Annotated in this window: 37 protein-coding genes and 1 pseudogene (2 of these 38 running past the window's edge); 15 read left to right on the top strand and 23 right to left on the bottom strand. The window is 61.2% G+C overall.

The window, feature by feature from the left end; translation table 11 throughout:
- Together AB0O58_RS15025 and AB0O58_RS15020 are read left to right on the top strand one after the other, a co-directional pair.
- On the top strand, positions 1-172 hold the 3' portion of the coding sequence (locus AB0O58_RS15025; protein ID WP_366238368.1) for an LLM class flavin-dependent oxidoreductase. The gene continues 932 nt to the left of window position 1, outside the view; 172 of the gene's 1,104 nt are visible here — the last part of the coding sequence; its start codon lies off the left edge, out of view; its stop codon occupies positions 170-172.
- Positions 173-276: 104 nt separating this feature from the next.
- Entirely contained in the window at positions 277-1,533 is a 1,257-nt protein-coding gene (locus AB0O58_RS15020) for a DUF4143 domain-containing protein (protein ID WP_366238367.1), read from the top strand.
- Positions 1,534-1,570: 37 nt separating this feature from the next.
- On the opposite strand, the gene AB0O58_RS15015 is transcribed toward AB0O58_RS15020, so the two are convergent.
- The 4 genes from AB0O58_RS15015 to AB0O58_RS15000 are packed head-to-tail and all read right to left on the bottom strand — an operon-like array spanning position 1,571 to position 5,568.
- A complete protein-coding gene (locus AB0O58_RS15015) occupies positions 1,571-2,704 on the bottom strand; it encodes a serine hydrolase domain-containing protein (protein WP_366238366.1) in 1,134 nt (377 codons plus the stop codon).
- Positions 2,694-3,320: a TetR/AcrR family transcriptional regulator gene (locus AB0O58_RS15010; protein WP_366238365.1), complete on the bottom strand. Its 627-nt coding sequence runs from the start codon at positions 3,318-3,320 to the stop codon at positions 2,694-2,696. The genes AB0O58_RS15015 and AB0O58_RS15010 overlap by 11 nt, the downstream gene beginning before the upstream one ends.
- Complete coding sequence (locus tag AB0O58_RS15005) at positions 3,317-4,879, bottom strand: class I adenylate-forming enzyme family protein (RefSeq protein WP_366238364.1); 1,563 nt, start codon at positions 4,877-4,879, stop codon at positions 3,317-3,319. The genes AB0O58_RS15010 and AB0O58_RS15005 overlap by 4 nt, the downstream gene beginning before the upstream one ends.
- 26 nt (positions 4,880-4,905) lie before the next feature.
- Complete coding sequence (locus AB0O58_RS15000) at positions 4,906-5,568, bottom strand: nitroreductase family protein (protein ID WP_032383742.1); 663 nt, start codon at positions 5,566-5,568, stop codon at positions 4,906-4,908.
- A 183-nt stretch (positions 5,569-5,751) separates the two neighbouring features.
- Here AB0O58_RS15000 and AB0O58_RS14995 point away from each other — a divergent pair, with 183 nt between their 5' ends.
- Positions 5,752-7,677: an NAD(P)/FAD-dependent oxidoreductase gene (locus AB0O58_RS14995; protein ID WP_366238363.1), complete on the top strand. Its 1,926-nt coding sequence runs from the start codon at positions 5,752-5,754 to the stop codon at positions 7,675-7,677.
- Positions 7,678-7,686: 9 nt separating this feature from the next.
- On the opposite strand, the gene AB0O58_RS14990 is transcribed toward AB0O58_RS14995, so the two are convergent.
- A complete protein-coding gene (locus AB0O58_RS14990) occupies positions 7,687-8,358 on the bottom strand; it encodes a hypothetical protein (RefSeq protein WP_366238362.1) in 672 nt (223 codons plus the stop codon).
- Positions 8,359-8,621: 263 nt separating this feature from the next.
- On the opposite strand from AB0O58_RS14990, the gene AB0O58_RS14985 reads away from it, so the two are divergent.
- On the top strand, positions 8,622-9,146 hold the full coding sequence (locus AB0O58_RS14985; RefSeq protein ID WP_366238361.1) for a hypothetical protein: 525 nt from the start codon (positions 8,622-8,624) through the stop codon (positions 9,144-9,146).
- 23 nt (positions 9,147-9,169) lie between these two features.
- Positions 9,170-9,685, top strand: a complete 516-nt coding sequence (locus tag AB0O58_RS14980; protein ID WP_366238360.1) for a hypothetical protein — start codon at positions 9,170-9,172, stop codon at positions 9,683-9,685.
- A gap of 65 nt (positions 9,686-9,750) precedes the next feature.
- Here AB0O58_RS14980 and AB0O58_RS14975 read toward each other — a convergent pair whose 3' ends face one another.
- Positions 9,751-10,524, bottom strand: coding sequence for a hypothetical protein (locus tag AB0O58_RS14975; protein WP_366238359.1), 774 nt, complete (start codon positions 10,522-10,524; stop codon positions 9,751-9,753).
- Positions 10,525-10,645: 121 nt separating this feature from the next.
- On the opposite strand from AB0O58_RS14975, the gene AB0O58_RS14970 reads away from it, so the two are divergent.
- Positions 10,646-11,026 carry an AAA family ATPase gene (locus AB0O58_RS14970; protein WP_366238358.1) on the top strand — a complete coding sequence of 127 codons (381 nt, stop codon included), beginning with the start codon at positions 10,646-10,648 and terminating at the stop codon, positions 11,024-11,026.
- Positions 11,027-11,241: 215 nt separating this feature from the next.
- Complete coding sequence (locus AB0O58_RS14965) at positions 11,242-12,309, top strand: hypothetical protein (RefSeq protein WP_366238357.1); 1,068 nt, start codon at positions 11,242-11,244, stop codon at positions 12,307-12,309.
- Between the two features lie 13 nt (positions 12,310-12,322).
- On the opposite strand, the gene AB0O58_RS14960 is transcribed toward AB0O58_RS14965, so the two are convergent.
- From AB0O58_RS14960 to AB0O58_RS14920, 9 genes and pseudogenes are all read right to left on the bottom strand, one after another.
- Complete coding sequence (locus tag AB0O58_RS14960) at positions 12,323-14,587, bottom strand: 3'-5' exonuclease (protein WP_366238356.1); 2,265 nt, start codon at positions 14,585-14,587, stop codon at positions 12,323-12,325.
- Positions 14,587-16,998 (bottom strand): DUF262 domain-containing protein, encoded by a 2,412-nt coding sequence (locus AB0O58_RS14955; RefSeq protein ID WP_366238355.1) that lies wholly within the window; start codon positions 16,996-16,998, stop codon positions 14,587-14,589. Before AB0O58_RS14955 ends, AB0O58_RS14960 begins: the two co-directional genes overlap by 1 nt.
- Positions 16,999-17,060: 62 nt before the next feature.
- Complete coding sequence (locus AB0O58_RS14950; protein WP_366238354.1) at positions 17,061-23,429, bottom strand: DEAD/DEAH box helicase; 6,369 nt, start codon at positions 23,427-23,429, stop codon at positions 17,061-17,063.
- Positions 23,430-23,501: 72 nt separating this feature from the next.
- Positions 23,502-24,128, bottom strand: a complete 627-nt coding sequence (locus AB0O58_RS14945; RefSeq protein WP_366238353.1) for a retron system putative HNH endonuclease — start codon at positions 24,126-24,128, stop codon at positions 23,502-23,504.
- Positions 24,125-24,937 (bottom strand): AAA family ATPase, encoded by an 813-nt coding sequence (locus tag AB0O58_RS14940; RefSeq protein WP_366238377.1) that lies wholly within the window; start codon positions 24,935-24,937, stop codon positions 24,125-24,127. Before AB0O58_RS14940 ends, AB0O58_RS14945 begins: the two co-directional genes overlap by 4 nt.
- 153 nt (positions 24,938-25,090) lie before the next feature.
- Positions 25,091-25,351: pseudogene (locus AB0O58_RS14935) on the bottom strand (AAA family ATPase); the annotation flags it as partial.
- A complete protein-coding gene (locus AB0O58_RS14930; protein WP_366238352.1) occupies positions 25,348-29,988 on the bottom strand; it encodes a class I SAM-dependent DNA methyltransferase in 4,641 nt (1,546 codons plus the stop codon). The pseudogene AB0O58_RS14935 and the gene AB0O58_RS14930, both read right to left, overlap by 4 nt.
- Positions 29,989-29,991: 3 nt before the next feature.
- Positions 29,992-32,838: a helicase-related protein gene (locus AB0O58_RS14925; protein ID WP_366238376.1), complete on the bottom strand. Its 2,847-nt coding sequence runs from the start codon at positions 32,836-32,838 to the stop codon at positions 29,992-29,994.
- Positions 32,839-33,223: 385 nt separating this feature from the next.
- On the bottom strand, positions 33,224-33,850 hold the full coding sequence (locus AB0O58_RS14920; RefSeq protein ID WP_366238351.1) for a hypothetical protein: 627 nt from the start codon (positions 33,848-33,850) through the stop codon (positions 33,224-33,226).
- On the opposite strand from AB0O58_RS14920, the gene AB0O58_RS14915 reads away from it, so the two are divergent.
- From AB0O58_RS14915 to AB0O58_RS14905, 3 genes are all read left to right on the top strand, one after another.
- Positions 33,830-36,475, top strand: a complete 2,646-nt coding sequence (locus tag AB0O58_RS14915) for a hypothetical protein (protein ID WP_366238350.1) — start codon at positions 33,830-33,832, stop codon at positions 36,473-36,475. The genes AB0O58_RS14920 and AB0O58_RS14915 overlap by 21 nt on opposite strands.
- Entirely contained in the window at positions 36,472-41,403 is a 4,932-nt protein-coding gene (locus AB0O58_RS14910; RefSeq protein WP_366238349.1) for a DEAD/DEAH box helicase, read from the top strand. The genes AB0O58_RS14915 and AB0O58_RS14910 overlap by 4 nt, the downstream gene beginning before the upstream one ends.
- A 489-nt stretch (positions 41,404-41,892) precedes the next feature.
- Positions 41,893-42,315 (top strand): hypothetical protein, encoded by a 423-nt coding sequence (locus tag AB0O58_RS14905; protein WP_366238348.1) that lies wholly within the window; start codon positions 41,893-41,895, stop codon positions 42,313-42,315.
- Positions 42,316-42,479: 164 nt separating this feature from the next.
- On the opposite strand, the gene AB0O58_RS14900 is transcribed toward AB0O58_RS14905, so the two are convergent.
- The 8 genes from AB0O58_RS14900 to AB0O58_RS14865 form a co-directional block, all read right to left on the bottom strand.
- The gene (locus AB0O58_RS14900) at positions 42,480-43,325 is read right to left on the bottom strand and encodes a hypothetical protein (RefSeq protein WP_366238347.1); all 846 of its coding nucleotides are present in this window, start codon (positions 43,323-43,325) and stop codon (positions 42,480-42,482) included.
- 532 nt (positions 43,326-43,857) lie between these two features.
- Positions 43,858-44,214: an ABC transporter permease subunit gene (locus tag AB0O58_RS14895; protein ID WP_366238346.1), complete on the bottom strand. Its 357-nt coding sequence runs from the start codon at positions 44,212-44,214 to the stop codon at positions 43,858-43,860.
- A gap of 465 nt (positions 44,215-44,679) precedes the next feature.
- Positions 44,680-45,504 (bottom strand): ABC transporter permease subunit, encoded by an 825-nt coding sequence (locus AB0O58_RS14890; protein ID WP_366238345.1) that lies wholly within the window; start codon positions 45,502-45,504, stop codon positions 44,680-44,682.
- A complete protein-coding gene (locus AB0O58_RS14885; RefSeq protein ID WP_094714586.1) occupies positions 45,501-46,310 on the bottom strand; it encodes an ABC transporter ATP-binding protein in 810 nt (269 codons plus the stop codon). The genes AB0O58_RS14890 and AB0O58_RS14885 overlap by 4 nt, the downstream gene beginning before the upstream one ends.
- 31 nt (positions 46,311-46,341) lie before the next feature.
- Entirely contained in the window at positions 46,342-47,358 is a 1,017-nt protein-coding gene (locus tag AB0O58_RS14880) for an ABC transporter substrate-binding protein (protein ID WP_366238344.1), read from the bottom strand.
- Between the two features lie 175 nt (positions 47,359-47,533).
- Positions 47,534-48,793 (bottom strand): amidase, encoded by a 1,260-nt coding sequence (locus AB0O58_RS14875; protein ID WP_366238343.1) that lies wholly within the window; start codon positions 48,791-48,793, stop codon positions 47,534-47,536.
- Positions 48,739-50,556: a hydantoinase B/oxoprolinase family protein gene (locus AB0O58_RS14870; protein ID WP_037148397.1), complete on the bottom strand. Its 1,818-nt coding sequence runs from the start codon at positions 50,554-50,556 to the stop codon at positions 48,739-48,741. The genes AB0O58_RS14875 and AB0O58_RS14870 overlap by 55 nt, the downstream gene beginning before the upstream one ends.
- On the bottom strand, positions 50,553-52,634 hold the full coding sequence (locus tag AB0O58_RS14865) for a hydantoinase/oxoprolinase family protein (protein ID WP_366238342.1): 2,082 nt from the start codon (positions 52,632-52,634) through the stop codon (positions 50,553-50,555). The genes AB0O58_RS14870 and AB0O58_RS14865 overlap by 4 nt, the downstream gene beginning before the upstream one ends.
- Before the next feature lie 305 nt (positions 52,635-52,939).
- Between AB0O58_RS14865 and AB0O58_RS14860 the strand changes: the two genes are divergently transcribed.
- From AB0O58_RS14860 to AB0O58_RS14840, 5 genes are all read left to right on the top strand, one after another.
- On the top strand, positions 52,940-53,674 hold the full coding sequence (locus tag AB0O58_RS14860) for a FadR/GntR family transcriptional regulator (RefSeq protein ID WP_032364336.1): 735 nt from the start codon (positions 52,940-52,942) through the stop codon (positions 53,672-53,674).
- Positions 53,675-53,805: 131 nt separating this feature from the next.
- The gene (locus AB0O58_RS14855; RefSeq protein ID WP_366238341.1) at positions 53,806-54,369 is read left to right on the top strand and encodes a MaoC family dehydratase; all 564 of its coding nucleotides are present in this window, start codon (positions 53,806-53,808) and stop codon (positions 54,367-54,369) included.
- Positions 54,366-55,583, top strand: a complete 1,218-nt coding sequence (locus tag AB0O58_RS14850; protein ID WP_032384863.1) for a CoA transferase — start codon at positions 54,366-54,368, stop codon at positions 55,581-55,583. Before AB0O58_RS14855 ends, AB0O58_RS14850 begins: the two co-directional genes overlap by 4 nt.
- The gene (locus AB0O58_RS14845; protein WP_366238340.1) at positions 55,580-56,950 is read left to right on the top strand and encodes an MmgE/PrpD family protein; all 1,371 of its coding nucleotides are present in this window, start codon (positions 55,580-55,582) and stop codon (positions 56,948-56,950) included. The genes AB0O58_RS14850 and AB0O58_RS14845 overlap by 4 nt, the downstream gene beginning before the upstream one ends.
- A 39-nt stretch (positions 56,951-56,989) precedes the next feature.
- Positions 56,990-57,671, top strand: partial view of an acyl-CoA dehydrogenase family protein gene (locus AB0O58_RS14840; protein WP_366238339.1) — the 5' portion only. Its footprint extends 482 nt past the window's final position; the window shows 682 of its 1,164 coding nt (coding positions 1-682); the start codon lies at positions 56,990-56,992; its stop codon lies beyond the right edge, outside the window.

The raw sequence follows: 57,671 nt of genomic DNA, 5'->3' as shown, positions 1-57,671 counted from the left end.
GGCTCTGGTCGGGTCGCACGAGGAAGTTGCCAACCTGATCGGCGAGTACCACGACGCCGGTTTCGACGAGTTCATCCTCTCGGGCTACCCACACCTCGAGGAGGCGTACCACTTCGCCGAAGGTGTTCGACCCATCCTCGACGCGCGAGGAATCACGGTCCCCGCACGCTAGGGCACGTGGGATCGAACCACCGGGTGTGCCGGTTATGGGAAATCTGTCCAGTAGATGGCGTGAAAAATGGATGATAGACGAGGGTAAATCTGTATGATGGCCGCGTGTCCAGTGCCATGTACGTCCCGCGAATCGTGGACGAGGAGCTCGACGACCTCCTCCCTCACCTCGCCGCCATCAACCTCGACGGTGCGAAAGGCGTAGGCAAGACCGCTACCGCCACCCGCCGTGCGAAGTCGGTTCTCGAACTCGACAACGCGGTGGATCGGCAGCTGATTTCTGCGGACCCAGATCTGCTCGCGAGATCGGCGCGCCCCATGCTTATCGATGAATGGCAACGATTCCCGCCGTCATGGGATCTGGTTCGCAGAGCCGTGGACAACGATGCGTCGGGTGGGCAATTTCTGCTGACGGGAAGCGCGCCGCCTTCCGACGCTGTCGTCCACTCCGGTGCAGGCCGAATTGTCCGTGTACGAATGTGGCCTCTGAGCTTCGCCGAACGTCGGCCGTCGGATTCGGCTGTATCCCTGAAGGACTTGCTGTCTCCCCGGCAGGTGACTATTTCGGGTTCGACCGAGACCGTGCTCGGCGATTACATCGAAGAAGTGCTGGTTTCCGGCTTCCCTGGCATCCGTCGTCTCGCCGGTCGCGCGAATCGCGCAGCTTTGGACGGCTACCTGCACGCGATCATCGAACACGACTTTCCGGAGCAAGGCCGCGTGGTTCGACGTCCGGAATCCCTTCGTGCCTGGATGACTGCATACGCCGCAGCCACATCGACCACAGCATCCTGGGAGTCGATCAGGGATGCGGCAACGCCGGGTGCGACCCACAAGCCAACCCGTCAAACATCGATCAACTATCGCGATGTGCTCAGTCGCCTGCGCATGCTGCATGACGTAGAAGCATGGTTGCCGCAGGATAATTCGTTGGGGAAGCTGGCCAAGGCACCTAAGCACCATCTAGTGGACCCAGCCCTGTGCGCTCGATTGCTCGGCGTGACAGCTGAGTCCCTGTTGACGCCTGGCGGCTCGGCGGGCGTCAGATTGGGGCACCTTTTCGAGTCGTTCGTAACGCAAAGCCTCGAGGTGTACGCGCAAGCGAACGAGGCGAGGCTGTTTCATTTCCGTGGCAGGACTGCCGAAGTGGATCTGATCGTCGAGCAAGGCGATGGATCGTTCATCGGCATCGAGGTGAAAGTCTCGCCCGATATCACGGACCACGATGTCCGACATCTGAAGTGGCTTCGGAGCGCAGTGGGCAGTCGAATGAGGGACGCGATCGTAGTGACGACAGGTCCTCACGCTTACCGCCGACAGGACGGTATCGCGGTGATTCCGTTGGCTTTGCTCGCGCCATAGCCGGTCCTCGGCCGCTCGGAGTCGGTGATACGCACTGTCAGCAGATTCCGGCGTACACCGCCCGGACGTACTGCTCCGCGCGGTCGGAACCGATGATTCCGGGCCCCATTCGGTTCATGACGTAGGAGATGGTCAGCTTCGACTCCGGGTGCAGAACGGTGAGCGATCCGCCCCAACCTCCCCAGTAGCAGATCTTGCCGTCGGGGATGTAGGGAATCGATTCGTGCTGTGGGAGGGCAAAGCCCAGACCGAAGCGCAACGTAATTCCCAGCGCCAAATCGATTCCGTTGGACTGCTCCTCGAAGATCGAGTCGATCGTCTCCGGGCTCAGCAGCCGTACGCCGTCCACGGTTCCGCCGCGGGAGATGACCGACAGGATTCTTGCAACCGACCGTGCGTTGCCATGCCCGTTCAACGCGCCCATGTCCGCGCCGCGCCATGCCGCGGTGTTCGCGGACGACGCCTGCACCAACGGTCCGAGAAAGGTCCTGCGACGCACCATCGTCGGGTCGGGCACGGCATCGTCGGTCGGCGGGGGCGGCGGAACCACATCGGCGATTCGATCCCAGTCGCTTTCGGCGGCACCGATCTGGAAGTCGGCTCCGAGGGGACCGGCAATCTCGTCGGCGACGAACTGCCGCAACGACTTTCCGGTGACCCGGCGGACGACTTCGCCGATCAGGTGGCCCTGACTGGCCGCGTGATACCCCGATGTGGCGCGTGAGTCCCACCACGGAGCTTGCTCAGCCAGTCGTGAGGTCGAGAGTTCCCAGTCGTAGAGGTCCTCTTCGTTGAACGGTCGGTCCCAGCCCGAGACGCCGGAGGTGTGCGACAACAGGTGCCGAACGGCAATCTCCTGCTTGCCGGCGGCCGCGAACTCGGGCCAGTAGGTCGCGACCGGCGCATCGGGATCGAGCACTCCACGGTCGATGAGCATCAACGCCGCCAGGCACGTCACCATCTTGGTCGTCGACCACACGTTGGTGATCGTGTCCGACTCCCACGGCGAGCGGCGCTCGGTATCGCGGTAGCCGCCCCAGAGGTCGACAGCGGTGTGGCCGTCGATGTCGACCACCAGCGACGCGCCGAGTTCCGCTCCGCTCTCGACGTTGGCGGCGAGTGCGTCACGCACCGCCGCGAATTGGGGCTCGCAGTGACCGTCAATCGTCATGTGATGCCCCGAGAATGCGGTGAACGGCCAATTCGACGTAGTTGTCGGCGACCTCCTCGATGCTCAGCTCGCCGCCGTCGTGAAACCAGTTGCTGATGCCGTTGAGCATGTCGGTCAGAGCGAACGACGCCAGCCGCGCATCCGGGACGGTGAATTCACCGCTGCGCATTCCGGCGGTGATGACGTCGCGGACACGTCGTTGGTACTGGCGGCGGTAATCCTCGATGACGGTGCGGTGTTCGGGGATGAGCGAGGCCAACTCGTGCAGGCCGACGATGTACTCCACCCGTCGCCGGTTCAGATGCACCAGGTGCGCGCGCACCAGTGACGAGAGGCGATCGGTAGGGGTTCCGGCCGCGTCGAGCAGCGGCAGGTTCTCCTCGGCCGGCTCCTGCGTGACAGTCAGACAAATCGCGAACAGGATGTCTTCCTTGGACGGGAAGTGGTGGTAGAGGCTGGCACCCTTGATGCCGACGGCGTCGGCGATATCGCGCATCCCCACGTTCGAATAGCCCTCACGCGCAAAGATATTTGCTGCGTTGGCCACGATGTCTTCTCGGCGTTGCCGGGTACGTATCTGCCGAGGGAGTGGAGTCACAGCTTCGGGCTGAGTCATACGGTCTCCTCCACCGCCGCCAGCAGTCGCAGTTCACGCTTGAGAATCTTCCCCTGCGGGTCGACGGGTAGCTCGGCCACGATGTGTACCGACTTCGGGGCCTTGTACGACGCCAACTCGGTGCGGCAGTACTCGATGATCGCGGCCGGGTCGGCGGTCACCCCGTCGCGCGCGATGACGAAGGCGGTCACGGCCTCGGACCAGTACGGGTCGGGGACTCCGACGACGGCGGCACGCAACACATCCGGGTGCGTGTGGATGGTGCGTTCCACTTCCTGCGACGACACGTTCATCCCTCCCGACTTGATCATGTCCTTCATCCGATCGTAGAAGAACAGGTTGCCGTCGGCGTCGATGCGCACCATGTCGCCGGTGTGTACCCAGCCGTCCCGGAACACCTCGGCGGTGCGTTCGGGGTCCTTGAAGTAGCCGAGCATCACCGACGGAGTGCGACAGAGCAATTCACCGATCTCGCTCTCGTTGCCCGCGGGGTCGACCACCTTGATCTCGAGGTGGGTCACGGGCTTGCCGATCCACGACGCGTCGCCGTCGGGGATGTCGTCGAGGGTGGAGAACCAGCCGACCGAGCCGAGCTGCGAGAGTTCCGACTGTCCCCAGTACGTGCCCCAGATGGCCTCGGGTGCCGCGGCGGCCCAGGCGCTGATCGTGTGCGGTGACACCTGGCCACCGTAGGTGAGGCAGCGTCGAACTTGGCTCACTGCCTCCGGGCCGAACTGCTCGTCACGAGCCAGGGCCAGATAGAACGTCGGCGTCTGGGCGATGACGGAGATCTTCTCGGCGGCGATGATGCGGAGCGATTGAGCCGGATCGACCGTCGCGGGCAGGACGAGGGTGGCACCCATCAGCGTGAGGGTCGTCATCGAGCCGAGTCCGGCGATGGTGTGGAAGGGCATGACGAACAGCCAGGTGTCCTCCGGTCCGGTGCGCAGACCCCAACTCCACGCGGGCGCGGTGGAGATGAGGAAGTTGCGGTGCGGGATCATCACGCCCTTGGGAGCCGCTTCGGTTCCCGAGGTGTAGATGACCATCGCGACGTCGTTCTCGTCCATCTCGACGTCCGGCTCGGTGGACGGGGTGTTCGCCGTCAGTGCGGCGTATTCGGTACCGAAGGTCACCAGGGTGGTGGTGTCCGGCTTGACCGAGGAGATGATCTCGGCGTAGGCCGGATCGGCCACCACCACAGTCGGTTCCGCGTGTTCGAGTTGGTGCTTCACCTCGGCCGCGCGGTACATCACGTTGATGCCGGTGAAGGCCGCTCCGGCTTTGAGGGCTCCGTAGTACGCCACCACCACATCGACGCTGTTGCGAGCCATCGATGCGACGCGGTCACCCGTGGTCACCCCGAGATCGACCAGCAGGTTGGCGAACTGGTTTGCGCGCGAGTTCAGTTCGCCGTAGGTGGTGACCTCGCGGGTGCCGTCGGCCGCGTAGCTGATGAACGCGACCTTGTTCGGCTGAGTCCGGGCATGGCGACGCAGCTGATCGCCGATGGTGGCGCGGCCGATGGGGGAGCGGTGGTGGATGGCAGCACCGGGCACGGCGGACTCCTTCAGAAGCTGTGGTTTTACAGTGCAGGCGAGAGGGCAGCGGAGTCGAACATCGGCTGCGAGAACGTCTCTGCCGCAACGATCTGCTCGACGGGATCACGAGTGAGCTTGCGCGGGAACGACTTCTCGGGATAACCGACGGCGATGTGCGCGGCGGTGATGTAGTCGTCCGGGATCCCGAGCAGTTCGCGAATAGCGGGCTCCTCGTGGCACAGCAACGTCGTCACCGCGGTCGCGACGCCCTGGTCGCGCAGACTCAGGCAGAGGTTCTGCACGGTCGGGTAGATGGATGCGCCGCCGACGACGGAGAGTCGGCCGAGTTCGTGGTCGGTGGGGTGCAGTCCGTCCAGCGCGGCACAGACCACCACGATGGCGGGCACCTCGGCGAGGTGGCGGGCGAAGTAGTCGGCGTCCTGCACGGTCTTGGGCAATGCGCCGACGGCGACGGTTCCGCCGGTGATGCCGGCGAAGTAGGCGTCCCACATCGGGAGGTAGAGATCGGCAAGGGCCTGCTTGCGGGCTGCGTCGCGCACGACGATCCACCGCACGGGCTGACGGTTGCCGCCCTGCGGGCCGAAGCGGGCGACGTCGAACGCGGCCTTGAAGACCTCGTCGGGAACAGGATCGCTGAGGTACCGCCTGCAGGTGCCGGTGGTGCGCATCGCCTCGGTGAGTTCCATGGGTGTTTCCCTTCGCCTGTCCGCTGTTAGGTAGTGCCATGAAGCATCGTGTGGCGTGGGCCACATTGTCAAGGCTCGATTTGCTGTGAATTTCAAGATCGCGAATCTCTTGCGCGAAATTGCCTAACCATGGTTAGTTGAGCTGTCGGAGTCGGATGGAGCAGCGCGCAACAGGAGGTACCGGTGTCCACAGACGCAGCAACGGCAGCGGAGACCGTGGGTGGGGTTAATCGGGACCGGGTAGATCGGGCTCTCACCGCAGCCAACCTGCCCACGCTGGTGGCGGTGCTCTATCAGTTGACCGGCGATCCCAGGTGGCTCGCCGATCCGTATCGCCCCACGCGTAGTCGAGGCATGGACAACAACGACACGGGCGGATTCGACGACGCCGTGGCCGACCGCATTCGCGCCGCGGCGCTCGATGCAATATGTGCCTTTCACGAGGGCACGCCCATGGCGGTGCCGTCACCCGACTCGGAGCACCTCGTCGAGATGATCAGCGTGGCCGTCGGTGAGCAGGTTCCTCCCGAGTTCGGCGTCATGGTGGCCGAGGACATGGGCTTCACTGCGTCGGCCACTCCGGTGGCGGCTCCGAATGATCTGTCGGTCATCGTGATCGGTGCCGGCGTCTCCGGGATGCTCGCCGCCATCAAGCTGCACGAAGCAGGCATCAGTCATACAGTGCTCGAGAAGAACTCCGATGTGGGTGGCGGCTGGTTCGAGAACACCTACCCCGGTGCCGGTGTCGACACCCCGAGCCATCTCTACTCGTACTCCTTCGCGCCGCGGGCCTGGAGCACGCACTTCGGCAAGCGTGACGAGGTGTGGGAGTACCTCAGCGATGTCGCCTCCGAACACGATCTGCGGCAACGCATTCGCTTCGACACCGAAGTGGCAACCGCCGAGTATGACGCCCAGCGACAGGGCTGGACCGTCACGACGGTCGACGGCGAGATCCTGACCGCCGACGTGGTGATCACCGCTACCGGTCAGCTCAATCGGCCGAAGGTGCCCCATATCCTTGGGCTCGAGTCGTTCGACGGCCCGATCTTCCACACGGCGAACTGGCCGACCGATCTGGATCTCACCGGCAAGCGCGTCGCCATCGTCGGAACCGGGGCCAGTGCCATGCAGGTGCTGCCGGCCATCGCGTCGACGGTGGGGCATGCGACGGTCTTTCAGCGTTCGCCGCAATGGGTGTCCTCGAGCGACGTGTACTTCAGCGAGATGGGCGACGACGCCAACTACCTGATGGATGTCGTTCCGCTGTATCGGCTCTGGTACCGGACCAGGCTGGCCTGGAACTTCAACGATCGTGTGCACAGCTCGCTGCAGGTCGATCCCGAATGGGAGCATCCGCAGCGCTCTATCAACCCGATGAACGACGCGCATCGACGCGTGTTCACCCGCTACATCGAAGCCGAGCTCGAAGGCCGACCCGACCTCATCGAGAAGTCACTTCCCGATTACCCGCCCTTCGGCAAGCGGATGTTGCTCGACAACGGCTGGTACGCCGCGCTCAAGCGCGACAACGTCACCCTCATTGCCGACGCCGTCGCGTCCATCACCTCGAATTCGGTTGTTGCGCGGGATGGTTCGGAGACCGAGGTCGATGTGGTGATCCTCGCGACGGGGTTCGAGACCCACAAGCTGCTGACGCCGATCGACGTGCGCGGACGATCGGGTGAGTCCATCCGCGATATCTGGGGTCCCGAAGATGCGCACGCGTACCTCGGCATCACCGTCCCGGACTTTCCGAACTTCTTCATCACCTGCGGTCCAGGAACGGTATTGGGCCACGGGGGCAGCTACATCACCATCGCCGAATGCCAGGTGCGCTACATCGTCGATGTGTTGATCGACATGGTGGACAAGCGAATCGGAGCCATCGAGTGCAAGGCGGACGTGGAGACGGAGTATGTCCGCAAGCACGACGAGGCGCACGCGAAGATGATCTGGTCGCACGGTGGCATGGACAACTGGTACCGCAACGACGCCGGACGTGTGGTCTCGACACTGCCATGGCGCATCGTCGACTACTGGGAAATGACGCGGCGGGCCGATCTCGACGACTTCGTCACCGAGTCCCGTCGGGACCAGCTCGCCTGAAAGCCGTTCTCAGAACGCGATGTTGACGTCGCGGGAGATAACGAAGCCGTGGTCGCCGCTGTAGCAGGCAATGCCGCCCTCGGTGGAGCGGCAGAAGGTGCCGGTCACTCCGATGACCTGGCCGTATTCGAGTATTCGAGGCTCTCCGCTGCTCGGATCTCCGACGAAGATGCCTTGATTGGTGCAGATCTGTTCGACGGTGTCGTCCAGGTTGATCTTCACCCCGTAGGTGTTGTTCGCGGCGTTGGCGCACTCGCGTCCGGTGTTTCCCGGCACCGAGTAGCGAACCTGACAGCCCACGATGGTTCCGGGTGCGTTGGATGAGTTGAAGCCGCAGAACACGTTGCCGCTGGGGGACTGGAAGAAGTATTGGCCGCCGGGTTGTTCGTAATCTCGGGCATCGACGTTGACGTCGTCGCGGTTGGGGGCAGGTAGCACAGCGGGGATGCCTTGCTCGACGGGTATAGCCGGCACCGGGGCAGCGTCGGGGATCTCTCCGGTGGGTCCGGGGCCACTGCCGCCGTCGGAGTCGGTGTAGCCGTTGGCCGACGGAGCTGCGGCTGCAGTGGTGGTGGGCGGTGACGCGGCTCCTGTGAGTTCCTCGGATCCGCAGGCGATGGCTGCGAAACCGGTAGCGGCGATCAGTGCGCACGTGGCCACGACTCTGCGGACTCGACTCATTTTGTTCGTCCTCACCGGCGTCTGCACAGTGCATCACCTCTGATCAGAGAATCAAACGGGCCAAGTGGTCTGTTAACGTCTTTCGTGTCACGACCCCGTCACGAATCGGTATACGAGTGGTCCTTTTGTCGTGATTGCTGCGAGGGTGGGTCGGGAAAAGAACCCAGAAGCGCTCGATGCTTCAGGTTCGACCTCGAGTGGTCGGTCCGGTGTCGCAAACGAACCCGGTATTCCATTGTGCGACGTATCGGAAGGCGTGCTGTATGCGAAAGACGTTGAGGCGAGCGGTTGTATCGATCGCACTGACCGTTCCCTTGATTCTTGGCATCGGCGCAGGAACGGCTGCGGCAGCGCCGCAGACCACGCTGCTCCAGATTCCGGTCGTCACCGGTTTCCAGATCGCACCGGGAGCAGTGCCCGGTGGGCTGTTCCAGACAATTCCGATGAAGGCCACGGTCGGTACCGAGCCGGGTGTTCTGCTGTTGTCCGCGGCGAATATCGCACCGTATGCAGACCAGTATCCGTACCGAAGTCTCGGTGTGACTTGGCGGAACTGGGACATCGGGTTTCGTGGAACCGTGGGACTGAGGCACTGGCAGGAGAGCCCCAACCCGGGCCCGCCGAACGACCTGCCACCACTACAAGGCGAGCAGTACCCGCGCGAAGTAGCCCTGCCCACGGGGAGTGGGTGGGTCGAGATCACCGTGACTCACTACCGCGATTACTACGACGGCGAGCCCTACGTCGACACGCTGATCCCGGGCAAAGGCTTGATCTACGTGCCCTGATCGCACCTACGAAAGGAAACTCGATGAGGACATCGATCCGATGCGGAGTCGCCGCCCTGGCGCTGTCCGTCCCCCTGGCCTTCGGCGTAGGTGCCGGAACTGCAACCGCTGCGCCGCAGGAGTCGGTACTGCAGGTGCCTGTCGTCACCGGGCCGGAATTCGTCCCTGCAGGCGTTCCCGGCGGGCTGATCCAGACCATTCCGATTCGCGCGGTGGTCGGGGAGAAGCCGGGTGAGGTGCGTTTCTCGGCCGCCGACATCCGGCCGTACTACTACCAGTTCGCTTACCGGCACCTGACGGTCAACTGGCGCAACCTGTCCACCGGTGAGGCAGGCTCCGCCGGCTTGCGGCACTGGAACGACGAGATCGATCGGACTCAGCCGGCCAATCAGGGTGGTCCGCAGGCTTACCGCCTGCCGACCGAGGTGACGGTTCGCACGGGTGCGGGTCCGGTGTTCGTAACGGTGACCCACGACCGCGAGAATCCCGATGCGTCGAACGCTCTGATCCCCGGCTTGGGTGTGCTGTTGGTGCCATGATGTGTGGCATTGGTCGCCGTACTGCGAAAAGTGCCATGCTCGTACACTGTGAATGGCAAGCTGATTCAGAACAACGTGGGTGCGGTGTAGCGGCCGTTCCGTGCTTCGTTCAAGCGGGCACTCCAGCGCTGCACGAGCCACATTTCGACGAGCTCAGGGCTGGTGCCGATGTCGGTCGCCCAGTGGCTGATGAGTTCGACGTAACGGTCGTAACGGCGACGAGTGAAGCCGGTGACGGACGGGTCTTCGAGCCACCCTTCGTGGATGAGTGTCGAGACTCCGTATTGGTCGATTAACTGCGCCGGGCCGCCGTAGACCGACGCCTTCACGGCCCACAGGAACGTGGCCATCAGCGACATTCCGACGCCGGGCGCATCGGGCCAGCCGGACCAGGTCGAGTTCGGATGGTCGGGCACTACGCGATTGCGTACGCAGCTGTCGAGGACAGCAAGGGTCTTGGCGACGGGGTTCTCGTCGGGACGGTTCAGGTGTGGGTTCATGACGTCCGGGAACCGTCGCTTCGCTCTGCGGTGCCGGTGACTGCCCTGCCACGCCGCGCAAAGAAACAGCAGGCCGAGCGAAGCGTGTTCGCCGTCAGCCAGATCGGTTCCGATCCGAAGATCGTTGCGCTGCACGGTCGCGCCGCCGTACTCGACGATTTCTCCGTCGAGGTTGCGGCCGCGCAGCCGAAGATCGTGGCCTGCTCGGTCGAGGTGGCCGTTCCACCAATCCAGGTCCACCTCCACACCGTCGTCGAGGACGTGCAGGTCGTAGCTGCGGTGCTGACACCACTGCACACAGGCCGTGGGCGGAGTGAACCCCTCGTCGAGTCGTGACATACCGCCATTGAAGCATCGGGTACCGACACATTCGGCGGCGTTTCTGATGTCGATGCGGACTGTCGGTCTCATATGGAACTGTGGGGTCTGGTTAGCCATCAGAACGAACAGGGGAGTGCCGGTGCCGGTTGCCGACAATGCAGTCGACAGGCCACTCGTCGACGTGGTGATCGACGCCATCGACGCGGACGATGAGCTGTCCGACGAGGCCAAGTACTACGTACTGGCAGCGCTCGAAGGGCCGACAGCACTACAGGAGCTGCTCGACGGCATCTCGACCCCGCACGTTCCGGAACCGTCGGGTAGCCAGCTCGTCGAAGAGCCGGTCGGTGCATTTCTGACCTCGATCACTGTCGCGGGATTCCGCGGCATTGGGCCGAAGGCAGCGCTGGAGCTACACCCCGCGCCTGGGATCACGATCGTCAGTGGCCGCAACGGATCAGGCAAGTCGAGCTTTGCCGAGGCCCTCGATTCGAGATCAATGGCAGGGCGTTCATGCTGAGCAGTTGGGCACGAGAGTGAGGTAGCAGTCATACGGTCGCACAAAGCAGCCGAGGCCGTTGCGATGGTTTGGAAGAGGCCGAGTTCCGCATGCCACCATCGTGCGGATGATCTGGCACCGACAGGATTGGCCAGCGCTTGTCGTGAAGAACTTCAACCGGGACGTGGACACGCCGCAGATCAGCTGAGGCGTCAAGTTCCGCGCAGACTGCGAACGTGTCAGAGGCAGCTTGTATGGTCGCAATTCCATCCGAAGACAGGGAAGAAATTGTGCCAACCAAACTGGGAAATCCGCTTGCAGTGACCATTCATCCGCGTGCGATCGCGTCGTGGTCAGACATCAGGAGCGACCTGAAGTTGCAGGCAGAGATCGAAGCGGCGCACCTCTACATGGTCGTCGTTCGACCGACTGTTCGAGCTTGTGCGGACGCCGAAGGGGTCGAATTGTATTCCGATGAATGCGAGGGGATTCCTGGCTACACTGGCAAACTGTCAACCTCTCAATTTGAGCTTTTCGATTATGGAAGGAAGTTCCGAGACATTTCCGATGGGGCCTGGTGCTATTCTCATGACGCGGCCGCTGAAGCTCTTTACGATGACCTACGGGTCGGAGCAATGGACCTCGAATGCTACCTACGCTTGATCAGCTGGAAGATTTGCTATGTCGGCATGTCATACGGCGGGGGATACGGGTCCTTGGCAGGTAGATTGCTGAGACACGAAACAATTCTACAGATCATGGATGACTATAGTGGCCTCCCATTTGATATCAGAATCATCCCACTAACGTGCGTCCAGTCTGCCCTGCATTTCAGGACGACGCATGTAGAGTCGCCATCGCCCAATCCGGGCAGCGTGCAGAAGTTTGTCTCAGACGACGGCGTTCTTGAATCTACTGGCCTTGTGGGTGTAATTGAGAATATCTTGATCACGTACTTCAAGCCAAGATACAACAAGAATCTCAAGATTTGGCCTGCGTCGAAACACTCGAGAGCGATTGCGGCACTCAATGTTGATTCGCTAGTGGTCGATTTTGACGGCAGTGCAGACACTTTTGCACTTAGTACCGAGCATCGGTCGGAGCCTGAACGGGGGTTCGTGCTAACAGCTGAACTTGCGGGTGCACAACGGATTTGGAACTCGACCTACCCGGCCGGACTTGGATACGAACGCTCCGTCGCCTACGATCCACAAGACCCGATGTCCATTCTCAACGCCGTGGTTACCGACTACCGCACGTCCCGCCCTCACGCTACTTTCCGTGTGAACGCAGCTGTTGGATGACTTGCTCGCGCGGCTACTTAGTTATCGGTGAATCCAACAACTCCGACCTTTTGCCACTCCAGGTGACCACGAGTTCATCCCGAGCCCGACTGGCTGCGACGTAGAGGAGCGAACGTTCTCTCAAAAGGGCCTCCTCGCGCTCCTCCGTCGGAACCGAACGAAGAGTCGCCGCCGACGGCACGTGAGTGTTATCGATTCCGGCGAGGACGACCCGCGAGAACTCCATTCCCTTTGCTCTGTGCATTGTGAGAACCTGCACGTGATCAGGGGACGCAGGGTTGTTGTCGAGTGCGCGGGCCTCGACTCCACGCTCGCCTAGAGCACGTACAAATTGGCTTCGATCGTTCACCCCGCGGGTGAGGACTGCGATCGTGGACGGGTCGACGGCGGGCGAATCGGATCCCTGCGGTGGCGTGATCCAGTTCCTCACGAGGTCTGCCACTTTATCGAGTTCGTCAGCGGCATCTGCGCATTCGACGAGTTGAGGGTTGGGGCCGAGCCGTGCGGACCGGTATTCGTCCGTTGACTCCGCACCCTGTTCCAGGTCCTTGTAGTCAGCACCTGACAGGATGCTGACTGCAAAGTGGAGGTTCTGTGCGGTGGTCCGATAATTGAGTGTCAGGCGCTTCGATCGACCTACGATCTTGATCCCGAACCGGGACAATACAATCGGCTGACCGTAGATTCGCTGGTGCGAGTCTTCGGCGATGAAGAGGTCGTTCGCGCTTTCGGCTACGAGGTTCCGCAACAGTGCCCAGTGTGTCGCGTGTAGGTCCTGTGCCTCGTCGACGAGTACGTGATCAGCGAAAAAGTCCTTGCCGGCTTCGACGCGCAACCTCAGCTGTTCGGCGGCTAAAGCCAGGATCTCCGGAAAGCTCAGGCTGCCATCCATTCGGCTTTGTCGACGGTACGCTTCGACCACTTTCCACACCGCGATTCGTTGCGGACGGCTGAGTCGAACCCCGCGGCCAGGGCGGGCAACCTTCGCATACTGTTCGAGAGTGGTTACCTTGTTCGCGAGAATTACTGCAACATATTCGTTTTCGAGGAACCCGGGCGTTGCAAGTTTGGTGTCGAGGCCGCTGCTGACAGACTGGACCACATCCCGCCAGACTTTGTCGGTGTTGGTTCGATTGTTGGTCAGTTCTACGCCGCGGTACCCGAGAACGTTCTCGGCAGCATCTGCGACGTCGCCGCCCTGGTTTAGCGCGGCGTTTCCGAGGGCGTCGACTCCACCGACATAAATTCCCGGTTCGCCGAGACGGTTCGCGATCACGACCTTGGGGTCAAGACTTTGGAGGGCCGTTTTGAGATCGGCGGCGAGCGTTCGGTTGTAGGTGGTCAGGACAATCCTGGCACCTGAATCTGCTTTGGCGAGCCGCTGAGCACGGTGGATCGCTACGACCGTCTTACCGGTGCCAGCTCCACCTGAGAGCCTGAACGCGCCATTGTGATTCTGCTCGACGTACTTTCGCTGTTCTGGGTGCAGGAATGTGCGCCAGGCGGCGAAGTCGCCGCCCTCGATGACCCGGCGGAGTTCCTCGTCGTCTTCGACGAAGGTGAACTGCATCTTCGACGCGGGGAGTTCGAGAGCTTTGAGAATCTTCTCGTCTTCGTCGAGGTCTTCGTCGATGGGGTTCTCTGTGAATCCGTGCTTTTCGCGGATGCTGTCGATGTGCAGTCCGGTTGCCAAGTCGAGGAGAGCACTGCCTTGCCAACCGACGGCGTTGGCCGCGATGTCGAGGAGCACATCTTCGTTTGCAGCCGTGTGTGCACGCTCTGCAAGCTCTTGTTCCAGGCCGAGACGGTCAGTGAGGTCGCTGAGACTGAATCGTTCTGCGAGGTATCCCTTGGCCTGAGCTTTCAGCGCGCGGTCGAGTTCGCCCCGTGGGTCGGGGACGACTGTTCGTTTCTTGCGATCGTCTTCCCCGTCGAGTTCGCCGATGATGCCTTCGAGAACGCCGTTGATCGGGTTTATTCGTAGCCGAGACCGTTCTGCCAGCTTGTTGGCCTCGTCATGAGGCCATGTGCCCATGTAGATGAAGGTTGGGTCGTCGCCGAGCTTGTCGTCGACCTTGAACAGAATCGCGCGGAAGTGCTGGTCCACTCGTCCGGTGCGGACCCGTGGATCGACCGCGGCGTTGAGCGGTTCGATATGTAGGCCTGGGGTGGTGTGATTGACGGAGAGCTTCTCGATGAAGGCCCACACCTTGTCTTTAGTGCCCTTGTCGAGCTTCCGCATCGCTTTGGTGTTCGACGCAATGACCAGGTTTGCCATTACTGCTCTCCATTCGAAGTCAACGTAGTCAGCCACTGCAAGGTTGTTCCTGCGGCAATCAACCGATGGAACTGAGGCATCATGGTCTCGATCTGCAGCATCATGCTCACCGCCGCGAGAATGTCGTCAGTCGATGCGGCCGCGATAAAGTCCGCCGATTCGAGATGCGTGAGGTTCTTGCCCGGTAGCGCGGCCTGAGGGTCGCCTACAGCGAACGCGGCAAACGCTTGAGTGAACTCGTCTCGAAGGTGGCGAGTGTCTTCCTCCGTTACGGCGGTTGACGCAAGTTCTTCCATTTTGGGCAAGAACTTGATCAACTCCGAATACGGGCTGGAAGCAGTTGTTTCGTCCTCGACTTCTGCCAAGTCCGTATTGCGAAGCGTGAAGATCAGGTCGTCGGTATCCACGTCGAGGTGGTCGAACAGCTTTCGCAGGACCGCGAGTTTTGCGCGAGTTGAAGTCGCTGTCACCACCGTCAATCCTGGCACTATCAGAGACTCCCTGGGGGAAATCTGTTCTAGGTCCTCTGCTATTGCAAAGTCGCTTGACTCATCGGCGTAGGCAAATACTTCTTCTCGACGTAGGTCCACGAGGGTCCGGATAACTTCGACAAAGGCGTCTTTCCAGCTCGTCACGGTTTTGTTTGCATCTCCGAACTCAAACGAGACGATGGTGCGGTTGGTGAACGACTCGTCGTCGCCCATAGGTACCGACGGCAGCGGAGGTGCGAAAGGTTCGAAGACTGTAGACGGCAGCGGCCAGTAAGCGAGAGCGACCTCCGTCAGTGCATGCGTGCGTGCCTCGAGCTGCTCTTGAGTCCATACATCGGAGTTCTTCAACAGCAAGTTGAGCCTGTACGGCGAATCATCGAATCCGTTGTCGCGCTTCTTCTTTTCCAAAAATGTAGAGTTCGAATAACTAGAGTTGTATCCAGTAACCGTCAGATTGCCGATCCGATTGCACCAAGTCGCGTGGATTGCGTCGGCGTCTTCACCGAGGTCTGTACGCCACGCAGAGGTAAGTGTCTGGGGCATGATGTGTTCGATACTGATCGACTGGCTTTCCAACGCGCCGGCGATGTCATGGGTATCATTGGACCAGTTGTTCTCTAGGCACTCGAAAAGGTAGCTGCGGTTTTCGCCTTTTATATTATAGAGGTTGCGGGTCGTAAAAGATTCAGTGAACTCGTCGTCGGTAGGGAATCGGCTTGACGTGGTGCGCCGGCGGAGCGAATACGTTAAAACATCTGCGAACAAATCGTTTTCGCCGCGAAGACGATGAACCTCAGAGTATAAGGTAGTGAAAATCCTATTGAGGGACTGTGTGGGCACGCCACTGATGAACCTCCTGAAAAGATAGGAATCGAGGATCACGATAACTCGAGTGAAGTCTTCAGCGGACACACTTCCAGCCTTCAACTCAGCAAGCAGAGGCATGGTGAGTGGCAGTGTCACGTCGTGTTTGACCATGTTGAAGCGGCGCAATCGTTTATCCGCTGTTCCTACACCTGTAGTGGCGGTGTTCAGTTCGCGGCTGTACTCGGCATAATCGCGCATATCGGAAAGGAGTTCCCGTGTGCTTGTCTTGGCGTGTAGTTGATAGTCGCGGAATGCTTCGTAAACCGCATCCTGGCGGGGTGTCTTGCCTGTCTTGGAGACTAGGTAGAATCGGATAAACCAGTCGGTGCGATATTCGACTGACTTCTCGATGCGGTTCCAGTAATTCTCGTACAGGTCTTCTTGCTCGTGGCTCGGCTGGTGCATCAGTACAACGTTGCGGATCTTGTCGGACTCGCTTAGTTCAAGCCCTGTGGAGTTGATACTCTCGAAGATGCGCTGGGGATCGTCCTGCTGCTCCAAGTCCAGCGCCATAACTTGCAGGCGGAAGATCGCGGTCCAGATCTGGTCCCCATCGAGTTCTCCTTCGGCGATCCGCTGGCGGAAGTATCGGTAATTCGCGGTGATAGCGGATGTCTCGATCAGCGCGTCTCCGCGCAGGAGTCGGCTATACGCATCATTGTCGTTCTTGACCGGCTTGAGCTTGAACTTAACCGCGTCGTTCCTGGCCTTGAGGACGAGATAACTGTCGCGAATGTCGGACGCCAGGTTTGGATCCTGCGAGGAAGTAGTGCCGTCGTCGAGCGAGTGGACCAGTGCCAGCATCAGCAGGCTGGTAGTAGTCAGCCGTTGTTGGCCGTCGATCACAACGTATTTGAACGAAGTCTCTGGGTTGCCCACAATTGCGCCGAAGAAGTGCGTTTTGCGGTCTTCGCGGATGATGTCGATCAGATCGTCGAACAGTCTGGCGCAGTGCTTGACCTTCCAGTCGTAGTTTCGCTGATAGACAGGAATCCAAAGGTGTTTGCTGTTGCCATCGAACAGTTCCGTGATTCGACTGATGCTGCCCTGCACTGGTTACCTCTTCTCCTGGTCCCGCATTGCTCGTTCAGTCTCACAGTCACTATGTCAGCCGACTACGACGTGCTCCGCAGAGCCACCGCAATCTGTTCGACGTCAGGTGTGCAGAGGATCCAGCCCGCTTCGGACATCGTATTTGTAGTCGCGTCGTCGGGAGCAAACATCACACCTATGCGCACGTCACGCCACGCGAAATCGACGACCTCGCCGTCGTCGGTCTCGAATCCGACGGTCGGGACGGGCAAGTCTGTTGCTGCGAGCTCGATTACGAACCTCTTCTCAGCGTCGGACACGGTCGAGTCGTAGACCACTTGCCACTCCGGGGTGAGTTCGGCCATGGGTGACGCAGCAGGTGCGCTGGCACCGGCCTCAATGAGGCTTCGGGTAGTGACTAGGTGATTCCCGCTCAGTCCCAGCCAATTCGATAGTCGTAGCCATTCCTTCCACGCACGGCCGTCGTGAATGTCAAGCTTGTCGTCTCGGTCATCGACGACGAGGACAGCCTTGATGTTTCGGGACCCTTGGAGCATGGCGGCTGTCACTGCTAGTGGACCATCGACGTGTGACCAGCACATGTCGCTGCCCTCGCCGAACGCGACGGGGCCACCGTTTAGGAGGCTGAGCGCGTTACCAGTGACAGTGCCACCGTCACCTTTCGCTCGGTTGTCCGCGCGCACCAGCGCCATCGGTAGCCATTTTCCGACCGACTCCCACGCTTCCAGATCAGGATCTTGGATGAAAGCGAGCAGCGTGGTGACGGGGTCTGCGGAGAGCTGTTTGATGATCGCTGGGCGCAGCGCTCCAGCTTTCATTGCGGTCGACGAGCCATTGTCGGTCAGCCATGAAGGCTGGACCGTTTCATTTGTCTTGAAGCGCTGCAAGTCTTCGTGTCCGAACGACCACACCAGGTGTCCAGTGTCTCGAAGAATTGCTCGCTTCGCGGCATCGTCGGCGACACGGTTGTAGCCAGGCGTGGCGTGAAACTTTCTGCCGTCCGCGAAGATCGCGATGCGCGGGACCTCGGAATCATTCGTTGCGAGCTCGAAGTCGGGCTTCGAGTTGGCCATGTGCACCTGGGGTGTGAGTTTCCAGGTACGAATCTTTCTGCCAGGCAACACGATGGTTGCCGACGGGCCGTAGGTGCCGGGGGTTTCCTTGACGGTTGCGCCCATTGCGCGCATACGCTCGACGAATGCAACATAGAACTCTTTCTCCAGCGGTGACTCGCCGCCGCCGATCGGCTTGCCGCGACGACCTTCCCTGACCGATTTGACCCACTCTTCGCGATTCGATTCGATGTCGTCATCCACATCGAGAAGATCGTTCAGCACCCGCAGAGCGGTCATGCGGGAGACCTTGTCCAGCTCATGGGGTGGCGCGAATGGGAGAAGGCACTTGTGGCACGCAAGCCGGTCGTATTCGGCGCAATCGCAATCGCGCACGACCGTCCGTGCTGCGTTGAGCACCGCCCAGACCTTCGCGGGGTCAGCAAACTCGGCAAGGTAGCCCGTGCCACCCGGCACGGTGTCGTGGATCAGCAGCGCGCGCTGGCTCGGGGCATAGAGAGCATCGGTGATGGTTGCGACGTCGAGGTGCTCGGGGGAGCCGCCAATCACCTGGCGAAGACCCAGCAGAATTGCCGCACTGAGGCTGGGGTGCGCGAATAGGTCGTACTCCAGCGACTTGGGTAGGTGCAGCAGTACGCCCTGGGTGCGGAGGGTGCGCGCCAACGCGATTTCGCGGACGTGTTCGGTTGCTGCGTTGCGGTGCCGGCACCAGCTGCGGTGTTCGTAGCGGTTATTGCGGCCTGCAGAGCGATCGAGCTGCCCACAGGACGAGCAGACACGGAACAGGCCAGTTGTGGTGTCTTGGCCGGCAATCGTTCGGGTGCCGCCCTGCGAGGTTCGGCGTCCCATGTTGAGCCAGCGAACGTCTATGCGGCGCAGATACTCTGCGCCGAACTCGTGGTTGTCGACGAACCACGCGCGCTCGACGTTGACGGGGTCGATGTCCGCAGCGGTGACGACGGTGAACGATTCCTTGTGCCGCTCGTCGCGGGCATCGCTGATCGCTGCCTCGTCGCGGCGGACCTCAGCGGAGACCCGCGACATCTCGACCACCTGCAGCTGCTGGCTGACGTCCGCGATTGCGCCGGTACCGCACCGCGGGCACGACGTCACCGCCGGCGCTTCCTCGCCCGCGAGTGTGATCCCCGCCCAGCCGCACTGGGGGCATAGCCGCCACGTGTGGATGTTGGATTCACCGGCCCCAAGATCTACGGCGTCGATACGAGCCGCCAGCCCCTGCGCGTAGAACGTGGCACCTGGTGCAAGTTCAGTCAGGGCGATGCGAGAGCCACGCTGGTAGCTGGTGGCCTCGCCCATGTATTGGTTCGTGTCCGGGTCGATCCAGGTGACGCCGACGTCGAGGGTGACGGCGTCGTCGAGCAGCGTGTAGTTGGGTAGTACGCCGTAGCGTTCGAGGACGCTGATCCAATAGTCGTCGGTCAGGTCGTGGATCTGACCACCGAGTAGCCTCAATGAGCCCTTTGCGGTTCGCAGATCGCGGAGGTCATCGTCGGTGGCGGCCGGCGAAGATGCGCGACGCTCGAATTCGTCCATCTCCGCGTCGACGGTGTCTCGCCGAGTGGTGAGTTCGGTGAGGTCGCGGTTCCAGCGATGCACGGCATCTTGCAAACTGATGGCAAGTCCACTTGGGCCTTCACCGTCCGCGGGGGTTGCCCACGTGCACAACGACTCACGAGTTTGTTCGTCGAGCACTTCGTCGAACTGCGCCAGGAATTCCTCGACGAGCAAATCGGCATCGGTATCAACGGCAGTGAGAAGCTCTGCCATCCAGCTGCCCGGGTCGAAACTTCCGAGTACGGCGCGAGCGCCGCGTGGCGCAATTGTGTTGGTGTCTCGGGCCAGTCGGTCGATCACATGCGCGACGTACTGCCGCTGCAACATCTCCTCGGCCGTCAGGAATGTCGCCGGTGGCCGAACCTCACCCTGGATCACGGACGTCGGGTCGTACAGCTTGGGAAGGTGTTCCCCGCGGCCACGGACGAACGCGAGTACCAACGAGTTCCCGGTCAGACGCCCAGCGCGCCCCACCCGCTGCAGGTACGAGGCAACCGTACGGGGCAGCGATCCAAGCATCACCGTGGACAGGTCGCCGATATCGATACCCATCTCCAACGTAGGGGTAGCGACGAGAACGTTCGGCGCCTGCGGGTCTGCGCCGCCGCGTTTGAACGCAGTTTCGTAGCTCAACCGGGTGGCAGTGGGCAGAAGCGACGTGTGCTCACGGGCAACGACGCGTTTCATCTCAGAGCTGTCGTAGAGCCGACGGTAGAAATTCTGCGATTTGGCTGCGCGGGCGAGGGTTCCAGGGCAGCGGACGAGCAAGCAAGGCGCACCATCTAATTGGTCGACGACAGTGATGCTGCCGGGTGTCGGTGTTTGGCACACGCTGCAGACCAGGAGGTGCCGGCCGGCAGCAAGATCGTCGTCCGCGGGAGCGGACACAATCACGGCCGCCGCTGGCAGGGCATAAGCGGTGAGGCCGCCCTCGGTGAGAACCGCGGTGAGCACACGCTGTTCGGCGAGGACCGAGAACAATGATCGCGCGAGGAAGCTGCCGTCGAACGGCGACACTCCCAAGCATTGCGACGCCCATCGGGCAAACCAGGACGCTGCCGACGTGATCGCATCGAATCCTTCAGGAACGGAACGAGATCCGACTGCAGGGAAGGCAGGTGCAGGTCGTCCTTTAGGGAACGCCGGCATGCCCTCACCTTTGGTGCGGCCGCCCCATACCCACCGGCGGTTGGCATCTTTCTCGACGTACTTGCGCAGCCATGGGTGATTGATTGCGCCGCGGGTGCGGACTCGTTCGACGGTGCCGCGGACCCAACGGGTGACCGCAGCAGAATCTGGTGCGCTGAGGGTCATTTGAAGCTCGGCGGCGTTGATCGCGGCGCGTCCGAGTTGGGCGGGGCGTCCGGGATCTCCCAAGCGGACCTCTGACACAGCGCTGCCAGTGAGTTCGAGGGTTCGCCCGAGCCGGGACTGCAACCCGAATTCGAGATCGATGTCGAATTCGAGACGACGACGTACCTTTGCGGTCGCCTTGTTGCGCGCCACGCTCGAAGAATCGGGCTTCCAGAATGGCTGGAACTCGTCGTGGTCGACGATATCGGGTGCCAGCAAGTGGTATCTGCGGGCTGGATCCTCACCGGCGCGCGCTATCACGGCATCAGAAAGTTCTGGGAGAGTGAGCGTCGAGGTCCCGATGGCGCTTCGTAGCGTGGAGCGGAGGCTGAGGGTGTGGGAGCGAGCTTGAACGAATCCCGCGCGGTGCGCGGCATCTTGGACGCTGTCGGTGAACATCAACGCCTTTTTCTCATGAGCGTCGAGGCGCACGTCACCGAAGAGGTTCGACAGTGTGACCGAGAGTTGTGTGGCAACAGCGCTTCCGAGGAACCGGATACCGTCGGCGACACCGCAGGCGGGACAGGTGTCGTTCTTGGACTCTTCCTCGACGTTGTCGCCTTTCAGTACCAGAACCGGCAGAACCTTGCCCTTGAGTTCGTCGGTGCTATCGGCGTCAGGTGCACTATCGGAGATTTCGCGGTCGTCGATGCGGAACCAGTGCAAACCCTCGACCTCTTCGCCGGGCGTGGATCTGGCGAGCAGAGCTTCGGCCGGCGCAGAAATCAACGCGCGAAAGCGTGACGCCCCTGAGGCGTGGTCGGCGCGAATCGAATCGTCGGTTACGTCCAAGGCGTGGCCGGTGGGGGCGAGTCGAGCGCCCCACCCAGAGCGGCCGCAGTGTCGGCAGTACAGCGCGGGTAGGTGCATGACATCGCTGTCCTCTTGCACTCCGTCATCGGACCAGCGGTAGGAAGTGTTCGTGGCGACAGCGCGGTCGATGCGCGAAAGCTCCCGAATCCACAGGTGCACATCAACACTCAGTGCTGATCGTCCCACTTCAGCGCGCAGATGGGAAAGTGCCGCGAACAGGTAGTCGAGGAATCGTTGTTGCGCCTGACGGCTGCGGTGCGTGTCGCGTTCGATGGCTGGAATCTCGAACACCGTGTCGGCGAGATCAGCCAGGGAGATAGCGTTGGTCGCGTTGTCGAGAAGCCGAGTCAGGAGCGGATGACCCTTGAGCAGACTCAACTGCTCCGTGGAGTCCAGGTGGCGTACGTCGTCGAGACCGAGGCGGCGATCTGAATCGAGATCGAATGCTGTGGTGAATAGTTCGTCGTGTTCGAATACCTCCGCCCGTTGAAATAGCTCCGCAAGCACGGCGGCGGTTAAGGCCGCGTTGCTCGGCGACCCGGAAGCGAACTCGTCGAGACGGGCCGAGGACTCGGCGACGGTCGGGGGGATGGGCTCGTAGAGGCGATCGAGTGACACATCGCGGTCGCTAAGCCACTCAGTGGCGGTGAGGCGAGTTTCACCGATAACTGCGTCGGCGTCGAACTTTTCGCCGAAGACTGTGCGCGCGAAGCTCAGCATCGCTGTGGGCTCAGCCTTGGAACCTAGAGTGGCGGACGTTGCGACGGGGGTGATTCGCCCGAGCGGACGGGCTCTGTCTGCGTCAGTGACGCGGGAGGAATCTGTCCAGTGCGCCTTCAGGGTGAGACCGAGGCGGCGCAACAGCATTGCGACGTCGGTTCCCTGTGCGCCGTCGTAGGTGTGGAATTCGTCGAGGACGACGTACTGCAGCGACTCGGCTGAGAGTCGCCAGATGTCGGCCCGGTCAGGGTGTAGAAGCAGGTGGTCGAGCATCTTGTAGTTCGTCAGCAGAATGTCCGGTGGAGCCGAGTGCATCAGCGAGCGATCGGTGATGAGGCCTTCGTTGCTGACTTTGGTTCGTCCACCGGTTGACTGCTCGCCGGTGTAGAGGCCAGCTGTAATGCCTGATAGCTCTGGGCTCGCGGCGATGACGCCCGCTAGGCGTTCGGCTTGGTCGTTGGCGAGCGCGTTCATCGGGTAAAGGATGAGGGCCTTCATCCCGGTGACGCCGGCGGCCTTGGCACGCAGAACGTGGTCGAGAATTGGGTAGACGAACGCCTCTGTTTTGCCGGAACCAGTGCCGGTTGTGACTAGCGTTGGTTGGGGGCGCGGCCTGAACTTGGTGGACAGGCGCTCGAATGCACCTGCCTGGTGCCCGTACGGGGTGAATCCTCCAGGCCACCAATCGAGTTGCACGCCCCAGTTGCCTCTGGCCGGGGCGTAGGGCAAGCGCAGGCGGACGTAGGGGCCTTTAAACATGCCAGTGTCTGGTTGTCCGACGAAGTCCGATAGCGCGCCCTGTGCGTCGGAGTCGGTGAGAGCGAACGTCGTGGCGAGGTAGTCAGTGAGACCCTCGCGCAGATTGTTGGCCTGAAGTGTCGGTAGGAGCGTTCCCATGCTTGGCTCTCCTTGCATATCGAGTGCGCGTCATGTCTTCCTGCGCCGGAAGACCACGGCCGCAAACTGCTGTTACTCTAACGTGAATTCTCCGAAATATTCTATGAATGCAAGGCTTAAAGTGTTGTAGGGTTTCTGGGGCGAAACTAGGCCCATGATCGATTCGTGCATTATTGAGCGAACTTGATCGTCTTCCGTGTTTGCCCAAGCGATAAGCAATACGTGAATTGACTTGAGCAATCCCTCGCGTTCCTCAAGAAGTTTGGTGCGATTTAGCTGGAGTTTTCTAATTGTTGTGTCGCCCCGTAAGCTCGACGGTTTGGACCAGGCGAAAGCTCCAAGAAAGGTAATGTGATCCGATGGGTCATCCACATACGGATTTAGAAGCGCAGCTTTCAGTGAATAGTAGTCACCCTTGTTCGAATTGCATACCGGGCAGCACAGTGTGAGATTGCTCCATTTCATTACGAGGTCAGGGAACAAAGACTTCGGTTGAATATGTTCGACATGTGCAGGTGCAACATCTTCGATGCTGCTCTCGCAGTACGCGCATTTACCGGCTGTTTCGTTCCGCAACGCATCTTTGAGTTCGTCGTTGCGCCACGGAGCACTTTTCGGGTTGGCTTTATAAGTTTCGGTAAGTTCGAAACCTCGGTGCGTCAAGATCGATGGGATGGGTCCTTTTTGGAGCTTTTTCACAGTTCTCCCTGCCGAGTTAAGGCATCAATGGTTGCTGGGAATTCACCCGACAACCCTGATTCTTCGAGACGCTCGATGAGATTTTGTAGCGCAATTCCCTTGTTTTGGCTATTGGAAAATTCGTTAATTATGGAGTTTAGTTGCTCCTCGACCCATGCCGGCAGCATTGTGGGAACGCCCAGGACGCGTCGAAGTGTCTCATCGGCTCCGCGAGATTTGTTCTCAAGGTCAAGGAGGCGACTTTCCACTTTGCCGTCGTCGAAATCCAATGCGTAGACGTTCGAGCTAGGAACGCTCGAAACGACAAATGGGCTATGGGTCGACACTATAAAGTTAATATTCGGAAAAACCTCTAAAAGGTCGGGGAGTAAAGTTCGTTGCAAGTTTGGATGGAGGTGGTTCTCCGGTTCGTCGAAGCAAACTGTGTATGTTGTTCTTTGAAAGGAACCAATTAAGATCATCCATACATATTCGATCAATGCGCTGATGCCGCCAGAAACTCCGTCGGCAGGAAATCGGCCAGAGCGAGTTTCGATGTACAGCTCAGGGGCCTCAACCTCAAGTCTGACGAACTCCAAGTCAGGGGGAAGTAGCTTCGCGAGAGCCGACTGGAATCCATTCCAGAGAAACCGAGCGGATTCGCTGGCGCGCACAGCGGATGTATCTTGGCTAAAGACGGCCGCTGCGATCAGCGATTCTTTGAGCTTAAGCGATGGGGCATTTTTTCCGAACTGCGTAGAATTCGCACTGGGGTATGCCCTTTTTAGCTGTTCGCTGATGTAATCGCTGAGCATAGCGTCAATATCCATGAACGAAGTGGGTATCGTCAATACGGGTGTGGGCGATGGAGGTGTGCGATGTGATGTCACGAATAGACCATCGACATTTTGCTGGTTCTGCCAAGTCGTGACGAATGACGAAGTGGATGCGTCAGGCACGATAAGGCGGCCCTCGGTACCGTCTGCGTAAGTGAGTCTGCTGCTACGATTTATTGCCCGTTTGGATACCTCGAAATCGATCCGATCGTTCCATTCTTGACGGCGATCCAGGGAATCGCCTGAGAACTGAGGTTTCCATGAAAAGTGTGAACTCAGGAGGTTTAGGATCGTGGACTTTCCTGAACCATTTGCACCAGTAATCACCGTGAGTCGATCGTGAAACTGGATGTCAATAGACCTGAACTGTCTCCAGTTCGAAATCTCAATTCGAGAGAATTTGTTCATCGTATCCCCAAGGATTTAGATCGTGTTTGCGGTAATAGATTTGAATCCGGCGCAGAGCCACGTTCGGTGAGGCTGGTGAAATGACGAAAAGCCAGGGTCATGTCGCGCTCGCGATCTACACCAGTGAAGGGTGCCTTGTATGTGATGCCGGGAACGGTTAGTTCGGGAGGCTTGAGTGTGCCCTTTTCGCGGTACTTGGATACAAGCTTCGAGGGTAGCTGGCGGCCTGTCGCGTCGAAAAGAGCGTCGCGCTCGTACTTCTGGAGGACAGGGAACTGGGTGCGATAGATCGTTATTAGTTGTTCCGCCGTTATGTCAAGCATCACTGCAACGATTGCGTCGATTTCGATCAACGCTTGGCGGCGGTCAGCGGCGCGGCGTAACGGTGTGGTCCATTCCCACTTTGGCCCGATCTTTCCGAGCGAGTTGCGGCCGTTATAGTCAACACCCACTCCCGGGACCCATTGATCCTCCCGCCATACGGGTGCGTACAGCTCCTCCCATAGGGGCGCATACGGGCGAACGAGAGAATTCAGGCGGAGGGTGCGTAGTACAAGTGCGATCTCTAACGGGTGGTGGCGTATGAGCGGAAGTCGACGGATTATGCCTTGGTTAAGTTCGGTGACGCCCGCAGCTTTGATGAAGAAGTCGAGGGGGATTGAGGACCAAAGTGCCGCAGTTACGACAAGGTTTTGGTGTGTCTTGACGTTACTCGTCAATACCCCGTGGATATGGGACGGACCAGGCGGAAGTATCGCTGAGTGAAGTGAGCGAACGGTTGCCGAGTCGGCCATCCGCCGCCAAGCAAGGCGGAAGGAGTTTGAGCTGGGTTCGCCGTGCCACTTGGGATAGCCGGCCACGTACTCGGCATTCGGCTTTGCGACCTGGTAGTTGGTGCGGGGTATGAAGTCCTCCGGAATCGTGTCAAGGTCTATTAGGGAGTAGTCCTTATTGCTGCGCATTGCTGTATTCGGCTGTTGATTTAATGGTGTCGCGACTGTGATGTGCGGGCCCTGCAGGATCACGTCCTCCCACCTGCTCGGAACGTACGATCGAGACTCGAAAAAGCCAAGTTTCCGGTCCGTGGTCTCGTTCCAACCAGATGTCCATTCGAAGTCCATGTCGCCTAGGCGTGGCGCGGCGGCGATCTTGTCCAACACCTCGACGCTGGACCTGTTGACGGGGTACAACATGCGCGCCTCGACCGCCGGAGTGCCCGGTTCATCGATCAGAGCGGCCCACGTCGCCAACTTCTGCTCGGTCACTGTGACGATGCGTTGTGCGTGCGGACGAAGATCCCAGTTTCCATACTCGTCCTTTACCCCGGGTGCCGAACCCTCGCCGTCGTGGTTCACGGAACGGACAATAGTGTCGGGATGGTACAGGGATGCGCCTTGGAGAAAGCGTACCCCGGAGTTTTTTCCGTAAATATGGACGCCATATTCCTTGGCATTGTGAATCTCGAACAGCCGGGCTTCATTCCGGAACTGCCAGTGACGACGTAATCGACGATATGTTTCCCGCCTGAGGCCCTTGGCCCGTAGTTCGGTGAAGTGGCTCTCCGGGTGGATGAGGCCGACGATTCCGTTCATGCTCGTTATGCGCCAGGTGCGTTCCATGAAGCATCGGTACAGGTCAGGTCGCAGCCCGGTCAGCATCGGCCGATCGACGCCTGAACTGAGATGTTCGGTCAACCCTGCCTGCTCGGTCCGCTCATCTAGAAATGCGTTCAAACTCTTGGGTTCGGAAAGGGCTTGATTCCGTTTGATACCCTTCAACGCCTCAGCGGGCTTATCGGTGAGTTGCCACCAGGGGTCGAACTCGGCCAGAACACCTGCCTCGTCCCAGTCGGGCCTCACCCACGGCGGGTTACCGACTTGCAGATCGAAACCGCCTTTTGCGAACACTGGCGCGAAGTCGAGTTCCCAGTGGAAGAAGCCCTGCACACCGGCGATTTGACTCGATGTTACTAGCCAAGGAAACTCCTCAAGCGCAGCGGCAATGGGGCGTGCCTGGGACAGGATGCGATCGTTGTCCTCGGCATCGCCGAGCTCAAACCAGGAGAGATCACCGACAAAGCTAGTCTGTCCATACTTTTCGAACTTGCCGGCCGTCGGCGGAACACCCAGGACCGCTTCTAATCCGCCAGCCCACTGATCCCAGTCTGGCGGCTCATTGTCAGTCGTCAACGGCCATGACCAGATCGCGCACCACGCGTCCATCACACTGCGCAGGCGCTGGTAAGCGCCATTCGGATCGGACAGAACCTGTTCGATCTCCTCGCGCGTCACCGCGGGGGTGTGCTCGACCAGTTCTGAACCCCACAAGTGAATGTCGCGTCGAATTTCCGACTCAGAGATGGCCAACCGCCGGAGCGTGAACCCCCACAATGTCTCCACCCGCTGCGCCAGAGCTTGAAGGCGTTTGACGATTGCCTTGTCGGGAGACTTGCGGATCTCGTTGCGCCATAGACGTAGCTCCTCGCGCCTTTCGGGCGCATACGTTTTGGCCTCTGCCGTGTCGATCACCGCACCCCAACCCGCGGACGGCAAGAGGAAGTGGTGGATGCCGGGTCCGACATGGTCGCCGAGCGGCACATCCTTAGCAGGTGTTGTTAGCCATTGCTTCTTTGTGAGCAAGCTCGGTGTATAAACCGATCGCCGAGCGCCAATGAGGGAGTTGCCCCGGCGGAGGTGCAGGCCGAACCACGGCGCTTGCAACCCGGCGACCATCGTATCGAGCCACAGCGAGATTTCCGCGAGTTCCACGGCGGTGGCGTTGAAGTCGACCCCGTACACCTGATGAAGGGCAATATACGCCTTCACCTTCTGTAGTTCAATAGGGTACTGGTCGGCGTCGATCAGCTCGCCGATATCTTCTTGCTTGCGTTTGAGATATTCGGCGGCGAGCTGGCGGACGGCCTCGATGGCGAACGCACCCGAGCCTAGGGCGGGTTCGCAGATAGTCAGGTCAAAGATTTGGTCAGGCGTCGTTCGTTCGTCGTTCTGGTCCAGTAGCTCTTCGAGGGCCTGGGAGACCACGAACTTTGTCAGCACCTCGGGTGTGTAGTACGAGGCGGACTGCTGACGCTCGCGGCCGGCGAGCCGGAACACGAAGGTGCCCTTGAAGTGCTTTACCGGCTCGTCTTCCCCGGTGGCGGGGTTGACCACGCGGACGAAGTCCTTTTCGTCGAGGTGATCGGAGCGGGTCATCGGGACCACCCACGACCCCTTCTCCGGATCACCGTTCTTCGCGACCTCGTACAAGTCCTCCTCGGCGAAGAACCCGGTATAGCTCATCAGGCCCTCGTACACCGCGCCCAACTGATTGATACCCAGCTCGGCGTAGGAGATGAAGCCGCGGTCGCCGCCCTTACGACTCTTGGACTCCTTCGACAGCAGCAGGTGCTCAAGGACCTGCTGGGTGGCCTCGTTACCCAAGCCCACCTCGTCGATCAGAGCGGTGGACGAGGGGGAGAACAGATCGGCCCGTAGTGGGTTGAACTCCAGCCCCGGGGCAGGATCGTCGCTCACGTTCTTGCGCACCGTGGGGGTGTGCCCGCGGTCCACCAGCCGGAACAGGGTGGCCAGGGATTCGTACAGGTGGGTGCCTGTGCGTGCCTGCTCGGAAATCAGTTCGGTGAGAGTGAGTTCGCGTAGCCGGTCCAGGCCGTAGCCCTCCTCGTACTCGGCGGCTCCGGTCGGCAGCACTCGCATCTCCGGGGAAGCTTCCGCATACAGCAGGAACAGGATTCGGTACAGGAAGCGAAGGGAATGTTTTGCGAGGTCTTGCCCGTCGATGCCATCGAGCGTGAGCTTTTCCTTTGCGCGGCGCCGGACCACCTCGTTGGCGATGATCTCGATGGAGAGCCGGATACCCTCGCGGAGGTCTTTCGATACGCCGACAGTGTGTTTGACCGAATCTTGCAGCACTCCGGTCCACCAGATGTTGCCGTCGGCGTCCGCCGTCAAGGCTTGGCGGCCGAATATTGCTGCAACACGATCGATCTCGCCGCCCCTGGCCTCATGCCGACGCTCTGCAACAACGAGTAAGTCCACGGCGAGGTACCGGCCTTCGGCCCATCGCTCGGCCTCGGCCAGCAACAGCCACTGCCCAGCTTGGACGACTATGAACGCCGGTGGCGCGTCCGAGCGAAATGCGGCAGACACCGCTTTGGACGCGGACTCGATGGCTTTACCGTCTTCGACGGCAGGCGAGATCAGCAGCCCTGTCTCGGGGTCGAGTAGATCTTCGATGGAGGCAACCGGAACTGCCTGCAGAAAGAGAACATTGGCGTCGCTGGCTAGTTTTGCACTGGGGATCTGAAGTTCTGACCCGGCGCGCTCAGCGGTGAACGTCGTTAACTCAGCCAAGTAGCCGAAGGTGGTCCGAGTCAATGCGTGAGCCTCGGCGGCTCCGTCCGGGTTTTCCGCTAGGCCGGCCAGCGTTGTCTGAAGAGTCCCGGCCGCTGCAAGCAAGTCGTCGCGGACCGTCGTCCGCCCCTCCTTTTTCTCCGCGTCCCACAGCTTGCGGAGCTCTATCACTTTGCCGTGGAACGACTCTTTCACAGAGTCCGTGGTGAAGTAGTGCTCGCTGATCCAGTCCTCGCCAATGACGATGGAATCAAAAGATGCCACGACCTAGTGCTCCTCTCCGGAGTTCTGAACAGCGGGGACGATGAGCAACAGCGGACGGACGAGTTGCTGGGTAGGGGCAAGAGTTTCGGCAAGACGCTGCTCTTCGGCGATCCGACGCGCGAGCGTATCCACCGTTTTCCGTTGCCCGCCGAACAATTCGAGCTGTTCGGCTCCTCTATGCCATCGATTAGCGCGCTTGCTCCACTGAGCCAAGCGTTCGGATGCCGAAGTCTCATGCGCGTTCAGAACCATCTGCATGGCTGCGCTCGCCTCGTCCACGGCGATGGGAACAAGCTCGCGGTACCGCGCGGCATCGCATACCGGCCCGGGATTCGCCGATCCTGGCTTCAGGCCTGTCTCGGACGTGAGGAAGTCCAGGTTGGCTCGAGTCTTAACCGCGCAGAACGACGGGTTGTTCGGGTTCGGGAACTCTGCTGTCGAGAACACGCGCGAAATCAGTTGGCCACGCCGGTTCATCAAGGTGCCCATCAGCAACACGGTGGGGGAATCGACGTCGCCGCGGACCACGAAGATCTGGTTGCGGCCCAAAGCACTCAACGCGCGGTCGCTCGCCCAGTCCAGAACCGGATGCAGTGGACCTAGATAGTGCGCCTCGGGCCACGTCGTCCCGGCCACGCCCTTGCCTTCCCTCGCGGCCACAAGCTGAGCGTTGCCCACTTCGAGCGATGTCGCAAGAGTCAGGCGTTCCAGGACTTTGCCGTACTGAAGGTAGTTTTGCGGCAATTGACCAAGGCGCTGGCGCAGGTCACGGGGCGGCGTCAATTCCGCGACTGCGTGATTCGTGTGCACTTTCCAGCCGACTCCACCGGCGTCGAGGCCGGCATGTGGAACGTCGTGGAAGGCAGCCTTGAGGGCTTCGTCGAGAAAGGTGAGGTCGTCGGCGTAGAGGATTTGCCGAGGGGCCTGGGGCAGTGCGGCTTCCGGCGCGCTCTTCGTGGTCTCGTCCAAGTCGAACTGTGCGAAGAATGCGTCGAGGTCGTCACCGGCGGCCAGGTCATCGACGTCGCGAATCTGATCGTCGAGGGTTGACTTTCCGATCAGGACGTCGCGAATGGCATTCTCCTCTTCGGTCACTGAATGCTTGCCCATTAGTGACGCGACGTCACCGAGGGTGCCGTGCGCCAGGTTTTCTCGCTCGAGAAGACGCGACAGCACCCTGAGGTCGCCGGAGAAATCGGGGTCCGACGGTTCGAGGATGAGCGACGAGATCACCGGAGGGTGCTTTTGTCCGTAGCGGTCGATTCGGCCGTTGCGTTGCTCGATTCGAATCAGCGACCACGGTATGTCGAAGTGAATCAGGTGATGGCACTGCGCGTGAAGGTTCACGCCCTCGGACGCAACGTCACCGGTCACCAGGACCCGGATCGGGGAGGTCTGCAGCTTGAAGCTGTTCACAATCTCTTGTTGTTCCACGTCGGACAACCCGCCATGCAGCATTGCGACGTTCTCGGATTTGAGGCCCAGCGCTTTTGGCAAGTGCTCTTTCAGCCAGCGCAAAGTTGCAACACGTTCGGCGAACACCACAGCGCGCGTCGATGACTTCGCCGCTACACCAATCTCTTTCAAGCGTTCCACCAGCGCGGCCTGCTTGCCGGCCGATTCGTTCAGCGCCTGCACGTTCAGCTCATACAAAGTATTCAGCGCAGCCAATTCGCGAGCTTGCGCCGGAACGCCGCCATCGAGCTTGGCGCGTCGCTGTTTGATGGACTCCCCGAGCGCCGCGGGGGAGGAGAGGAACGCTTTCGCCAGCGTCCACGGGAACAGCGCTTTTGTTTGACCCGAGTACGGAGAGCCGCCGTCGGCGGGATGCAACCACACCTGCGAGAGCTCTTGAGCAACAGCATCTTCCGCTGCGGATGGTGTGACGAGCCTGTGGATCGGTTCTGCACGCTCAGCCCAGTCGCTGCCGACCTCGGCCGCTACCTCGGGATGGTGTCGATGACGGCGTATCAGTAGTGACGCGACATCGTCCTTGGTGAAGCTGCCGTTCGGGGCGACCGCTGTGGGATCGAGCAAGCGGAGCAGCTCCGCGAATGATTCTTCTTTGCCGTTGTGCGGCGTCGCGGAGGCAAGGATCAGCGCCTCGGTATTCGGGGCCAGAACGCGGGCCAGCTCGTTGTTCTGTGTACCGACGTTCGTCAGGTTGTGGGACTCGTCAATCACCACAGCGTCCCAATGCTGCCGCTGCAGGTGGGCTTTGTAACGGGGGCTCTTCAAGGTGTCGATCGAGATAATCGATCGCTTGAAGTAGGTGAACGGGTTACGAGTAGCGGGCAGTTTCTGTCGAACCTTCTGAATACCGGCCGAATCCAGACGAACGAAGGGCAACGCAAATCGGCACCATAGTTCATGTTGCATCTGTTCGAGAACGTGTTTCGGTGTGACGATCAGGATGCGCTCGCCGCGGCCTCGTCGAACGAGCTCGGACAGAATCATGCCGATCTCGAGAGTCTTGCCGAGGCCCACGGCGTCTGCAATCAGAATGCGAGGCCGAATGTGCTTCGGATCGAGGGCCTTCGCCACCGCAGCGCGCTGATACCCGAGCGAGTCGGCCAGCATCTGCGTCGACACTGTCAACGTCTGGTCGCCGTACGGGAAGGGCGTCTTCCGTAACAGCGACTCCAGCCACAGCCTCGAATCGCGGTAGCCCGGCGACCCGTCAGCGACCACCTCGGCGTCCCGTGGATCCTGCACTTCGATTCGGTCGAGAGTCGAATAGAACGACGCGGTGGTGTCCTTCACCAGCTCGGTCAGGCCGCGGGCTTTGACCAACCAGCCGTCCGAACCCTGCTCTGCTGAGGTGACCAGCCACTCCTCGTCGCGTACCACCACGATCGATCCAGGGGCGACGTTCAGTTCGGCGATCGGTGCAGAAATCGTGCGGCCCTCCGAGTAATTGCGTGTGCTTTGAAACGTTATCGTTCGTTCAGAGCGATATGTGACATAGGTCCTGTCTTTGCACCTGTGTTCATTCAAGTGGATGACTGCGGGAAGCAACCCTCACCATAGTGTCCGAGGCCTGTGGCACAGTCAGGATTCGGACACAGAGAGGACTGACGTGGGATCGTTCCTGAAGGAACAGGCGGATGACGAGGAGTCCCGAATCCGCCGAGGCCTCGACAAGGTAGATCTGTTCTTCGAGTTCGATCTCGACGAGGACGAGCTGCGAAGATGCCAAGAGTTGTTCGGCCGCATTGCCGTTCACGACGTTCGGCTAAATGACTCCTCCAGGCTCATCAAGCGATACCCGGGTCTCACGCTCGCCACGCTCGTTGGACATGCGGGTCTGGCGTACGACCAGGGTCGCTACTGGGAGAGCTTCTGGGACGAACTTGGCCTTGAACGTGACCAAGATTTTGAGAACGCACTCCGGAAGGCGCTCGCTTCCCTTTTGGAAAAATTTGGACTTCGCGACTTCCCAGAATTTCGAGGCCGCAACTACGTCATGACGATGGCGATGCACGCCGGAATCCCGGTGCACTGCCTCGGAGATCTCGTCGAGACCATCGAGGGACACATTCGGCAGGGCCGTGATGCAACCGGCGCGGCGCTGCTCGAGTGGATGACCGCACCGGGCATGGCTTATCGCCTGAACCGCCTCGATGTACCGGTCCGCAATTTCCTCACCTATGGCGGTGAAATCGCGGTCGACGTACTTGACCGGATCATGGAGTTTCTTGTTTACACCCTCGAGCACCCTGACTCCTGGAATGACCTCGAGCTCGATACCTCGACGACCGGGTTGCCGAGCCTCCTCCTCAGCGGACTGATCGAGCACTTGCGCGAACGTCCGTTTCTTACGGACGAGGACGGGTCTACCGTGCCTAGCGAGATTCGTCATCGGCGTGTCCCGCTCGTCAGCTACTCGGTGCAGGATGACGAGGTCCTCGTCGGCGTCCCGTACCCCGACAAAGACGCGGACACGCCGTGGAAACTCACCATTGGCGGTAGTACCCGCGACGTGTACGCGGAGAGCGGATGGGGCGTCGAAGACGGGGAGCACCCTCCGACCCCCGCGGCCATCGTTGCTCCTGCCCGTGAGGTACTGCTGGTCCACGCGGCCTCCGGCACCAACCACAATGTTCCCGTCTTCGACGCGGCTGACCCGCTGCTGCTCTTCACCGTTGACGGCAGATTGCTACGGCGTTCTGCGACCCTGCCCCGCGGCCTGGTTCTCGCGATGTACCCGAAAGACGCGCACATTGTCGATGCTGTTTCGGATGCGCCAGTTCGCACGGCAGACGACCGTCGGGTGCCATCCGGATGGTCGGGCTGGCTTGTCGAAACTGTCGATCTGACGGGGCATGACGCGATTCTGTTGCGCCGCAGCGGCCGTCCGGACGGTCCAGTGCGAGGCGTTCGTTCGCTGGGTTCGCCGAGTATTGTTTATCCCAATCCGCTGCCCGGGTTGTTCACCCCGAACGGGCTTCGTGTGTACGCCGATCGACCCTCCGTGGACCTTCCGCCGTATGTCGGCTCCGAGCCAGTGGTGTGGCAGGTCCGCGCTCGGCGATCTGGGGACAGACAGTGGCTTGTCGACGTTGATTGGGAATCCGGTACCGAGGAAACGACACTCGACCCTTTCGACGATATCGAACCGGGACTGCTCGGCCTGTACGAAATCGAAGTAGGCAACGGTCACGGATCGAACCAGCAGTTTACGGTGCTGTTGGCTGAAGGCATCGGTGTCGATCACGGTGGCCCGTTCCGACTTCCAGTTACTGGTGGTCTCGCCGGCAGCGTGAGCGAGGTGACGTCGGAGCATGGGCTCTCCGTCGATACCAGCACGCTGGCCTTCGCTATCTCCGATCGGGAGCGCGAAATTCGTGTGCGCTCGGGTGAACGTGCCCAGAAGCTAGTCGTGCGGCCTCCCTATGCCGAAACACGTATTGACACCGTGGGAACACCCACACAATGGCGTACATCGCCGCGTGCAATAAATTCACGAGACCTCGAGGAACACGCGACTGTCGCAGTCCGAGTTCCCGGCGCAGTGCGCGCCACCATTGCGCTGCTCGACCATCGCAAGCAACCAGTGCAGCAAGAAGCACCGGATAGCCCCTCGAGCAACGTTTTTCAGGTCTCCACGAGACGATTCGTAGACACGGCTCGTCGAGTGGGAGTTTGCAGCCTGGTTGCGTTGGTAGACGATGAAACCGGGACTCGCCACGAAATCACCATCGCCGATGTGCGCCCCACCCGCCTGTGTGAGGGGGTACGGCTCGACGGCTCAGCGTTGATCTTCGACGAGCTCGTAGACATCGAGGACCCTGGCGTGTGGGTGTGGGCAGGTACGGCGCCGTGGCGGCCGGTTACGAGGCTCACCATCAACGGCGACAGGGCCGTCCTTCCAGAAGAACTTCAAAACTCTGGGGACCTCCTTGTGACCGTCTTCGCCGATGACCCGTTCGCTGTCGTGACTCGACCGACCCGGCCAGACCGTGACGCACTCCGAGTGACGCAGTCAGGCTGGGTACAGGATGCCGATCCCGGTCTCGACGGGTTGGCCCAGTTTCTGTCGGGGTCGGGCGAACCGCCGTTGATGCGGAGGGCAACGTACGGCGCGTGGGCAGCGCTTGCAATTCTGCCCTGGGACGCTTCCGACCCCAGATCGGAACGAATGCGAAGCGGCTTGCTTCGCATCCTCGGTCGTCATCCTCGGGAGGCGTTGGAGGCCCTGGGCAGCAACACCATTCCCCAGAACGAGATGATGGCGCTGCTCATTCGCACGCAACTCGTCGATCGGCCGTTCTCGTCGAGCAACACCCTCAACGAACTACACCCGCACGCGTGGGTGGGATGCATGATCGAAATTTCAGATCTGCCATCATTGCGCGATCGTGGACGTGCGGTGGCGGGGGAGAAGGCAGAGACTTTGGCGTACCTCGAAACGCAGGGTGGCCAAGAGCTGTTGGAATTGCTTCGCACCGGGAAGATGAGCGACCCGAGATCAGGGGTCTTCGACCCAAATGTCCTCACCGTGCATGGAATGACGCAGGAACAGGTCGAGGAGCTATTCGAGTACTTCCGGTTGGTGCCCGGTGCTCTGCTCGACATCGACACCCGCACCAGCGCCACGGTCGACGCGTTTCATCGACGTGCTGATTGGACTCTCGAAGTCGCATGCCGCGAGCTGCCTGGTCACGTAAGCCGCTTGCTACGAATCCTCAAGAACGCATCGCCGGCTCTGTACGACCTTGTCGCCGCGCGCAACGAGGTTCTGCACGGCGTTGACACTTCTGCTCACCCGTGGATGCTGCTATCGGTGCAATCACTAGCCCTGGCTGCCGTCGCGCGCTTGGAAGCGCTGGGCGAGTTCGAGTATTCGCCGATGAACGCCGAGATGCGGAATGCGTGGGCTGTGATGGCCGAATACTTCCCGGCGATGGTCGCCGGTGACCTGCTGGTCGCGGAGGCGCTCGCTGCGCATCTTGCGTATGGAGACCTGATCGGAGAGGCCGCATGACAGATCGACTCGACCCACTCGCCGCCGGTGCCGGAATCGAAGCGGGGTACAAGAGGTATCTCAAAACGCTTCTTGCACCGCGAGATCCGGCACTCGCAGCCGCGTTCGACACAGCAATCGATGAGTCGACGCTGCTGACGAAAGGTCCTCTCCTGGAGTTGACGCCTCCGTACGCCCCCGGTGCGTCCCTAGCTGATCTCGTCGCAGATGGCACCCTCCATCGAGACTTCCCGCAGCTGGCGAGTGATGCCCTCCCCATGGACCGTCCGCTCTATCAGCATCAGGAGACTGCGATCCGCAAAGTGGTCGCCGGTCGGAACCTCGTTGTCAGCACCGGCACTGGATCGGGCAAGACCGAGAGTTTCCTGCTGCCAATACTGAACTCGCTACTGCAAGAACGAGCTAACGGCACCCTCGGTCCGGGTGTTCGCGCCCTGCTGTTGTACCCGATGAACGCGCTCGCCAACGACCAGCTCAAACGCCTTCGGGGACTGCTCGCCAACATGTCCGACATCACGTTCGGGCGTTATACCGGTGAGACACTGCAAAGCACTCGCGATGCGGAGTCCGGCTTCAGGTCATCGAATCCCGGGCAATCGCCACTACCCAATGAAATGCTCAGCCGTGATCAGATGCGCGTTGCGCCCCCGCACATCCTGCTCACCAACTACGCCATGCTCGAGTACCTCCTGCTAAGACCGGCAGACCTCGAATTGTTCGACGGCGAGCACTCGGGTACCTGGAAGTTCATTGCTCTCGACGAGGCTCACGTGTATGACGGTGCACAGGGTGCCGAGGTTGCGCTGCTGCTACGACGATTGCGTGAGCGAGTCGGGCGAGCACGGCCTCTGCAGTGCATTGCAACCTCGGCTTCTCTTACAGGTCGTACCCCCGAAACCCAGGGGATAGAAGCAACAGCGTTTGCGCATAATCTTTTTGACGTCCCATTCGATTTTGTCGACGACGAGCCTGCCCTCCAGGATCTTGTAACTCCGACCCGCCTCAAGGGTCGGCAGGTCCCCGACTGGACCATTGAAGACCACGTACTTCTGAAGCTCGCGGATCCCGATGCTCCGCTGGAAGCCGTCTCCGCACACGATGCGACAGGTGACCCCGCCGCCGCACTGCACACGGAACAGCACACTGCCGACCTTCAGTCGGCGCTTGCCCGCGGACCGGTCGCCGTGGTCGATCTTCAAAAAGAGCTATGGCCAAATGATCCCGCGGCTGGCCCGAAAGTGGAGGCGCTAGTCGCGCTGGGGTCGCGCGTACGGGACCGTGCTGGCAATCCGGTGCTGTCTGCTCGGTACCACATGTTTGTACGGGCGACCGAGGGTGCGTACGTGGTATTCACCGACGGAGGGCCAACCGTGATCCTGGGCCGTCACGAGGTCGATCCGATCTCAGGGCGAGCGGTTTTCGAGTTCGGAACCTGCCAGCGTTGTGGTGCCGTTCATTTGGCGGGAGACCGTGAAACCGTCAAAGGGCGCGAGTACTTCCGGCCGGTCAAACGCGAAGACCGCGTCCGATGGCTTGTACTGACGGATACGACAGGCGACGGACTGATCGACGAAGACGAAGCTACTCTTTCTGAGCAGGGCTCCGAAGTCACGGAGACGAGCGTGCGCCGTCTGTGCGCTGGGTGCGGCGTACTCGGTGCAGGTGCGTGCACCGATCCGAAATGCCCGGGCGGACCTTCCCTCGGTGTGCGCGAGCACACGAAAACCTCGGCAGTGATGAGCAAATGCACTGAGTGCGGTGCTCGATCCCGCCAGGTGATCCGACGGCTGCGCACAGACACGAATGCGGCCCCCGCTGTGATCACTACCGCGCTGTACCAGCACATCCCCGCGGCGACCGACAAGACAGTCGAGGAGGTCGGAGAAGGCCGAAAGCTGTTGATGTTCTCCGATTCTCGGCAGGCGGCCGCGTTCGCGGCACCATATTTGGGCAAGACGTATGGTCGAATGCTCGAGCGCCGCTACTTGACTATGGTGCTCACTGATCCCAAGTACCGAGACGACGAGCTATCGGCCGATGACCTTGCTGACTACGCGTCCAAGAAGGCGCGCGAGGCCTACCACTTCGACGAAACTGCCACCCGTCGCACTGTCAAACGCACCGTCAATCCATGGGTGATGGCTGAGTTGATGGCTCTGGACACACGTCAATCGCTCGAGGGCCTCGGGCTGATGGGTGTGCGGATGTTCCGCTCTCGCCGCACGGAGTTGCCTCCCGCATTCGAGAAGCTCGGAATGAGCCCTGAAGAGGCGTGGGGATTCCTCAACGAACTTCTCAGAGCAGTTCGCTTGCAGGGCGCGATGAGCCTCTTAGACGACGTTGACATCAAGCAGGAGATCTTCGAGCCTCGCAACACTCAGATCTACATTCGGTCTATGAACTCGGATGCAACCAAACGCATCATCAGTTGGTTGCCCGCCGGGCGGCCCGGTACTACAAACAACCGAATACTGCTCGCGCGTAAAGTTCTCTCCGCAATCGACTCGTCAATGTCCGCCGAGAAGTTACTCGAAGGCTGCTGGAGATTCTTGTCCGACCATGGCTACATCCGCCTCGTGCCGCACAAGACTGCTGGAGATGTCTACCAGGTAGATCACGAGAAGCTCCGTATCGTATCTGGAGCCGAATGCGAGTGGTACCAGTGCTCGGCGTGCCGACGTCTTACCATCAACGACATTCGTGGCGTCTGCCCCTTCGGCGGATGCGATGGCACTGTGCGGCCATTTGCTGTGCCGACAGCGGACAGTGACACGAACCATTATCGGAACATCTACCGGTCACTGCGGCCGGCACCGCTGTCCGCGATGGAGCACACAGCCCAGTGGGAGTCCAAGAAGGCCGCATCTATCCAGAAGGACTTCATCGACGGCAAGGTCAACGTCTTGTCGTGCTCGACGACATTCGAACTCGGCGTCGACGTCGGCGACCTTCAAGCTGTGGTTTTGCGAAACATGCCACCGAAAACCGCGAACTACGTGCAACGTGCAGGTCGTGCCGGTCGTCGTGCCGACTCCGCAGCCTTGGTTCTGACATACGCCAAGCGCAGCTCACATGACCTGTCGAAATATCAGAATCCGGAGTCCATGATTGCCGGCGAGATGCGCATCCCGTGGATTCCGATCGAGAACGAACGAATTGCGAGACGGCACGCACATTCGATCGCCCTCGCAGCGTACTTCCGTCACCGGTATGAGAACGAAGATCTGACTTGGAAATATGCGGGTGAGTTCTTCTCTCCGAGTAGCGACGGTCAGGATTCCCCCGGAGCGCAGGTGCGGACATTTTTGACTCCAGTCCCGCACCGTGTAGAGGCCGCGATAGCGGAGGTTATGCCACCTTCGATCGCGACAGCTGTCGGGATCGACGACGGCACCTGGGTCGAGCGTTTGTGTGAACTTCTCGCTATTGCCGAGCTGGAGATGCGTAATGACGTCGACACGTACGAGGAACTGATCGAGCAAGCGAAGGCATCAAACAACCTCGGACTTGGCGCTCGCCTTCAACGCACGCTCAAGACGATCGAGAGTCGCCAGCTCCTCGGTTATCTCGCAAACAAGAACGTCCTCCCGAAGTACGGATTTCCAGTCGATACGGTCGAATTGCGCACTACCCACTGTGAGGGTGACGTAGGTGCATCGCTCGAGCTCTCACGAGATCTCAGCCAGGCGATCTATGACTATGCACCGGGCAACCAAGTAGTTGCGGGCGGCAAATTGTGGACTTCGCGTGGTCTGCGGAAGCTTCCCAAGCGTGAACTCGTCGAGCTCAAGTACCGCACCTGTGTTGCATGCCAACAATTTCAATGCGGTACGGAACTCGACGTCGACGAAGTATGCCCGAGCTGCCAGCAGCAATTCGGAAAAATTCGTCGGTTCGTAGTTCCCGAGTTCGGATTTGTTGCCGATCGCAGAGTTGAGGATGTGAAATCGGAACCACCGCAACGTCGCTGGGGAGGTAGCAGCTACGTCGAGAACCTCGGCGACATCAGTGATCCGTTCCCGTGGCATTCCACCGGGGGTGTCGAGGTGCTGGCTCGGGCAGGCACACGTGCTCGGATGGTTGTGATTTCTGATGGTGGCGGTGTCGGGTTCCAACTCTGCGGCTGGTGCGGCTGGGCAGCTCCGGTCGACAGGCAGACCAGCAGGACTGCCCACAAGCACCCAGTCACGGACAGGCCCTGCGAGGGTTCAACCCGAATCGTCTCTTTGGCCCACCGTTACGAGACCGATATTGCGGAGTTTTCGTTCGGTTCGATCGCGTACGATAAAAACTCAGTTGGGCGTTGGTTGTCCGTGCTCTACGCGCTCCTAGAGGGTGCGTCCGAAGCGCTCGAGATCAGCCGCGACGACATAGACGGCACTCTGTCGTGGACTCCGGACGGTCGCAGGAGCTTCGTTTTGTTCGACACGGTTCCAGCAGGTGCCGGCGCGACGAAGAAGATTGCAGAGAATCTGGAGAAGGTCATTCAGTTCGCGGTCGATCGTGTCACCCGATGCGACTGCGGTGAGGAGACCTCGTGCTACGGATGCTTGAGGTCGTTCCGTAACGAGCGGTACCACGAGCAGTTGTCGCGAAAGGGTGCGCTCTCGATCTTCGCCGAACTCGAGGTGGAGGCAACGCCGGCGGTGGTCGATGGCCCCTGGGGAGAGACGCTCGCATATACCTCGCAGTCGGTGATCGAGCTGCTGCTGGAGCTGTCGATGCGTGGGGTCCAGAGACCGGATCTGGGTGTCGATCTGGGACAGCACTATTGGCCAGTCGAGGCGTTGTGGAAACAGTCGAAGATTGTTCTGGTCGAAGGCGGTGACGACGATCGCGACAGCGGCTTGACGGCCGAAGGTTATACCGTCATCGGCGTCGAGAACACCAGCGCCGACGAGTTGGTTCCGCTGCTGAGTACAGTCTGACTCGGGGTCCCGTATCTGGTTGTCGCGGAACGGACGATTGGCCTTTCGGGTTCGCTACGTTCTTGTTTCAGGAAAAACTTGGTTGATGACGTCGATTAGTTTCTTCGCCATCTCGAGGTCTAGTTGGATCGACTGACTGCTCTTCGGAGCGGACTTTCTATTGTCGGATCCGAATGTTGTCAGATGGAGAAGCCTGGCACCGTCACTCTCATCGACGACAGCGAAGTGGCAGTCAACCTCCGTCGTGTGAGGTTGAATCCGCTGTTTTCCGGGCTCAAGAGATCTGATACGGGCCACGGGCTGCCTCTCCATTGTCGTGTCGTTTTGGTGTCGGGTTCCGGTCTCTTGCCCATTTTACGACCCGCGACAGCCGACTGCGTCTAGCGTTGGTCGATGCTGCGCGGTAGGTAAGTGGGGGGCAGACGAGTCCAAGAAAGAGACGCTTCACGGAGGACCCGCGACGGGTGTTCCTGAGAGGGTGACATTGCGATGAACTTGGTGGATATTGGTACGTTCTTTGGCGTCGTAGCTGCAGTTGCAGCGCTTTTCATACAGGTCAGGCAGCGTAAATTCGCTCTTGCTCAACAGTACATCGAGCGATTCTGGGAAATCGACGATTCGATTTCGAGAGCAGAGTTACATGACGATAAAGCCGAGCTCGACATGCACCGCCGAAGATATGCGAAACTTTGTGAAGACGAGATGGAGATCGTCAGCCTCGGCTGGATTGACAGGAAGACTTGGACCGTTTGGCATCAAGGAATGGTGTCCGCGCCATCTGTTTCAAGGACGGTGAGTGCTGATCGGGAGTTGTCATTTCTTACCAAATGTCGTCTTTCGCAACCGCATACGGGCTCTGCCTGTCCCGCTTGGAAATCTCAGCCTCTATTGCGGCGAGCTACTTCGTTCTAGCCGTCGGCAGAAGTGAAACACACTCAGTTGAGCCTGCTGCGTGAATCCGTAGACCGGTGCACGCGAAGGTTCCAGCGGGATGACCTGGGATTTGCGATTTGCTGAGGGTTCCGCTGTCTCGTCATCGAACGACTTGGTTCACGGCTCCCGCCGCATGGGTGAGGTTACTGTTTTTCGATGTCTGTGGCGTTGTCATCGGCCGAACCCTCTTGATGAGACTTCTGTGCCCTTCGCTCCGACCACGACTCGGTACTCCGCTGGACCAACTCAGCTGCTCTGCCGACTGTTTCAACGCTTGCATCGACTGCATTTTCCCCTGCAACCTTCAACGCACGCAGAGCATCCAGTACCCCCGGGTTCTTGGGTTCGTTCCACTGGGCGACCTGGAGTGCTCGGTTTGTGACGAACGAATCGATGTCTGCGCGGAGTGGCGTGAGGTTCTTCTTGAGGCGTCGAGCGGATAGCTTCCTGTGGAATTCCGAGACTCGCAAGGTTCCGTAGGTGTCGAGTGTGCTGCGTAGATCTGCGACCAGCGCGACGTCCGCTGCAAGATGCTCTCTCAGAGTTGCCTTTGCGCTCTCCAAAACCTGTGGGAGATAGTCGGCCTCGCGAAGTTCGACTCGTTCTACCCTGATTCGCTGCCAGAGAAAGAGAGACTCCTGGGCAATCAGCAGCAGTTGAAGGGTCTCACCCAAGCGATCCTTCTGAACAGCCTTCGCCAGAAGGTCCGCGCGATCATCCGCTGCGACGTCGGCCCGCAAGTCGAGCAGCAGGCGTGTGCTGTAGTGCCGCAGACGCTCTACTCCGATCTCGAGGTCGGGTCCGAGTCCGGCAACACTGTCCCAATCGGTCTCCGTCAGCACCGCCCCGTTGTCCAACTCGCCGGTCAAGCGTCGCAGGACACGTCTGCGCCCGAACACATCGCCGGTCCGCTCAGCGTCGGCAAGCCTGAGGATGTCGGCGGTCATATCTTCGATTCGATCGAGGCTCTGCTGCAGAGGTTCGATCATGGACTCGAGCGCAGAAATCACCATGGCGGCTGCCAAAGCGCCTTGTGGACTGCCGGCAAGCAACTCGGGTGGAATCGGTGTGTTGCTGGTGAACCGCCCGGTCTCCAATGACCTCGTGACCCGTCGATAGCTCACGCTCTCGACGGGTGCACGGGATGAGGACTCACTTCGGAGTAGGAAAGACGCGGAGTCCGGTGATCTCAAGATTCCGGCGCATGCCGACCGAACTTTGTCTAGTGCCGAAGAAGACAGAGTTGTTTCGCGCTGCGTGATCGAGAAGTCGGCCTGCCATTCTGCGACGAACTCTGCGACGGCTGACTTCGACCCTGCTACGACAGTGCCGAATTCATCTTCAGACACGAACACCGTGTCATCCGGGTTTTGAGCTGCCGGAACTAAGTCACTCATACCGAGATTCTGCACGAGTAGCTAGTACCCCCTCCGGTCGCCCCATCTGGCACGAGTGACAGACCGTCGGGACTGCGTTCGAGTAATGGGATCGCAGCCCTGCGCGTGCGCCGATTTACTACGGTTACCGACCGCCATACTTCGAGGTTATGCGAGTTTCCAACCACTGCAGGGCGATGGTGGGCGGCAATGCCATCACGAGGATCAGTACAACCGTGCCCATGATGTTTTCCATCCGCACCAGGCTGACATTGCGCAGAAGTTCGTATCCGATGCCGCTGGACGACGAGAACATCTCGGCGAGAAGCAGACCCAGGAACGCCAATCCGAAGGTCATGCGCATACCCGTCGCCAGTGCCGGCGGCACCGCAGGAATGACGATCTGACGGATCAGCCTGGGCCAGCTCACCTGCAGTGATGCGGCCATCTTGAGGTGGATTCGTTGGACCGATGCCGTGGCCTCGACGGCGACGAGGAACATCGGGATGAAGGCGGCGTAGAAGGAGAAGCCGAATCGGCTCAGCGCGCCGATTCCGAGGAACGGACAGGAAGATCGGGTACAGCACGATCTTCGGAATGCTGTTGATCGAGTACACGATCGGGGCGATGGTTCGGGTCCAGAACGGACTCAGGCCCAGTGTCAGGCCCAGCAGTGAACCCACGACAGTGCTGGCCAAGAACGCAAGTACCAGGATGCGTAGGGAGTCATAGACGTTGGCTCGGAAGTCGGCGGTACCAAGGTCCGCAGCAAGCGAACGCATGGCCTCGGCGGGCGTCGGGAAAATGAGACTGTCGACCAGAACGGCCGAGAACCACCAGATCACAACGGCGACGACGGCCACAACCACCGGAGGCAGGAACCGTCGAGCGTTCGTGCGGCTCGCGGACGGGGTCACCTTTGGGGGAACGGTCGGGGCGGTGGCTACTCTGTCCAAGGTGCTGCTCATCAGCGGCGCCTCCAATCGAATCGGTTGAGCGCGAGCGAGATCAGCGAGGTCGAGAGCAGAGCGATCAGCGCCACGATGAGGATCCCGGCGTACATGTCGGCGATGTCGAACCCGTCGTAGGCAATGGAGATGAAGTGGCCCAGGCCCTGGGTCGACAGGATGAACTCACTGGCCAACACCGAGATGACGGCGTACGAGAGCCCCAGTTTGAGTCCGGTCACGATGCTCGGCAACGCATACGGCAGCAGAACCGATCGGAAGTACTGCCACCGCGTCAACAGCAGCGTGGTGCCGAGCTTGGTGACGATCGGCGACACCGCGTTGAAGCCGGTGCGTGCGTTCAACGCGACCACACCGAAGGCGAAGATGGTGGACAGGATGGCGATCGGGGCGACTCCGGCGCCGAAGAGCACCACCATGATGGGGTAGAGCGCGAACGTCGGGACGGCGTAGTAAACGTTGAGGTACGGCTGAAACGCCCTGTCCCACAGCTCGTACCGCCACAAAATGTAGGCGGCGGCAACACCGAGTACTGAGCTGAGAACGAATGCAAGGACGATGATGCCGAGCGTCCGGCCTAACTCGTCGACGAGGAACTCTGGATTGGTCAGCAGACTCAGCGACGTCGAGATCATGTCGGTTACCGGCACGATGTCCAGCGGTGATGCGAAGAACCGCGCCGAGACGTCGATGGCCACAAGAGCCGCGACGAGGATGAGCACGGTCCAGCCCCAAGCGGGGAGACCGAGTTGAGTGGAGGGGGCCGGCCGGATGTATCCCGGAACTACGGAGGCGCGGTTGTTGTCGCGTGTCGGCGCACTCATGGTTCGATGCTCATCGTCTTCTTGGCCTCGTCGCGCAGACTCGACCAAATGCGTTCGTGCAGAGCAGTAGCCGCTGGGCTTGCGAGGACGTCCTCGGAGCGCGGACGGGGCAGGTCGATGTCCATCTCGTCGATGAACCGGCCGGGCCGCGCGCTCATGACCAGTACGCGATCGGACAGCAATACCGCTTCCTGAATGCTGTGGGTGATGAACAGGACTCCGCAGGTGAGCTTTTCGACGATCTTGAGCAGCTCGTACGACATGACCAATCGCGTCTGCTCGTCGAGAGCACCGAACGGCTCATCCGCGAGTATGAGGTCAGGCTCCATGGACAGGCAGCGAGCGATCGCCACACGCTGACGCATACCGCCGGACAACTGGGTGGGGTAGTGGTCGCCGAACTTACCTAGCCCCACTGTGTTCAGCAGCTCGTCGGCGCGGGCGCGTCTCTCTTTCTTGCCGACACCCCGGACTTCGAGAGCGAACGCGACGTTGTCGCGGACGGTCCGCCAAGGCAGCGTCGCCGATTCCTGGAAGATGACCGCAGTCTTGGACCGAGGGCCGGTGAGCGGTTGCCCGTCGACCTGCACGGTGCCGCCGTCGTGATCCTGGAGTCCGGCGAAGACCTCGAGCAGAGTGGACTTGCCGCAGCCACTGGGCCCGACGACGGAGACGAATTCGCCCCTACCGATGGATAAGTCGATCTCGTGGAGGGCGGTCACATCACCGAAGTGCCGCGACACCGACGAGGCGACGGCGATGGCGGAGGTGGTGTCGGGGCGGGGTCGAGTCGCTGCGTGAGTCACGTCGCTACCTTCTGGTGGTGGGTAATTGTTGTCAGGAATCGCAGTCGCCGGGAACGTCGGTCTCGACTCCCGAGGCGAGGAATTCCGGGTCGAACAGGGTGCAGAAATTGGGTACTCGATCGCTCCCCGATGCTTCCACGCCGTCCTGGGCGGATTCGACCGACGCGGTGTCGAAGCCGCCACCCCAGGTGTCGACCGAGGACGCACGTTCGACCACTGCGGTGGCCGACTCCACATCGAAGCCGGTGTAGTCCGCGTAGATCTGCGCGGCCGCAACAGGATCGGCCTTGATGGACGCGACCGCCTCGGTGTAACCGGCGTTGATGGCCCGTACGACACCGGGATTGCTTGCGGCGTAATCCTTGGTGGTCGTGATCGTCGACTGCAGGAACCGCGACATGTAGTCGGGGCTGCTGACGATCAGCTTGAAGTCCTCTGGTCGCTGTTCGGCGACGATAGAGGGAACGAGTGCGATGTCGACGTTGCCGGCTTCGAGTAGTGCGAAGCCCTCACCGATTCCGCCGGAGGCAACCCGCTCGATCCGGCTCGGGTCGACGCCTGCAACGGAGGGAAGCAGACGCGTCAGAGCATCGGACGCCGAGTTGGGCCGGGTGTAGGCCCAACGGCGCACGTCCTCGATGGAGTTGATATTGGTGTTGGAGGCGAGCGCGTAGAAGTTCATCGGGTACGGCCCCTGCGTGCCACCGCCGACGATGCGCAATTCGGAGCCGGCCGCGTCCGCCTGCACGATCGACGGATAGCTGACCTCACCGATGGGGATGTTGCCGTCGAGCAGCGTGCGCATGGTCGCGCTGCCGCCCTTGCCCGGAACGATGTTCTCCACGATTACGCCGTGCTTCTCGAACAGTCCCTGCTTCTGCGCGACAAGCCAAGGGATGCTGTAGATTTCGGCCGCGGCCGAGACGGTGACGTCGATCGTGACCGGATTGGCGGGGTCCGCGTCGGGGCCGGGATCCGATCCGCATGCCACCAGTGCGCCGGATAGCGCCACCGCTGTCATGATCGAGGTGATTCGGCGTAAATGCATCTGCGTCCTCGCTTGCTGATCGGCGTGACGATGCCGAAGTGGGAGTGTCGGCTGTCGCAGGCCCACCCGTAGTGAGACGTACGTAACAGCTGCTAACCACTTAAACATAAGATGTTTTACGCGTCAAGATGAGGTAAATACGGACAATGCCCGCTAATTGGTCGCACAGCGCGGGTTAAAGATCAGATGTATGCGGTGGTGCCGCCCGATGCCAGTCGGTCACCGACTGATAGCGCTCACCCACGCCGAACAACGCGCCCTCACGGTGCGCCGCAGCGGTGAGTTGCGCTCCCACCGGCATGCCCGAGGACGGGTGGAACCCGACCGGCAGAGCCAGCGTCGGGCCGTCGTGCAACGACCACGGGTACGTGAATTGTCCCATCCGGCGCGAGAGCGCGACAACGTCGTCGCCCCCGTCCCTCGGGGGAATATCGACGGGCATGGCCGGGGTCAGCACCGCGTCGACAATCTCGAACGTGGCGGTCATGGCCTGACGGAACCGATCGCGGCGGGTGAGTGCACGGGCACGGTCGGACTCGGAGATGCTCAGGCCCAGCGCTATTCGTTCGTAAGTCGCGGGCTGGAGGCGAGAAGGCTCGGTGTCGAGCCGGTGCCGATGGCGGCGAGCGAGGTCGCTGTAGACGATCGTGTAGACGATGTCCTGAGCATCGGCGGCATGCCCCAGCTCGATGGGGACGATCTCGTATCCTAGTTCGGCGAACGTGCGCACCGCGGCTGCGACGGTCTGCGCGACGCCCGAGTCCACGTCCGCGGTGAGGAACACGGTCGGGACACCGATGCGCGTGACGGCTGATGGTTCGGACGGGCTGGGGGACAGGACGTCGAACAGCGCCTTGACCTCTGCGACCGACCTTGCCATCGGGCCGACGGTGTCGAATTGCTCGCTCACCGGGAACACGCCGTCGTTGCTGATCGAGCCCCAGCTCGGGCGGAGACCGGTGATGCCGCACGCTGCGGCGGGGAGGCGCACCGACCCGCCGGTGTCGGTGCCCAGGGACGCGTCGACCAGTCCGGCGGCGACGGCAATCCCCGAACCGCCGCTCGATCCGCCGGGCACCCGAGCGGTATTCCACGGGTTGTACGACGGGCCCGCAGCCGAGTTCTGCGAGGTGACACCAACGGCGAACTCGGCCATGTTCAGCTTCGCGACCACCGACCCGCCTGCGTCACGTAGGCGGGTGACGACCTCGGCATCAGCGTCGGCGACGTTGTGCTCGAAGAACTCCGACGCGCAGGTGGTCTCGACGCCGGCCACGTCGATGTTGTCCTTGACTCCGATGCTCAGGCCGGACAGGGGCCCCGGGGTGTCGTTCCGGTCGTCGATCCACCGGACGACACCGCCGAAGGTCCCGTCCTCGATCAGGCCGCGCTCCGGGCGCGCAGCTCGGCCGTCGCGTCCTCGTCGACCGTCCACGAATCGGTGTTCACGACCACACCGTAGTCGCGTCGAGCATCGTCCTCCGTGAGGTACTCGTCCCAGACGTCGCTGAGCACCTGGAACGGATCACGCTCGAACGGGTTTCCGAAGCCACCGCCTGAGGGGAGCTTGATCTCCAGCGTCTCACCGGAACGAATCGTCTCTTGAGTGACCTTGGAGTACAACACTTCCTCGCGGTCAGTCCCGGCGTTCCTGGTGAACGAGCCGGACACACCGTTGTGTCCACCCAGAGCTCCGGCCGGAGGATCCGATCGGTTGTCGGCCTCGGAACCGAGGAACGTATCGGTCTCCATCAACCACTTGCGCACACTGCCGATACCGCCGCGCCACTTCCCTGGCGCGGGTGCCTCGTCGCGCAGCTCGTACCGCAACGCGCGCATAGCGTGGTTGAGCTCGAGCTCCTCGATGGGGTTGTTGCGAGTGTTGGCCATCAGGGCGTCGACGGCGTCCATGCCGTCCTTGCCATTGCGGCCACCGTAGGAGCCCTCGTTAATTTCGATGTAGACCCAATACGATTCGCCGTCCGGAGCGATACCGGAGTAGGCGATGGCGCACAGGGCGGCGGACGATCCCGCGATCGCGTGATCCGGAAGCACCGGGGCCAGAGCGAGATTGATCGAGTCGAACACCCGGTTCACCTGCGAGAACCGCGCGAAGCACGATGCGGGGAAGTCCGGGTTGAAGATCGTCCCCTCGGGGGCATAGGCCTTGACGGGTCGGAAGCACCCGTCGTTCTGGGGAACGAATTCCTCGGTCAGATCCTCGTCGAGCAGAATCGTACGAATGGCCGAGACAGCCACCGGCAGAACCGAACCCTCAAACGGGACGTTGAACGCGGTGGGCACCTGGCTGTTGGAGCCGGTGAGGTCGATGAGAATGTCCTCGCCCTCGACCTGCACCCGCACAGCCACCTTGAGCGGTTCGTCGCGGTTCTTACCGTCGTCGTCGAGGTATCCGATGGGCGCGGTGTAGCTGCCGTCGGGAATCTCACGAATCTTTTTGCGCAGCATGGACTCGGAGTAGTCCATCCAGCGTTCGCCCGCGCTCATCACGGTGTCGAGGCCGTACTTCTCAAGCAGCTCGGTGAATCGCTTCTCGCCGATGCGAGAGCACGCGATCAGTGCTTCGAGGTCGCCGCGGTTCTGCTCGGGCGTACGGACGTTGTCGAGGATGTGCTGAATCAGGTAGTCGTTGCGGACCCCGGCCTCGTAGATCTTCATCGAGTCCATCAGCTTGCCCTCGGCCCACACATCGACGACGTCCATGCACAGGCCGGGGAAGTTGCCGCCGACGTCGGACACGTGACCGGTACACCCGGCGAAGCCGATGTGCTCGCCCTGCCAGAAGATCGGAATGATCACGCCGTAGTCGGGGGAGTGAGCCGCTCCGTGGTACGGATGATTGTGCAGCACCACATCTCCGGGCTTGTACGTTCCGGCGAGGCGACGGTTGACGCCCTTGATGTAGGCGGGAATCGAACCGCAGTGCATCGGAGTCGAATCCGATTCACAGAGTTCGCGTCCGTTGATGTCGAAGATGCCCGCGCCGAGGTCCTCGGACTCTCGAATGAGCGACGAGTACGCCATGCGGTAGAGCACCTGAGCCATCTCTTTGGCCATCGACTGCAGGGCTCCGCCGATGACGCGCAGCGTGATGGGATCGACCTCGACGTCGTTCCAGGTTCGAGTGGATTCGCCCGCCAGTGACACTCCGGTGGTGGGCATCAGCGCCTTGCTCATGCGGGGTTCCTCTCGATGATGATGTGGCCGACGGCGTCGACGGTGGCGTGCTGATTCATGCCGATGATCGTGGTGGAATCGAACTGCTCGACGATCGCAGGACCGTCGATCTCGTTGTTCGCCAGCAGGAGTGACCGCTCGTAGACCGGGGTGTCCACCCACTGCGGCGCGGACGTCTCGTCCTGCCAGAACAGTGCCTGGGTGGTCGTCTTGATCGCGGCCGAGGAGTCGGCGGAGCCCACGGCGATATCGGCGATCTGTACGTGGGGAACCGCACCCACGCCGGTGACGCGGACGTTGATCAGCTGCACGGGCTTGTCGTCGAACCGCTGAGAGTAGGTGCGTCCGTGCACGTCGTGGAATGCCTCGGCGACGGTCTTGACCCACACGTCGTCGATGTCGCCGTCCGGTGCAGCGACGCGGAGTTCGTAGCCCTGGCCGACGTATCGGCAGTCGACGCTGCGCTCGAGCGAAATGTTCTCGGCCGCAACACCGTCCTTCTCGAGCTGTGCGACGGCCAGTGCGGACAGACGCTCGACCTGCTCCTGCAGCAGTTCGATGTTCGGGTCGGCGGACGACGTCCACACCGTCGTCGGCTCCTCGTAGCGGATGTCGGTGGTGAGCAGGCCGACAGCGGAGGTGATGCCGGGGTGACCGGGCACGATGACCCGCGGAATACCGAGCTGGTCGGCGATCTGCCACGCGAACAGCGGACCGGCTCCACCCTCGGCGATCAGTGAGAAGTCTCGCGGGTCATAGCCTTTACGCACCGAGTGCAGGCTGATCGCCTCGGTCATGGAATGGGCGAGGATCTTGAAGATGCCCATCGCGGCGTCGTCGAGTGGGGTGTCGAGCTTGTCGGCGATGTGAGTCTGAATCGCTTCGCGCGCCAGCTCGGGCTTGACCTCCATTGTTCCGGACAGGAAGCTCTTCTCGCGCAGCCATCCCATCATCACCATGGCGTCGGTGGACGTCGGTTCGGTGCCGCCGTGTCCGTAGCAGGCGGGACCGGGAACGGCACCCGCGCTGCGTGGTCCGACGCGGAACATGCCGCCGTCGTCGACCACGGCGATGGATCCGCCGCCGGCACCGATGGTGTCGACCTCGGCCATGGGCACCATCGCGTGATAGTCGCCGATTCGGGTGTCGAGCAGATGCTTCATCCGCAGGGCACCGTCCGGTGCCACGCCGACATCCGCGGAGGTACCGCCGACATCGAGGGTGATGACACTGGGGAACCCGGATGCCTTACCGATGGCGCAGCCGCCGAGCAGGCCGGCGACCACCCCGCTGGTCAGAAGTGAGACCGGGATTTCGCTGGCGCTGCGGGAGGTGACGAGCCCGCCGGCCGAGGTCATGGGGTGTACGTCCTCGCCGACCTGCGCTGCCTTCGCCTTACCGGCCAGGTTCTCGATGTACTTCGAGGTCTTCGGTCCGATGAACGCGTTGAGTGCTGCGGTCGAAAAGCGTTCGTACTCGCGGTATTGCGGGGCCACCTCGCTGGAGAGGGAGATGAAGACGCCCGGGAACTCTTCTTCGATGATGGCTCGCACGCGCTGCTCGTGGGTGGGGTTGCGGTACGCGTGCAGGAATGCGACGGCGATGGCTTGCACGCCTCGCTCACGCAACAGTCGAACCTGTTCGCGCACAGCATCTTCGTCGAGCGGGGTCAGAACATTTCCTGCAGCATCGATGCGTTCGGGGACCACCCGACGGTTGCGTCGCGGCACGAGCTGCCACTTCTGCCACGGAAGATCCTGGTAGTTCGAGTAATTGAGAGGACGCTTCTTGCGCGCGATGTGCAGCAGGTCGCGGAACCCCTCGGTGGTGATCATGCCGACGTCGCAGCCGTTGTGCTCGAGCACGATGTTGGTCGCCACGGTGGTGCCGTGGAAGAACATGTCGATTTCGGACGGGTCGATGCCGGCACGTTCGGCGAGAACCTTGATGCCGTCCATCGTGCCGATGGAGGGGTCGTGATTAGTGGACGGGGTTTTGTGCACGACGACCGTGCCGTCGTCGTCCCACAGGACGAGGTCGGTGAACGTGCCGCCGACGTCGACTCCAATGCGTTTCATGCTGCGTCCGTTCTGTCGGTGCCCGAGGGGAGCGGGAAGGCGTGCTCCGCGTGTCCTACGAAGTCGAGGGGTCACTGCTGAGGTGACATGAGTCATAGTGCTGATGATCGACGGGAAAAGCAATACCTCTGATGTATTGCGTCGGTTTTGTCCAGATATCGACCTAGATTCGCGTCGGTATGCGTGGATTCTTGCTAAAAAGCGGATGTATCGAGGGTTGCGATCTCCGCATCTCGGGGCATCGGTCACGCTAAGCTCGAGCCGACCGGTCAGTAGAAACAGTCGAGCGACATCAGGGGGAAGACGTGGCCCAATCGGCTCCGCTCAAGGCGACCGCCAAGAGTGTCCCCGCGTATGCGGTTCTCGCCGGCCATCTTCGGAGCCGCATTCTCTCCGGTGAGCTGCAGCCGGGAGAGCGGCTACCCGGCGAAGCCGAGCTCACCGCCGAATTCGGCGTCGGGCGTAGCACTATTCGTGAAGCGCTCCGGTCCCTGGCCAGCCAGAACCTGATCGAGACGACCAGGGGAGTGACCGGGGGAAGCTTCGTCGCCGTCCCCAGTGTTGGACACATCAGTGAGCACCTGGAAACCGGTGTCGCTCTGATGGCTGCCGCGGAGACTGTCACCGTCGACCAGCTCATGGAAGTGCGCAACCTGATGGAGGTTCCGGCGGCGGGCATTGCCGCGTTCCGCCGCACCGACGAGCATCTCGAGCAGCTCAACGCGACCATCTTCGATCCCAATCAAGTGCAGGGACCCGAGACGTTCGCCAAGAACCAGGAATTCCACCTCGTCTTGCTGCGCGCGGCCCACAATCCGCTGCTCGAGCTCATCACTGCACCCGTCTTCCGTGTCCTGTCCGGTCGATTCGGTCGTGACCATGCGCCCGAGGGCTTCTGGCAGTGCGTCGACAGCGACCACCGGGGACTGCTCGACGTGGTGGAGGCCGGTGACTCGATGGCCGCCATGGATCTGATGCGTAAGCATCTCGACCACCTCGGTGACTCGTACCGACAGATGGATCGACTTCGTAATCCGTAAACATCTGCTCTTTACCGAGTCGATTCAGGTGAAGTCTGCCGATTACCGGTTTTCTCGAACCCTTGACGCCGTAAACATCTGATGTTTATGGTCTAGGTAAGGCACTCGCCAAACCGACACGAGGAGACACGGTGGCAATCCATCCGGCCGTTCTGGGGCGCTTCTTCGACGACTACACCGTGGGGGACGTCTACCAACATCCCTTCGGGCGGACGATCACGGAGACCGACAACACGTGGATCACGCTGCTGTCGCTCAACACCAACCAGAACCACTTCAACGCGCATCTGGCGTCGCAGAACCCCATCACCGATGGGAAGGTCATCGTCAACTCCGGCTTCACAGTCTCTGTGGTGCTGGGACTTTCGGTGATCGACATGAGCCAGAACGCGATCTCCAACCTCGCCTTCACCGACATCAAGATGTCCCACCCGGTCTATGCAGGCGACACCCTGTACGCCGAAAGCATCTGTACCGGGCTGCGCAAGTCCGAGTCACGCCCCTACGCCGGCATCGTCTCGATGATCACCCGCGGCCTCAATCAGGATGGCGTCGAGGTCATTTCGTGGAAGCGCTCGGTCATGGTCGCAACCCGCGACAGTGGCATCGGGCAGAACTACTTTCCCGAAGCGCAGAACGGACCGCTGGAACTCCCCGCCGACATTGAACTACAGACGAAAGACTCCGACGCATGAGGCCACTCGAAGACGTCCGCATCATCTCCCTCGAGCAGTACGGCGCAGGCCCGTTCGGCAGCCTGCACCTGGCCGACCTGGGCGCGGATGTCATCAAGATCGAGGACCCGAGCGTCGGCGGCGACGTCGGCCGCTATGTCCCGCCCTACAACGAGGGCGAGGACTCGCTGTTCTTCGAGAGCTTCAACCGGAACAAACGCTCTCTCTCACTGGACCTTTCGACCCCGAGCGGTCGAGCGGTGTTCGAGGACCTCGTCCGCACCAGCGACGCCGTCTACTCCAACCTCCGCGGTGACGTGCCCGAGAAGATCGGCATCACCTACGACCAGCTCAAGCACCTCAATCCCGCGATCGTGTGCTGCAGCCTCACCGGGTTCGGCATGACCGGCCCGCGGTCGAAAGAGCCCGGCTACGACTACATTCTGCAGGGACTCGCCGGCTGGATGAGCGTCACCGGCGACCCGGACGGCCCGCCCACCAAATCCGGTCTGTCGCTGGTCGACTACTCCGGCGGATTCGTCGCCGCGATCTCGCTGCTGTCGGGATTGCATGCGGCCAAGCGCGACGGTATCGGCGGTGACTGCGACGTCTCGTTGTACGACACAGCGATGTCACTGCTCACCTATCCCGCAACGTGGCATCTGAACGCCGGCTTCGAGCCGATCCGGACGAAGAACTCGGCCCACCCCTCGCTGGTTCCGTTCCAGGCCTTCGAGGCGACGGACGGCTGGCTCATCGTCGGCTGCGCGAAGGAGAAGTTCTGGGACCGGCTCGTCGTCGCCATCGATCGCCCGGACCTCGGTGCCGATCCGCGGTTCAGCAACTTCTCGCTTCGTGGCAAGCATCAGGACGTGCTGCTGCCGATCCTGGAAGAGGTGTTCGCCACGAATACCGTCGATCACTGGCTCTCGAAGCTCGGCCCTGCCGGGGTGCCTTCAGGTCCGATCAACGACGTCGAGCACGCACTCACCGAACCTCATACGCTCGCACGTAATCTCGTGGTCGAGACCGAGCACCCGGTGTACAACACAGTGCGTCAGGTCGCGTCCCCGGTGAACTTCGGTTCCGAGGCCAAGCAGTACCGCCGAGCGCCGCAGCGCAACGAGCACTTCGACGACATCGTGCGCGACCAACTGGGCTACGACGACGAACGCGTCGCGAAGCTGAAGGCGGAGGGTGCCTTCGGTACGGCGAAGGACGAGGTGCGGGCGTGACCTCGACGATCTTGGCGGAGTGGGCAACGGGTGTCACCGTCGCCGATCTGTCCGAGGACGTCCGGCACGCGGCCGCGCGTCACCTACTCGACGGCGTCGGCAATACCGTTGCGGCCCAACGCCTCGGCTACGGCCGACCGGGCTGGACGGTGGCCGATGCCCTGGGTGGGCCGCAGGAAGCCCGGCCACTCACCGGTACACGCGGACTGTCCGCGCCGGCAGCCGCCTTCGCGACCGGGGTGATGCTGCACTCGCTGGACTTCGACGACACGCATGCGGGCGCACTGGTCCACGCGACGGCCGTATCTCTTCCTGCGGCATTTGCCGTCGGGCAGCAGGTATCGGCCTCTGGTGCAGACGTGCTGACCGCCGCCGCCCTCGGTCTCGAAACCGCCTGCCGCCTTGGTGAAGTGAGCCCGCACGGGTTTCACGCTCGGGGTGTTCATGCGACCGCAGCGGTGGGTCCGTTGACCGCCGCGCTCGTCGCCGGCCACCTCTCGAAGTTCGACACCGAAACACTGGTCAACGCCCTGGGCATCGCCGGGTCGTCCAGCTCGGGGCTGCTCGAGTTTCTCGATACCGACGCCGACACCAAGGCACTGCATCCCGGATCGGCGAGCATGAACGGTGTGCTGGCCGCCCGGCTCGCCGCTGCCGGTGCCACGGGACCATCGTCGGTGCTGGAAGGTCGACGCGGCATCTACGCTGCACTGACCGATCGGCCGACGAACTTCGCGGCGTTGACGGAGGGGCTCGGCACGCGGTGGGAAGCCACCCGCATCGGCATCAAGCCGTATCCGAGTTGCCAGCTGATGCACGTGACGCTCGACGCGGTATCGGAAGCACTCGCAGACAATACGGTTCACGTAGGCGAGATCGCCGACATCGAGGTCTTCGTGCACCCCGATTCGAGTCCCTTCGTGTGCGGCCCGAACACCGGGGTCGCGTCCCCGCGCAGCACCTACGACGGCAAGTTCGATCTGCCCTGGAGTGTGGCCGCGCTTCTGCACGACGGAGCGATCACCGTCTCCACCTACACCGACGAATCCATCGCGCGCGAGGACGTTCTCGTCACCGCCCGCAAGGTGCGGGTGACGAACCTCCCGTCCGAGGTTCCCGCGGCCGCCGCGTCGGGCAGGGCCGTTCTCACCCTCACCGACGGACGAGTGCTCGACGCCTCCGTCGGCGGCAGCCAAGGATCCGCCGGGTTCCCGCTGAGCGACGACCGTCTGCTGGAGAAGTTTCTCGCCAACTGTGGCAACGACTCTCGTGCCACCGAGCTCTCCGACCGCATTGTCGGATTGGTCGACGAAACCGATTTGACCGCCATCCTCGACCTCGCCGCAGCCATCGCGCCGGCACCGTGACACTTCGATCGACGACACCCCAATCGACAGGACATCATCATGGACTTCACGTACGACGAGCAGCAGACGGCCTTCCGCAAAGCATTGCGCACCTTCGTCGACAAGGAAATCATCCCGGTCGCCAACGAGTGGGAGAAGACGGGCCGATACCCCACCGAGATCGTCGAGCACATGAAGGCCATGGGCCTGTTCGGCATCACGACCCCGGAGGAGTACGGCGGCCTCGGCCTCGACAAGGTCTCGTTCACTTTGGTGTACGAGGAACTCGCCCGCGGATGGATGGGTGTCGCCGGAATTCTCGGCAGCCACAACCTCTCGTGCTGGATGATCGGCAAGCACGGCACCGAGGAGCAGAAGAAGACTCTGCTGCCCAAGCTCGCGTCGGGTGAATGGCGTACGGGTGTCGGTCTGACCGAGCCCGGTGCCGGCACCGACCTGCAGGGCATCAAGACCACCGCCAAGCGCGACGGCGACCACTACGTCGTCAACGGTGCCAAGACGTGGATCACCAACGCACGGCACGCGAATGTGCTTCCGGTATTGGTGAAGACCGACACCACGACTACACCGGCACACAAGGGCATGTCGCTGTTGCTGATCGACACCACGACCGACGGGTTCGAGGTACAGCGCGACATGGGCAAGCTCGGCTACAAGGGCACCGAATCGTGTGAGATCACGTTCACCGACGTTCGGGTCCCCGTCGACGCGGTGCTCGGTG

Origin of the sequence: Rhodococcus sp. NPDC080181 (assembly GCF_040702225.1) — a bacterium.
GTDB lineage: Bacteria > Actinomycetota > Actinomycetes > Mycobacteriales > Mycobacteriaceae > Rhodococcoides > Rhodococcoides fascians.
Note: the sequence above shows the minus strand (reverse complement) of the source record. Positions and strands in the feature narration are given on the sequence as shown.

Excerpts from the sequence above, each read along its gene's own strand:
- AB0O58_RS15015 (WP_366238366.1), bottom strand. The coding sequence starts at position 2,704 with ATGACGATTGACGGTCACTGCGAGCCCCAATTCGCGGCGGTGCGTGAC.
- AB0O58_RS15010 (WP_366238365.1), bottom strand. The coding sequence starts at position 3,320 with ATGACTCAGCCCGAAGCTGTGACTCCACTCCCTCGGCAGATACGTACC.
- AB0O58_RS15000 (WP_032383742.1), bottom strand. The coding sequence starts at position 5,568 with ATGGAACTCACCGAGGCGATGCGCACCACCGGCACCTGCAGGCGGTAC.
- AB0O58_RS14990 (WP_366238362.1), bottom strand. The coding sequence starts at position 8,358 with ATGAGTCGAGTCCGCAGAGTCGTGGCCACGTGCGCACTGATCGCCGCT.
- AB0O58_RS14985 (WP_366238361.1), top strand. The coding sequence starts at position 8,622 with ATGCGAAAGACGTTGAGGCGAGCGGTTGTATCGATCGCACTGACCGTT.
- AB0O58_RS14980 (WP_366238360.1), top strand. The coding sequence starts at position 9,170 with ATGAGGACATCGATCCGATGCGGAGTCGCCGCCCTGGCGCTGTCCGTC.
- AB0O58_RS14975 (WP_366238359.1), bottom strand. The coding sequence starts at position 10,524 with ATGTCACGACTCGACGAGGGGTTCACTCCGCCCACGGCCTGTGTGCAG.
- AB0O58_RS14960 (WP_366238356.1), bottom strand. The coding sequence starts at position 14,587 with ATGGCAAACCTGGTCATTGCGTCGAACACCAAAGCGATGCGGAAGCTC.
- AB0O58_RS14950 (WP_366238354.1), bottom strand. The coding sequence starts at position 23,429 with ATGGGAACGCTCCTACCGACACTTCAGGCCAACAATCTGCGCGAGGGT.
- AB0O58_RS14940 (WP_366238377.1), bottom strand. The coding sequence starts at position 24,937 with ATGGATATTGACGCTATGCTCAGCGATTACATCAGCGAACAGCTAAAA.
- AB0O58_RS14920 (WP_366238351.1), bottom strand. The coding sequence starts at position 33,850 with ATGACGAATCTCGCTAGGCACGGTAGACCCGTCCTCGTCCGTAAGAAA.
- AB0O58_RS14910 (WP_366238349.1), top strand. The coding sequence starts at position 36,472 with ATGACAGATCGACTCGACCCACTCGCCGCCGGTGCCGGAATCGAAGCG.
- AB0O58_RS14905 (WP_366238348.1), top strand. The coding sequence starts at position 41,893 with ATGAACTTGGTGGATATTGGTACGTTCTTTGGCGTCGTAGCTGCAGTT.
- AB0O58_RS14900 (WP_366238347.1), bottom strand. The coding sequence starts at position 43,325 with ATGATCGAACCTCTGCAGCAGAGCCTCGATCGAATCGAAGATATGACC.
- AB0O58_RS14895 (WP_366238346.1), bottom strand. The coding sequence starts at position 44,214 with ATGTTCCTCGTCGCCGTCGAGGCCACGGCATCGGTCCAACGAATCCAC.
- AB0O58_RS14890 (WP_366238345.1), bottom strand. The coding sequence starts at position 45,504 with ATGAGTGCGCCGACACGCGACAACAACCGCGCCTCCGTAGTTCCGGGA.
- AB0O58_RS14880 (WP_366238344.1), bottom strand. The coding sequence starts at position 47,358 with ATGCATTTACGCCGAATCACCTCGATCATGACAGCGGTGGCGCTATCC.
- AB0O58_RS14870 (WP_037148397.1), bottom strand. The coding sequence starts at position 50,556 with ATGAGCAAGGCGCTGATGCCCACCACCGGAGTGTCACTGGCGGGCGAA.
- AB0O58_RS14865 (WP_366238342.1), bottom strand. The coding sequence starts at position 52,634 with ATGAAACGCATTGGAGTCGACGTCGGCGGCACGTTCACCGACCTCGTC.
- AB0O58_RS14850 (WP_032384863.1), top strand. The coding sequence starts at position 54,366 with ATGAGGCCACTCGAAGACGTCCGCATCATCTCCCTCGAGCAGTACGGC.